The organism is Rhizobacter sp. P5_C2, assembly GCF_054049715.1.
Map to the genome: position 1 here is coordinate 1 of NZ_JBFULV010000029.1, position 56,412 is coordinate 56,412.

At 69.8% G+C, this 56,412-nt stretch carries 48 protein-coding genes (1 of these 48 only partly in view); 20 read left to right on the top strand and 28 right to left on the bottom strand.

Annotation, left to right across the window (positions count from 1 at the left end; translation table 11 throughout):
• On the top strand, window positions 1-2,008 hold a 2,008-nt coding region (gene mdoH, locus ACXJLU_RS12920; RefSeq protein WP_457331448.1), incomplete at its 5' end, for a glucans biosynthesis glucosyltransferase MdoH.
• Between the two features lies 1 nt (window position 2,009).
• Here mdoH and ACXJLU_RS12925 read toward each other — a convergent pair.
• The 7 genes from ACXJLU_RS12925 to ACXJLU_RS12955 all read right to left on the bottom strand — a co-directional run bounded on the left by ACXJLU_RS12925 (window position 2,010) and on the right by ACXJLU_RS12955 (window position 9,400).
• On the bottom strand, window positions 2,010-2,990 hold the full coding sequence (locus ACXJLU_RS12925; protein WP_457331450.1) for a GlxA family transcriptional regulator: 981 nt from the start codon (window positions 2,988-2,990) through the stop codon (window positions 2,010-2,012).
• Window positions 2,987-3,295, bottom strand: a complete 309-nt coding sequence (locus ACXJLU_RS12930; RefSeq protein ID WP_457331453.1) for a DUF1272 domain-containing protein — start codon at window positions 3,293-3,295, stop codon at window positions 2,987-2,989. Before ACXJLU_RS12930 ends, ACXJLU_RS12925 begins: the two co-directional genes overlap by 4 nt.
• Window positions 3,296-3,373: 78 nt before the next feature.
• On the bottom strand, window positions 3,374-4,717 hold the full coding sequence (locus ACXJLU_RS12935; RefSeq protein WP_457331455.1) for a chloride channel protein: 1,344 nt from the start codon (window positions 4,715-4,717) through the stop codon (window positions 3,374-3,376).
• Between the two features lie 17 nt (window positions 4,718-4,734).
• Window positions 4,735-5,817 carry a M14 family metallopeptidase gene (locus ACXJLU_RS12940; protein WP_457331457.1) on the bottom strand — a complete coding sequence of 361 codons (1,083 nt, stop codon included), beginning with the start codon at window positions 5,815-5,817 and terminating at the stop codon, window positions 4,735-4,737.
• 10 nt (window positions 5,818-5,827) lie between these two features.
• Window positions 5,828-7,030: a M20 aminoacylase family protein gene (locus ACXJLU_RS12945; protein ID WP_457331459.1), complete on the bottom strand. Its 1,203-nt coding sequence runs from the start codon at window positions 7,028-7,030 to the stop codon at window positions 5,828-5,830.
• 85 nt (window positions 7,031-7,115) lie between these two features.
• Window positions 7,116-8,213 (bottom strand): ABC transporter substrate-binding protein, encoded by a 1,098-nt coding sequence (locus tag ACXJLU_RS12950; RefSeq protein WP_457331545.1) that lies wholly within the window; start codon window positions 8,211-8,213, stop codon window positions 7,116-7,118.
• Between the two features lie 59 nt (window positions 8,214-8,272).
• Window positions 8,273-9,400, bottom strand: a complete 1,128-nt coding sequence (locus tag ACXJLU_RS12955; RefSeq protein ID WP_457331461.1) for an ABC transporter substrate-binding protein — start codon at window positions 9,398-9,400, stop codon at window positions 8,273-8,275.
• Between the two features lie 152 nt (window positions 9,401-9,552).
• Between ACXJLU_RS12955 and ACXJLU_RS12960 the strand changes: the two genes are divergently transcribed.
• The 5 genes from ACXJLU_RS12960 to ACXJLU_RS12980 all read left to right on the top strand — a co-directional run bounded on the left by ACXJLU_RS12960 (window position 9,553) and on the right by ACXJLU_RS12980 (window position 15,292).
• A complete protein-coding gene (locus ACXJLU_RS12960) occupies window positions 9,553-11,583 on the top strand; it encodes a molybdopterin-containing oxidoreductase family protein (RefSeq protein WP_457331463.1) in 2,031 nt (676 codons plus the stop codon).
• A gap of 129 nt (window positions 11,584-11,712) precedes the next feature.
• Window positions 11,713-12,870 carry an ABC transporter substrate-binding protein gene (locus tag ACXJLU_RS12965; RefSeq protein ID WP_457331465.1) on the top strand — a complete coding sequence of 386 codons (1,158 nt, stop codon included), beginning with the start codon at window positions 11,713-11,715 and terminating at the stop codon, window positions 12,868-12,870.
• A 28-nt stretch (window positions 12,871-12,898) separates the two neighbouring features.
• Entirely contained in the window at window positions 12,899-13,993 is a 1,095-nt protein-coding gene (locus tag ACXJLU_RS12970) for an aminopeptidase (RefSeq protein WP_457331467.1), read from the top strand.
• Between the two features lie 18 nt (window positions 13,994-14,011).
• On the top strand, window positions 14,012-14,350 hold the full coding sequence (locus tag ACXJLU_RS12975) for a polyhydroxyalkanoic acid system family protein (protein ID WP_073462281.1): 339 nt from the start codon (window positions 14,012-14,014) through the stop codon (window positions 14,348-14,350).
• Between the two features lie 186 nt (window positions 14,351-14,536).
• Window positions 14,537-15,292, top strand: coding sequence for an NYN domain-containing protein (locus ACXJLU_RS12980; protein ID WP_457331469.1), 756 nt, complete (start codon window positions 14,537-14,539; stop codon window positions 15,290-15,292).
• A gap of 3 nt (window positions 15,293-15,295) precedes the next feature.
• Here the strand turns inward: ACXJLU_RS12980 and ACXJLU_RS12985 are convergent, their stop codons facing one another.
• Together ACXJLU_RS12985 and ACXJLU_RS12990 are read right to left on the bottom strand one after the other, a co-directional pair.
• The gene (locus tag ACXJLU_RS12985) at window positions 15,296-16,453 is read right to left on the bottom strand and encodes an acyltransferase family protein (protein ID WP_457331471.1); all 1,158 of its coding nucleotides are present in this window, start codon (window positions 16,451-16,453) and stop codon (window positions 15,296-15,298) included.
• On the bottom strand, window positions 16,450-16,707 hold the full coding sequence (locus tag ACXJLU_RS12990; protein ID WP_457331473.1) for an acyl-CoA-binding protein: 258 nt from the start codon (window positions 16,705-16,707) through the stop codon (window positions 16,450-16,452). Before ACXJLU_RS12990 ends, ACXJLU_RS12985 begins: the two co-directional genes overlap by 4 nt.
• A 103-nt stretch (window positions 16,708-16,810) precedes the next feature.
• On the opposite strand from ACXJLU_RS12990, the gene ACXJLU_RS12995 reads away from it, so the two are divergent.
• The 3 genes from ACXJLU_RS12995 (at window position 16,811) to ACXJLU_RS13005 (ending at window position 20,179) form a co-directional block, all read left to right on the top strand.
• Window positions 16,811-18,250, top strand: a complete 1,440-nt coding sequence (locus tag ACXJLU_RS12995; protein WP_457331475.1) for a wax ester/triacylglycerol synthase family O-acyltransferase — start codon at window positions 16,811-16,813, stop codon at window positions 18,248-18,250.
• 79 nt (window positions 18,251-18,329) lie between these two features.
• A complete protein-coding gene (locus ACXJLU_RS13000; protein ID WP_457331477.1) occupies window positions 18,330-19,406 on the top strand; it encodes an SAM-dependent methyltransferase in 1,077 nt (358 codons plus the stop codon).
• Window positions 19,403-20,179, top strand: coding sequence for a DUF1295 domain-containing protein (locus tag ACXJLU_RS13005; protein WP_457331479.1), 777 nt, complete (start codon window positions 19,403-19,405; stop codon window positions 20,177-20,179). Before ACXJLU_RS13000 ends, ACXJLU_RS13005 begins: the two co-directional genes overlap by 4 nt.
• Here the strand turns inward: ACXJLU_RS13005 and ACXJLU_RS13010 are convergent, their stop codons facing one another.
• The 3 genes from ACXJLU_RS13010 to ACXJLU_RS13020 all read right to left on the bottom strand — a co-directional run bounded on the left by ACXJLU_RS13010 (window position 20,180) and on the right by ACXJLU_RS13020 (window position 24,594).
• Window positions 20,180-21,295, bottom strand: coding sequence for an ABC transporter substrate-binding protein (locus ACXJLU_RS13010; protein ID WP_457331481.1), 1,116 nt, complete (start codon window positions 21,293-21,295; stop codon window positions 20,180-20,182).
• Between the two features lie 129 nt (window positions 21,296-21,424).
• Window positions 21,425-22,528 (bottom strand): ABC transporter substrate-binding protein, encoded by a 1,104-nt coding sequence (locus tag ACXJLU_RS13015; protein ID WP_457331483.1) that lies wholly within the window; start codon window positions 22,526-22,528, stop codon window positions 21,425-21,427.
• 152 nt (window positions 22,529-22,680) lie between these two features.
• A complete protein-coding gene (locus ACXJLU_RS13020; protein WP_457331485.1) occupies window positions 22,681-24,594 on the bottom strand; it encodes a PAS domain-containing hybrid sensor histidine kinase/response regulator in 1,914 nt (637 codons plus the stop codon).
• A 264-nt stretch (window positions 24,595-24,858) separates the two neighbouring features.
• On the opposite strand from ACXJLU_RS13020, the gene uvrA reads away from it, so the two are divergent.
• The gene (gene uvrA / locus ACXJLU_RS13025; protein ID WP_457331487.1) at window positions 24,859-30,597 is read left to right on the top strand and encodes an excinuclease ABC subunit UvrA; all 5,739 of its coding nucleotides are present in this window, start codon (window positions 24,859-24,861) and stop codon (window positions 30,595-30,597) included.
• Window positions 30,598-31,367: 770 nt separating this feature from the next.
• Here uvrA and ACXJLU_RS13030 read toward each other — a convergent pair.
• The 5 genes from ACXJLU_RS13030 to ACXJLU_RS13050 form a co-directional block, all read right to left on the bottom strand.
• Entirely contained in the window at window positions 31,368-33,074 is a 1,707-nt protein-coding gene (locus tag ACXJLU_RS13030) for a GGDEF domain-containing protein (protein ID WP_457331489.1), read from the bottom strand.
• A 68-nt stretch (window positions 33,075-33,142) separates the two neighbouring features.
• The gene (gene msrQ / locus ACXJLU_RS13035) at window positions 33,143-33,796 is read right to left on the bottom strand and encodes a protein-methionine-sulfoxide reductase heme-binding subunit MsrQ (RefSeq protein ID WP_457331491.1); all 654 of its coding nucleotides are present in this window, start codon (window positions 33,794-33,796) and stop codon (window positions 33,143-33,145) included.
• 13 nt (window positions 33,797-33,809) lie between these two features.
• A complete protein-coding gene (msrP, locus tag ACXJLU_RS13040) occupies window positions 33,810-34,802 on the bottom strand; it encodes a protein-methionine-sulfoxide reductase catalytic subunit MsrP (RefSeq protein ID WP_457331493.1) in 993 nt (330 codons plus the stop codon).
• 87 nt (window positions 34,803-34,889) lie between these two features.
• Window positions 34,890-35,249, bottom strand: coding sequence for a hypothetical protein (locus tag ACXJLU_RS13045; protein WP_073462294.1), 360 nt, complete (start codon window positions 35,247-35,249; stop codon window positions 34,890-34,892).
• 113 nt (window positions 35,250-35,362) lie between these two features.
• Window positions 35,363-35,989, bottom strand: a complete 627-nt coding sequence (locus ACXJLU_RS13050; RefSeq protein ID WP_457331495.1) for a c-type cytochrome — start codon at window positions 35,987-35,989, stop codon at window positions 35,363-35,365.
• Between the two features lie 83 nt (window positions 35,990-36,072).
• On the opposite strand from ACXJLU_RS13050, the gene yihA reads away from it, so the two are divergent.
• On the top strand, window positions 36,073-36,780 hold the full coding sequence (gene yihA, locus ACXJLU_RS13055) for a ribosome biogenesis GTP-binding protein YihA/YsxC (protein WP_457331497.1): 708 nt from the start codon (window positions 36,073-36,075) through the stop codon (window positions 36,778-36,780).
• Entirely contained in the window at window positions 36,777-37,688 is a 912-nt protein-coding gene (locus ACXJLU_RS13060; protein ID WP_457331499.1) for an alpha/beta fold hydrolase, read from the top strand. Before yihA ends, ACXJLU_RS13060 begins: the two co-directional genes overlap by 4 nt.
• On the opposite strand, the gene ACXJLU_RS13065 is transcribed toward ACXJLU_RS13060, so the two are convergent.
• From ACXJLU_RS13065 to ACXJLU_RS13085, 5 genes are all read right to left on the bottom strand, one after another.
• The gene (locus ACXJLU_RS13065; RefSeq protein ID WP_073462297.1) at window positions 37,673-37,930 is read right to left on the bottom strand and encodes a hypothetical protein; all 258 of its coding nucleotides are present in this window, start codon (window positions 37,928-37,930) and stop codon (window positions 37,673-37,675) included. The two genes, ACXJLU_RS13060 and ACXJLU_RS13065, sit on opposite strands and share 16 nt — an antisense overlap.
• Window positions 37,931-38,050: 120 nt before the next feature.
• A complete protein-coding gene (locus ACXJLU_RS13070; protein WP_457331501.1) occupies window positions 38,051-40,306 on the bottom strand; it encodes a patatin-like phospholipase family protein in 2,256 nt (751 codons plus the stop codon).
• A gap of 31 nt (window positions 40,307-40,337) precedes the next feature.
• Complete coding sequence (locus tag ACXJLU_RS13075) at window positions 40,338-42,524, bottom strand: DUF1631 family protein (protein WP_457331503.1); 2,187 nt, start codon at window positions 42,522-42,524, stop codon at window positions 40,338-40,340.
• Window positions 42,525-42,614: 90 nt separating this feature from the next.
• A complete protein-coding gene (gene groL / locus ACXJLU_RS13080; protein WP_073462299.1) occupies window positions 42,615-44,267 on the bottom strand; it encodes a chaperonin GroEL in 1,653 nt (550 codons plus the stop codon).
• Between the two features lie 51 nt (window positions 44,268-44,318).
• Window positions 44,319-44,609, bottom strand: a complete 291-nt coding sequence (locus ACXJLU_RS13085) for a co-chaperone GroES (protein ID WP_047500101.1) — start codon at window positions 44,607-44,609, stop codon at window positions 44,319-44,321.
• A 306-nt stretch (window positions 44,610-44,915) separates the two neighbouring features.
• Here ACXJLU_RS13085 and ACXJLU_RS13090 point away from each other — a divergent pair, with 306 nt between their 5' ends.
• Window positions 44,916-45,293 carry a hypothetical protein gene (locus ACXJLU_RS13090; protein WP_457331506.1) on the top strand — a complete coding sequence of 126 codons (378 nt, stop codon included), beginning with the start codon at window positions 44,916-44,918 and terminating at the stop codon, window positions 45,291-45,293.
• Here the strand turns inward: ACXJLU_RS13090 and ACXJLU_RS13095 are convergent.
• From ACXJLU_RS13095 to ACXJLU_RS13110, 4 genes are read right to left on the bottom strand one after another with little or no spacing between them, the layout of a single operon-like run.
• Window positions 45,290-47,293, bottom strand: a complete 2,004-nt coding sequence (locus ACXJLU_RS13095; protein WP_457331508.1) for a TFIIB-type zinc ribbon-containing protein — start codon at window positions 47,291-47,293, stop codon at window positions 45,290-45,292. The genes ACXJLU_RS13090 and ACXJLU_RS13095 overlap by 4 nt on opposite strands.
• A gap of 42 nt (window positions 47,294-47,335) precedes the next feature.
• The gene (locus ACXJLU_RS13100; RefSeq protein WP_457331510.1) at window positions 47,336-47,986 is read right to left on the bottom strand and encodes a hypothetical protein; all 651 of its coding nucleotides are present in this window, start codon (window positions 47,984-47,986) and stop codon (window positions 47,336-47,338) included.
• Window positions 47,983-49,260 (bottom strand): NAD(P)/FAD-dependent oxidoreductase, encoded by a 1,278-nt coding sequence (locus tag ACXJLU_RS13105; RefSeq protein ID WP_457331511.1) that lies wholly within the window; start codon window positions 49,258-49,260, stop codon window positions 47,983-47,985. Before ACXJLU_RS13105 ends, ACXJLU_RS13100 begins: the two co-directional genes overlap by 4 nt.
• On the bottom strand, window positions 49,257-49,574 hold the full coding sequence (locus ACXJLU_RS13110; protein WP_457331513.1) for a c-type cytochrome: 318 nt from the start codon (window positions 49,572-49,574) through the stop codon (window positions 49,257-49,259). Before ACXJLU_RS13110 ends, ACXJLU_RS13105 begins: the two co-directional genes overlap by 4 nt.
• A 136-nt stretch (window positions 49,575-49,710) precedes the next feature.
• On the opposite strand from ACXJLU_RS13110, the gene ACXJLU_RS13115 reads away from it, so the two are divergent.
• From ACXJLU_RS13115 to soxA, 6 genes are read left to right on the top strand one after another with little or no spacing between them, the layout of a single operon-like run.
• Window positions 49,711-50,214, top strand: coding sequence for a (2Fe-2S)-binding protein (locus ACXJLU_RS13115; protein WP_457331515.1), 504 nt, complete (start codon window positions 49,711-49,713; stop codon window positions 50,212-50,214).
• A complete protein-coding gene (locus ACXJLU_RS13120; RefSeq protein WP_457331517.1) occupies window positions 50,211-52,412 on the top strand; it encodes a xanthine dehydrogenase family protein molybdopterin-binding subunit in 2,202 nt (733 codons plus the stop codon). The genes ACXJLU_RS13115 and ACXJLU_RS13120 overlap by 4 nt, the downstream gene beginning before the upstream one ends.
• Window positions 52,412-52,828: a sulfur oxidation c-type cytochrome SoxX gene (soxX, locus tag ACXJLU_RS13125; RefSeq protein WP_457331519.1), complete on the top strand. Its 417-nt coding sequence runs from the start codon at window positions 52,412-52,414 to the stop codon at window positions 52,826-52,828. Before ACXJLU_RS13120 ends, soxX begins: the two co-directional genes overlap by 1 nt.
• Window positions 52,825-53,274 carry a SoxY-related AACIE arm protein gene (locus ACXJLU_RS13130; RefSeq protein ID WP_457331521.1) on the top strand — a complete coding sequence of 150 codons (450 nt, stop codon included), beginning with the start codon at window positions 52,825-52,827 and terminating at the stop codon, window positions 53,272-53,274. The genes soxX and ACXJLU_RS13130 overlap by 4 nt, the downstream gene beginning before the upstream one ends.
• A gap of 7 nt (window positions 53,275-53,281) precedes the next feature.
• The gene (soxZ, locus tag ACXJLU_RS13135) at window positions 53,282-53,602 is read left to right on the top strand and encodes a thiosulfate oxidation carrier complex protein SoxZ (protein ID WP_073462307.1); all 321 of its coding nucleotides are present in this window, start codon (window positions 53,282-53,284) and stop codon (window positions 53,600-53,602) included.
• A 3-nt stretch (window positions 53,603-53,605) separates the two neighbouring features.
• Entirely contained in the window at window positions 53,606-54,361 is a 756-nt protein-coding gene (gene soxA / locus ACXJLU_RS13140) for a sulfur oxidation c-type cytochrome SoxA (protein WP_457331523.1), read from the top strand.
• A gap of 4 nt (window positions 54,362-54,365) precedes the next feature.
• Here soxA and ACXJLU_RS13145 read toward each other — a convergent pair whose 3' ends face one another.
• On the bottom strand, window positions 54,366-55,577 hold the full coding sequence (locus ACXJLU_RS13145; RefSeq protein ID WP_457331525.1) for an MFS transporter: 1,212 nt from the start codon (window positions 55,575-55,577) through the stop codon (window positions 54,366-54,368).
• 92 nt (window positions 55,578-55,669) lie between these two features.
• Between ACXJLU_RS13145 and ACXJLU_RS13150 the strand changes: the two genes are divergently transcribed.
• Window positions 55,670-56,245, top strand: coding sequence for a TetR/AcrR family transcriptional regulator (locus ACXJLU_RS13150; protein ID WP_457331527.1), 576 nt, complete (start codon window positions 55,670-55,672; stop codon window positions 56,243-56,245).
• A gap of 16 nt (window positions 56,246-56,261) precedes the next feature.
• On the opposite strand, the gene ACXJLU_RS13155 is transcribed toward ACXJLU_RS13150, so the two are convergent.
• Window positions 56,262-56,412, bottom strand: the end of a protein-coding gene (locus tag ACXJLU_RS13155) for a hypothetical protein (RefSeq protein ID WP_457331529.1). Its footprint extends 494 nt past the window's final position; 151 of the gene's 645 nt are visible here — the last part of the coding sequence; the start codon falls outside the window, past its right edge; it ends in the stop codon at window positions 56,262-56,264.

Consider the following 56,412-nt stretch of genomic DNA (forward strand, 5'->3'; position numbering starts at 1 on the left):
GGCCCCCGAGGCCTGGGAGAGTGCCGCGAAGGCGCGCCGCCGCGTGCTGCTGGGCCTGGTCGCGTTGTCGGCTGCCGGTGCCACCGCGCTGCTGGCCACCGTGCTGCCGCAGCACGAGAGCGCCTGGTTGCGCAACCTGCAGATCGGCCTGTACGCGCTGTTGTTCGCGTGGGTGTCGGCCGGTTTCTTCACCGCGATGATGGGCTTCTGGGTGCTGTGGCGTGGCGACCGGCATGCGATGTCGGCATCGTCGGTCGGCAACGAGCCGATCCACAAGGCCGCGCGCACCGCGATCATCATGCCGATCTGCAACGAGCAGGTCTCCACCGTGTTCGCCGGCTTGCGCGCGACGGTCGAGTCGCTGGCCGCCACCGGCGCGTCCAGCCTGTTCGACGTCTACGTGCTGTCGGACACCAACGACCCCGAGATCCGCGCCGCCGAGCTGGCCGCCTGGGCCGAGCTGCGCGCCGAGAGCGGGCTGGCCGATCGCATCTACTACCGCTGGCGCACCATCCGCACCAAGCGCAAGGCCGGCAACGTGGCCGATTTCTGCCGCCGCTTCGGCAAGGACTACCGCTACATGGTGGTGCTCGATGCCGACAGCGTGATGAGCGGCGACTGCCTGGTGAAGCTGGTGCGGCTGATGGAAGCCAACCCCAGCGCCGGCATCCTGCAGACCGCGCCGCAGGCCTGTGGCCTCGACACCGTGCATGCGCGTTCGCAGCAGTTCGCGGGCCGCGTGGCGGGCCGGCTGTTCACCGCCGGCATGCAGTACTGGCAGCTGGGCGAATCGCACTACTGGGGCCACAACGCGATCATCCGCGTCGAGCCCTTCATGAAGCATTGCGGGCTGGCACCGCTGAAGGGCCGTGGCGGCCTGAGCGGCGAGATCCTGTCGCACGACTTCGTCGAAGCGGCGCTGATGCGCCGTGCCGGCTACCACGTGTGGCTGGTGCACGACCTGCATGGCAGCTACGAACAGCAGCCGCCCAACCTGCTCGAGGAGCTGCAGCGCGACCGCCGCTGGTGCCAGGGCAACCTGCAGAACGCCCGCCTGATCGCCGAGCCCGGCCTGCACGGCGTGCACCGCGCGATGCTGCTGACCGGCGCGCTGGCCTACCTGTCGGCCCCGCTGTGGCTGGCCTTCGTGCTGCTCGGCGCGGGGCTGTGGATGTTCGGCGGCCACCCGGTGTTCGGGGCGACGCGCGAGCTGCCGGTCGAGATGGCGCTGCTGTGGCTTGCCACCGCGGTGATGCTGGCGATGCCGCGCGTGATGGGCGTCGCTGCGATCGTGATGACGAAGCAGCAGCACCGCTATGGCGGCACCGTCGCGCTGATCAAGGGCGCCGTGCTCGAAGGCGGGCTCTCGGTGCTGCAGGCGCCGGTGCGGATGATGGCGCACACGCTGTTCGTCGTCGTCGCGCTGACCGGGCTGAAGCTGGACTGGAAGTCGCCCCCGCGGGAGGCGAGCGACATCGGCTGGGCGGATGCAACGCGCCGCTTCATGTTCATCAGCGGTGGCGTGGCGCTGCTGTCGGCGCTGGTGCTGTGGGTGCAACCGCAGGCCACGCTGTGGCTGGCGCCGATGGGCCTGCCGCTGCTGCTGGCGGTGCCGCTGGTGGTGCTGACGAGCCGCTCGGGCCTCGGCCAGCGCCTGCTGGCCAACAAGCTGCTGCTGACGCCGGAAGAGCATTCGGCGCCGACGGTGCTGCGCCGTGCGTGGGCGCATGCGCGCCGCGCGGCGCCGGTGCGCCAGTTCCGCGATGCGCTGAACGACCCGTGGCTGTTCGACGTGGTGCGCGGCGCGATGGGCCCGCGCAACACCAGCTGGGGCAGCCGCGGCAAGGCACGCCGCCTGCTGGTGAAGGGCCTGCTGGCCCAGCACGACACCGAGCGGCTGAGCAAGGCCGACCGGATGCGCTTGCTGAGCGAGCCGCAGACGATCGTGCGGCTGCGCGATCAGCTGGCGGCCAATGCGAGCCTGGTGCGCAACGAACGTCGCGCGTGATTCACGGCCTGGCGGCACGGGGCGTGCCGTCCAGGTGCCGCCCCCAGGCCCGGCGCAGCTGCAGGTCTGACGCGAACCCCGCGTGCTCCGCGGCCCGCGTGACGCTCGCGCCGCCCGACAAGGCCTGGCGCGCCCGCTCCAGGCGGATCTTCTCCACATAGGTCATCGGCGACACCGCCGCGTGCTCGGCGAACAGTCGCAGCAGGTGGCGCGTCGTCACGTGCGCGGCATCGGCGAGCGACGCCAGCGTCCAGTCGTCGCCGGGCCGCTCGCACACCGCGTCCTGCGCGCGGTGCAGCGCGGGGTGGATGTGGTGCCGGTGCGCCAGCAGCGGTGACAGCTCGGGGTCGTTCGGCGTGCGGCGCAGGTAGACGACCAGGTCCTTCGCGACCCGCGCCGCCAGCGCATCGCCGCAGGCCAGCGCGATCAGGTGCAGCGCGAGGTCGATGCCGGCCGTCACGCCTGCACTGGTGGCGAGCGCGCCGTCGAGCACGAACACGCGGTTGTCGACCACCTGCGCCGCCGGCGCGAGGCGGCGCAGCATCTCGATGAAGGCGTGGTGCGTCGTGCAACGCCGCCCACCGAGCAGCCCGGCGCGCGCGAGCAGCAGCGTGCCGGTGCAGACGCCGATGAGGCGGTGGTCCTCGCCAGACTCCAGAAGCGGGCCGATGTCGCGGCGCAGCCAGTCGATGGTGTCCAGCGTCGCCGCATCGGGCCGGCCGAGCGCGGCAGAAGGCTGGCCGACCACCATCAGCCAGGTCGGCGCTGAGAAGCGCGTCGGCAGCGCCTCGAGCCCCGCCACCTGCAGCCCCACCGAACTCGCGGCCTGCGCCTGCGGCCCGACGAAGCGCAGCCGAAAGCGTTCTGGCCGGCCCTGGTCCGCGAGGTGCGTGTCGGCCAGTCGGAACGCCTCGGCCGGCCCGGCGACATCGAGCAGCAGCGTGCGCGGCGGCACGACGATCGCGACATCGACGCGGTTCATCGCTGCTCGGGTGGCACGCCGCGCAGGCGTTCGCGCAACGCGGCCTGCGTGGCGGGGTCGACCGGGCGGTGCTTCACCGCCGTCTCGGCGGGGTAGCGGGCCAGGTGGTTGCCGCCTTTCCAGTCGGTCACCGGCCGCACCGGGCGCGGCACGAAGCCGCCGCCGCAGTTCGGGCAGACATTGCCGAGCACGCCGCCGACGCAGTTCGCGCAGAAAGTGCATTCGAAGCTGCAGATGCGCGCATCGATCGATTCCGGCGGCAGCGCGGTGTTGCAGTGTTCGCAGGTGGGGCGGAGTTGGAGCATGGCGGGCCTTCAAGGAAGCAGATCAGCACGATAGCCGGCGATGCACCGGCTGTCGCCGCGGCTGTCGACCGGAATCGATCAATTCCGGACAGGCGGGTCCGTGACCGGAAGCCGCTGCAGCTGCATCGCCGCCAAGGTCGCATACAGCGGTGCGCTGATCCAGCGCGACACCAGGCTCGCCACCAGCGCCGCCGCCATCAGGCTCAACACCATCGCATGCCCGTCGACCATCTCCATCACGATGATGAAGGCCGTGATGGGCGCCTGCGTCACCGCTGCCAGGAACGCCGCCATGCCCATCGCGATCAGTGCTGCCGAGGCAGCGTGATCGCCGGTGAGCATCGCCACGTCGCTGCCGATGCCCGCGCCGATCGTCAGCGATGGCGCGAAGATGCCGCCCGGCACACCGCAGGCGGCCGAGATCCAGGTGCTGATGAAGCGCAGCACCACCACGAGGCCCGGCGCGTGCGCCTCGCCGGCCAGCAAGCCCTGTGTGAAACCGTAGCCGCTGCCGAAGGTCGCACCGGTGGTCACCCAGCCGATCAGCGCCAGCACCAGTCCGCAGGCCGCCGCGAAGCGCACCGGGTGGACACGCTGCCAGCGTCCGATGCGGTCTTCACGCGGCGACAGCGAGGTGATCAGCAGGCGCGAGAACAGCCCGCCGGCCAGTCCGCACAGCAGCACCACCAGCAGCCCGGGCCACAGCAGGCCTAGCCCCATGGCCGGCACGTGGATCACGCCGAAGTAGGTCGAGTTGCCGAACACCGACACCGCCATCAGGCCGGCCAGCACGATGGCGACGATGATCAGCCCGCTGCTGCGTTGTTCGATGCGGCGCGAGAGTTCCTCGATCGCGAACACGATGCCGGCCAGTGGCGTGTTGAATGCCGCCGCGATGCCGGCGGCGCCCCCCGCCACCAGCAGCGCGTGCGAGGTGATGCCCGAGCCTTCGGGCAGCCAGCGCTTCGCGCTCTGCATGATGCCGGCGGCCACCTGCACCGAGGGTCCCTCGCGGCCGATCGACAGGCCGCCCAGCAACCCGGCCGCGGTCAGCAGGACCTTGGCAAGGCTCAGCTTCAGCGAGACGAACAGGCCGAGCTGCTGCGGCGGCGTCTGCGTGGCCAGCCCAGCCATCACTTGCGGGATCCCCGAGCCCGCGGCGCCCGGTACGTGGCGCCGCGTCACCCACACGATGGCCGCTGCACAGGCCGGCATCCAGACGAAGGGCAGCCAGGGCTGCCAGGCCGTGATCGCCGTGAAGCCGCGCAATGCCAGGTCCGACAAGGCCGTGAAGCCCACCACCGCCAGCCCGGCCGCCGCTGCGTACGCCAGCACGACGGCACGCGCCAGCCAACTGCGCCAATCCGACAGCTCCTGGCGGACCGCGTCGACGAAATCCGGATGCGGCTGCAGTGGCTCCATCAGTGGGCGTCGGCCGCTCAGCCTGCCAGCCCGCGCACCGCCGCTCCCGCCGCGTCGCGTGCCTGCTCCCACACCTGCTGCTTCCACTGCGGCGTGTCGATGTAGAACGCATCGCGGGTCTGGCGCTTGATCTGCGCCTGCTGCTCGGCCGGCGCCTCCGGGTGGTTCTCGACCCACTGGTCGGCGCGCAGCGCCTCGATCATCTGCATGATCGGCAGCGTGCCGTACTCGAGCGCGATGCCGGTGTACTCGGCCTGCGGGCATTCTTCGTAGGCCGCGCTCCACATCAGCCCGGTCAGCAGCGCCGAGCTGGAGCTGCCGTCGTAGATGGAGGTCACGCCATCGCCCCACCAGGCGCGGGCGCGGGCCAGCGCGGCCGCATCGTCGCGGCACGCGAAGATGCGCTCGCCGACGCCCATCGGCCCGAGCCCCGTGTGCAGGTCGATCCAGCCAAGCTTGGCCGCCCGCTGCCCGTGCTGCTGCAGCACGTGGCGCAACGTCACCTGGCTCCAGGTGGGATTACGCCCGCCGTAGAACAGGCCCTCGGGGTGGTCGTACTGCCCGCCGGACACGGCGGCCTGCAGCGCTTCCATGCCGCGCTGCTGCACGAACTGGCCGATGCGCATCATCACCTCGGGCGACGGCGGCCAGGTCGGCGGCACCAGCAGCCCGGCCAGTTCGTCGTAGCCGGGGTTGGCCGGCAGCGGACGGCTGAAGTCGTGGAAATTGCGGTTCAGGTCGACGTTCTCGTGCGTGGTGCGGCGCCACCACGAGAAGCCATAGGGGTTCAGCGCGTGGATGTAGAGCACCGCCACGCCGGCCGCATGAGCGGACGCACGCCACGCGGCATCGCCCAGCAGCCCGACCTGGATGCCCGAGCCGCAGAAGCCCTCGACACCATGGCAGGCGCTGCTGATGATCAGCAGCTTCGCCGCATCGGCCGGGCCGTCGCGCACGATGTCCATCGCGAGCGTCTCGCCGTCGCGGCCGAGCAGCGGGTGCACATGGGTCTCGACATCGAGCTCGGCCGCCTCGGCCGCGGCCAGGAACTTGCCGCGCGCTTCGGCGTAGGTCTGCGCAAAAAATGCTTCGGTGCTCATCGTGCCGGCCTCAGCGCCGCGGCTGCGAGAGCCACTGCTCGGCGAGGCGCACCCACAAGGTGGCGCCGAGCGGGATCAGGTCGTCGTTGAAGTCGTAGCTCGGGTTGTGCAGCATGCACGGGCCCATGCCGTGGCCGCCGATGCGGTGGCTGCCGTCGCCGTTGCCGATCAGGAAGTAGCAGCCCGGCTTCTCGAGCAGGAAGTAGCTGAAGTCTTCGGCGCCCATCGTCGGCTCGAACTCCTGCACGTTCTCGGGCCCGACCACGTCGGCCATCACGCCGCGCACGAACTCGGTCTCCACCGGGTGGTTGATGGTCGGCGGGTAGTTGCGGGTGAATTCGAACTCGCAGCCGGCATCGAAGGCGGCGCACAGGTTCTCGGTCACCTCCTTCATGCGCTTCTCGATCAGGTCGAGCACCTCGAGCGTGAAGGTGCGCACCGTGCCCTGGATCTCGACGCTGTCCGGCACCACGTTGGTGGCCTCGCCGGCATGGATCATCGTCACCGAGATCACGCCGGCGTCGATCGGCCGCTTGTTGCGCGTGATGATGGTCTGGAAGCCCTGCACCAGCTGGCAGGCGATCGGCACCGGGTCGATGCCGTTGTGCGGCATCGCGGCATGCGAGCCCTTGCCGCGGATCACGATGCGGAACTCGTTGCTCGACGCGAAGCACGGGCCGTTCTTCAGCGCGAACTGGCCGACCTTCATGCCGGGCCAGTTGTGGGCGCCGAACACCGCCTCCATCGGGAACTTGTCGAAGATGCCGTCCTTGATCATCTCGCGCGCGCCGCCGCCGCCTTCTTCAGCCGGCTGGAAGATCAGGTAGACGGTGCCGTCGAAGTTCCGGTTCTTCGACAGGTGCTTCGCGGCCGCCAGCAGCATCGCGGTGTGGCCGTCGTGGCCGCAGGCGTGCATCTTGCCGGCGTGGGTGCTGGCATGCGCGAAGCTGTTCTTCTCGGTCATCGGCAGCGCGTCGATGTCGGCGCGCAGGCCGACGGCGCGGTCGCTCGTGCCGCCGGTGCCCTTGACGATGCCGACGACGCCGGTGGTGCCCAGGCCGCGGTGGATCGGGATGCCCCAGTCGGTGAGCGCCTTCGCGATGACGTCCGCGGTGCGCTTCTCCTCGAAGCACAGTTCGGGGTGGGCATGGATGTCACGTCGGATCGCCGTGACGGCCGCGGCATCGGCCAGGATGGATTCGATCAACTGCATGGAAACGCTCCAGCTCGTGCGAAGCGATCCAGTTTACTCGTGGCCCTTGTCCGACGGGGCCACCCCGAAACTCAATGCCGGACCTTCAATGCCGGACCTTGCCTTCAGCCGTCAGGATCGTCATGTCGACGTACTTCGAGCCGGCGTGCGAGCGGTCGGTGAAATCGATGAAGAAGCCGCCGAGGTTCAGCTCCGGCATGTTCTCCAGTGCCGTCACCAGCGTCTCCGGCGTCACGTTGTTGCCGGCCTGGCGCAGCCCCTCGATGATGGTGCGCGCCGCGACGAAGCCTTCGATGCCGCCGTAGTTGGGCTCGAACTTCGCGCCCAGCGCCTTGCCGGCCGACAGGTAGTCGGCCGAGATCGGCACCGTCGCGCTGAACGGCAGCGGCATCACCTGGCTGATCGCGACGCCGCGGGCGTCCTGGCCCAGTTCGGCGGCCAGCGCCTGCGTGCCGACGAACGACACGTTGTAGAAGCTGCCGCTGAAGCCCTGCTTGCGGGCCGCGCGGATGAACGCGGCGCACGACTTGTAGGCGCTGATCAGCACGATCGCGTCGGGCTTGTCGGCCAGGATCGTGCCGACGGCGGCGTCCACGTTCACCGTGTTGCGCTCGACCGTGCCGAGGCCCACCGCGGCGAGGTTGTGCGCCTTCAGCGCCGCGGTCATGCCGTCGAGGCCGGCCTTGCCGTAGCTGTCGTTCTGGTAGAAGACGCCGATGCGCTTCATGCCGATCGAGGTGATCTGCTTGACGATCTCGGCGGTCTCGTCGTTGTACGACGCGCGCACATGGAAGGCCATGCGGTTGAACGGCGAGCGCAGCGCCTCGGCGCCGCTGTACGGAGCGAAGAACGGCGTGCGCGCCGCGGTCGCGAGCGGCAGCGCGGCCACCGAGGTCGGCGTGCCGATGTAGCCGAACAGCGCGAACACGTCGTCCTTCAGCAGCTTCTGGGTGTTCTCGGCGCAGCGGTCGGGCTCGTAGCCGTCATCGACGCTGCGCAGCTCGATCGTGCGGCCGTTGATGCCGCCGCGCGCATTGACGCGTTCGAAGGCGAGCAGCGCGCCTTCCTTGTAGCGCTCGCCCAGCGCACTGGCCGGACCGGAGAACGCGGCCGACTGGCCGAGCACGATCTTGGACGAGGCGGCGGTCGCCAGCTTCGGAAAGGCCAGGGCCACCGGGGCCATCGCGCCCAGGCGCAGCAATTGACGACGTTTCACAGAAACTCCAAACGATTGAACAGGGATCAGCGGCGGACTTTGCCGTCTTCGGTGAGCATGGACACGTCGACAAAACTGGACGCAACGTGGTCCTTCGGTCCGAAGTGCACGTTGAAGCCGCCGAAGTTCGCGTTCTGGATCGACTCCAGTCCGGCGATCAGCGCGTCACGCGATGGCGCGCGGCCGGCGCGCTTCAGGCCCTCGGCGAACACCTTCGCCGCCAGGTAGCCTTCCATGCTCGAGTAGTTCGGCGTCGCGTCCCCGCCGGCCTTGGCCACCGCTTCGAGGTACTCGCGCGAGATCGGCGTGGTCGTCGAGAACGGGAACGGCATCACCTGGCTGATCATGATGCCGCGGCCTTCCTTGCCGAGCTCGTCGGCCAGGGCCTGCGTGCCGACGAACGACACGTTGTAGAAGGTGCCGCCGTAGCCGGCCTTGCGGGCTTCACGGATGAACGCCGCGCACGACTTGTACGCGCTGATCAGCACCACCGCATCGGGCAGCTTCGCGACGATGTCCTTCACCGCCTGGCTTACCGCGACGGTGTTGCGCTCGACGGTGCCCAGCGCCACCGGCGCGAGGTTCAGCGGCTTCAGCGCGCGTGTCACGCCTTCCAGGCCTGCCTTGCCGTACGCGTCGTTCTGGTAGAACACCGCGATCTTGTTCAGGCTCAGCTGGGTCAGGTTCTTCACGATCAGCGCGGTCTCGTCGTAGTACGACGCCCGCACGTGGAAGATCGACTTGCTGAACGGCTCGCGCAGCGCCTCGGCACCGGTGAACGGCCCGAAGAACGGCATCTTGCTCTCGTTGACCAGCGGCAGCGCGGCCAGCGAGGTCGGCGTGCCGACATAGCCGAACAGCGCGAACACGTCTTCCTTGATGAAGCGGTCGGTGTTGGCCTTGCAACGGTCCGGCTCGTAGCCGTCGTCCAGCGTCTTCAATTCGACGGTGTGGCCGTTGGCGCCACCGGCGGCATTGAAGGCATCGAAGAACACGCGCGCGCCGCGGTTCATCTGGATGCCCAACTGGGCGGCCGGGCCGGTGAAGGCGGCGGACTGGCCCAACACGAGCCGACGGTCACTTTGTGCCAGCGCAGGCAACGCCAACATGGCGCTGCCGGCGGCAACACCTTTGAGAAGTACACGACGTTTCATGGGGCAAGTTCCGTTGACAAATTTGTTGCAGCTTGTTACGACTCGGCGGGCCGTTTGCTGGGGCGTAAGGATATCCGTCCATATCGGTACAAAGGGCGCGGTTCCTTACCAAGCAGGTACATACATCCGGAAGCTTGTGCAATAGTGCCGCGATGAGTTCACGAACTGTTGCGGCTGCGTGCCCGCATGACTGTCCAGACACCTGCGCCATTCGCGTGACCGTTGAGAACGGTCGCGCAATTCGCATACAAGGCGACCCCGATCACCCGACCACGCACGGTGCGCTGTGCACCAAGGTGTCGCGCTACACCGAACGAACCTACAGCCCGGACCGTGTGCTGCATCCGCTGAAGCGGGTCGGACCGAAGGGCAGCGGGCAGTTCGAGCGCGTCAGCTGGGATGAAGCGCTGTCCGACATCGCCGCGCGCCTGGGCGAAATCGCGTCGCGCGCGCCGCAGGCCATCCTGCCGTACAGCTACGCCGGCACGATGGGCCTGCTGCAGGGCGAGAGCATGGCCGGGCGCTTCTTCCACCAGCTCGGCGCCTCGCTGCTCGATCGCACGATCTGCGCGTCGGCCGGCGCTGAAGCGCTGATGGCGACCTACGGCGGCAAGGTCGGCATGCACGTCGAGCACTTCGCCGAGAGCAAGCTGATCGTGATCTGGGGCAGCAACTCGATCGCATCGAACCTGCATTTCTGGACCTTCGCGAACGCGGCCAAGCGCAACGGCGCGAAGCTCGTCTGCATCGACCCGCGCAAGACCGAGACGGCCGACAAGTGCCACCAGCACATCGCGCTGCTGCCCGGTACCGACGGTGCGCTCGCGCTCGGGCTGATGCGCGAACTGGTCGTCAACGACTGGCTGGACCATGACTACATCGAACGCCACACCGAAGGCTGGCCGGCCCTGCGCGAGCGAGCGATGGCCTGGACGCCCGAGCGCACCGCCGAGACCTGCGGCATCAGTGCCGACGAGGTGCGCGGCCTGGCCCGCGACTACGGCACGACCCAGCCGGCCGCGATCCGCCTGAACTACGGCATGCAGCGGGTGCGCGGCGGCGGCAATGCGGTGCGGCTGGTGGCGATCCTGCCGTGCCTGACCGGCGCGTGGCGGCACCGCGCGGGCGGCATGCTGCTGTCGGCATCGGGCTGGTTCCATCCCGACAAGGCGGCGCTGCAGCGCCCCGAGCTGCTGGCCGGCCGGCGCCCGCGCACCATCAACATGAGCACCATCGGCGACGACCTGCTGCGCGACAGCTCGGCGGCGTTCGGCCCGAAGATCGAGGCGCTCATCGTCTACAACAGCAACCCGGTCGCGGTGGCGCCCGAGTCGCCGAAGGTCGTGAAGGGCTTCCGGCGTGACGACTTGTTCACCGTCGTGCTCGAGCACTTCATGACCGACACCGCCGACCATGCCGACTACGTGCTGCCGGCCACGACGCAGCTGGAGCACCTCGACGTGCACACCAGCTACGGCCACACCTACGTGCTGATCAACGAGGCGGCGATCGCGCCGGTCGGCGAGGCAAAGCCGAACACGCAGATCTTCCGCGAGCTGGCCGCGCGCATGGGTTTCGATGCGCCGTGCTTCAGCGACAGTGACGAGGCGCTCGCGCGCCAGGCCTTCCGCCACGATGTCGTCGACTTCGACGAGCTGCGCGAGAAGCACTGGGTGAAGCTGGCGATCGCGGACGCGCCGTTCGCCGACGGCGGCTTTCCGAGCGCGAGCGGCCGTTGCACGATCGACGCGCCGGGCTGGGGCGTGCCCGACCATGTGCCGAACTACGAATCGGCCAGCTCGACGCCCGAACTCGCGCAGCGCTACCCGCTGGCGATGATCTCGCCGCCGGCGCGCAACTTCCTGAACTCCAGCTTCGTCAACGTGCAGAGCCTGCGCGACATCGAGGGCGAGCCGGTGCTGGAGATCCACGTCGACGATGCGCAGCGGCGCGGCATCGTCGGCGGCGAGCTGGTGCGGGTCTTCAACGACCGTGGCGAGTACTGGTGCAAGGCGGTGGTCAGCCAGCGCGCGCGGCCCGGCGTCGTCAACGGCCTGGGCATCTGGTGGCGCAAGCTGGGCGTGCGCGGCAGCAATGTGAATGAGCTGACGCACCAGCGGCTGACCGACCTCGGCCGTGCGCCCAGCTTCTACGACTGCCTGGTCGAAGTGTCGCGCGGATGATGCAGGCCGGCCGCGAGGCCGGTGATGGGCTTCACGTTTTCCCGCGATGTATTTGGCGGTGTCGCGGCCGGGACAGGTGTACTGCCGTGCTGCCCCGAGAGTGACTGCTTTTCGCCTGGAGTCGTTGCGATGAAGCGTCGGTTGTTCTTGCGTTCGTGTGTTCAGGGTGTGGCGGCGGCGGGCGGGGTCGGCTGGGTGCAGGTCGCGCGTGCGGCCGACGAAGGGCTGGGTGCGGGCCAGGTCACGCTCGGCAGTTCGGCCGCGCTGAGCGGCATCCTGGCCGGCTCGGGTCGTGACCAGAATGCCGGCATCTCGGCCGCCTTCGGGGCGATCAACAAGGCCGGCGGCATCCACGGCCGCGAACTGCGCTTGCTGATGAAGGACGACGGCTACGTGCCGGCGCGCACCGTCGAGAACGTCAAGCAGATGATCGAGGGCAACACCGCGTTCGCGCTGATCTCGTGCATCGGCACCGCGAACAACGCCGCCATCATCCCGGCGATCGAGCAGGCCGGCGTCCCGTATGTCGGGCCGATCACCGGTGCATCGTCGCTGCGCCAGCCGGGCCAGCGCAACGTCTTCCACGTGCGGGCGAGCTACACCGACGAGGTGACGCGCGTGACCCAGCAGCTGGTGGCGATGGGCCTGAAGGACATCGCGCTGGTCTACCTCGACAACCCGTTCGGCAAGGAGGTCGCGAAGGACGCGACCGCCGCGCTGCAGGCGGCCGGGCTGCAGGCCGTGACGACGCTGCCGGCGGCGGTGGACGGCTCCAACGTGGCACAGGTCGTCGAGCAGCTGCTCGCGGCCAAGCCCAACGTGGTGTTCTTCGGCACGACGGGCACGACCAGCACGGCGCTGATGCTGCAACTGCGCGCGCGCATGGCCGGGCTGCCGATGGTCGGGCTGTCGGTGTCGGTGATTTCGTCGGAGCTGTCCAAGCTGGGCGCCGCGTCGCAGGGCATCGCGCTGTCGCAGGTGTTTCCGGATGCGGTGTCGCCGAAGCTCGAATCGGTGCGCGGCTACCAGGCGGCGATGCGCGCGATCGGCCGCGAGGAGTTCGGCGCCAGCAGCTTCGAAGGCTATGTCAACGCGATGGTGGTGGCCGAGGGGTTGCGCCGCGCCGGCCGCGAGGTGACGCGCGACAAGCTGCGCCTGGCGCTGACCGGGCTCAAGCAGCTGAACCTGGGCGAGCTGTCGCTCGGCTTCGGCGGTGCGGCGCCGTTCGTGGCCTCGCGCTACGTCGGCCTCGCGGTGCTCGGGGCCAACGGGCGGCGGCTGAGCTGAGCCTAGCCAGCTCGCCTAGACTCGCGCGATGCGAGTTTCGGTGAAGAAGAAGTGGGCCTTTGTCGTGGGTGTGGTCGTGCTGCTGGGTTCGCTCAGCGGCTGCGGCTCGGTGCGCTACCTGGCGCAATCGGTCGGCGGCCACCTGAGCCTGCTGAACCAGGCGAAGCCGGTCAGCGACTGGATCGCCGACCCGGCCACCGCCGAGCCGCTGCGCGAGCGCCTGCAGTTGACGCAGCGCATGCGCGACTACGCGGTCAGCGAACTGAAGCTGCCCGACAACGCGAGCTACCGGCGCTATGCCGACCTGCACCGCAACGCCGCGGTGTGGAACGTGGTGGCCGCGCCCGAACTGAGCCTGCAACTGAAGACCTGGTGCTACCCGGTGACCGGCTGCGTCGGCTACCGCGGCTACTTCGACCAGCCGGCCGCCAACGCGCAGGGCGACGAGCTGCGCGCCGAGGGGCTGGAGGTCAGCGTGTACGCGGTGCCGGCCTATTCGACGCTCGGCAAGCTGCCGGGCGGCTTCTTCAGCGACCCGCTGCTGAACACCTTCATCCGCTGGCCCGAAGGCGAACTGGCGCGGCTGATCTTCCATGAGCTGGCGCACCAGGTGGCCTTCGCGAAGGACGACACGATGTTCAATGAATCGTTCGCGACCGCGGTCGAGCGCATTGGCGGCACGCGCTGGCTGGTCGAGAAGTCGACGGCCGCGGCGCGCGACGAGTACGAGCGCTACGACCAGCGGCGCCAGGAGTTCCGCGCGCTGACGATGCAGGCGCGCAGCGACCTCGACGCGATCTACCGCAGCGGCCGCAGCGATGCCGACAAGCGCGCCGCGAAGGCCGAGCGCATGGCGACGCTGCGCGCCGACTACGCCGCGCTGAAGGCCGGCGCGTGGGGCGGCTATGCCGGCTATGACGGCTGGTTCGAGCGCGCGAACAATGCGTCATTGGGCGTGCTGGCCGCCTACAACGAGCTGGTGCCGCAGTTCGAGCGCCTGTTCGAGCGCGAGGGCCGCGACTTCGATCGCTTCTACGCCGAGGTGCGGCGCATCGCCGCGTTGCCGCGCGACGAGCGGCGCGCGACACTCCAGTCCGCCGGCGCCGCGACGGCAACCCCATAAAGACCCGAGGAGACCGACATGCCCGACATCCACATCCACCGCGACCACGACCTGGGCCTGGCCCGCGCGCGCGAGATCGCGTGGAAATGGGCCGAGGAGGCCGAGAAGAAGTTCGAGATGGAATGCACCGTGATCGAAGGCGAGGACACCGACACGGTGGAGTTCAAGCGATCCGGCGTCAGCGGCGAGCTGGTCGTCGCGGCCGATCACTTCGACCTGCAGGCGAAGCTGGGTTTCCTGATGGGCGCCTTCGCCGGCACGATCCAGGGCGAGATCGAGAAGAACCTGGATGCGCTGCTGGCGGGCGGCAAGGCGCCGGCGAAGAAGGCTGCTGCGAAGAAGACCAAGGGCCGTTGATAGGTAACGCCGATGTGCTGATCGTTTTCCGATAGATATTGGATCTGACGCCCACGGCGCTTTGCTGACAGAATTTTGACCTCGTCGGACAGAGCAGCACCGACACCGAGCATCCGGCCCCTGGAAGTAAGCCCGCCACCATCCGGCGGTGTCCGAACCCAGGGGCCTTTCATTTGGGTCGAGACGATGAGAGTCGCCGTGCTGGTGGATGCTGCGTTCTTTCTCCGACGCTATTGGAAGCTCGTTCCCGGCGGCAAGGATCACGATGGTCAGCAAGTGGCGGCGGCGCTGCATTGCTGGGCATGCGATCACACCGAGTTCAGCGCGATGGGATCGAAGATGCGCGAGTCGAACGAGTTGTATCGGCTGTTCGTCTATGACTGCCCACCCTTCGCGGGCAAGCTTCAGAATCCGGTGAGCAAGCAGGTTGTCGATTTCTCCAAGTCCACCGTTGCCATCTTTCGTACCTCGTTCCACGATCACCTGAAGCGGCTGCGCAAAGTCGCGCTGCGCCTGGGGCAGATCAGCGATGTGCGTCACTGGACGATCAAGGCCGAGGCGATGCAAGACATCGTGAAGGGGAAACGGATGCACGGCACGCTCGGTCCCGATGACGTGCAACTTGACGTGAAGCAGAAGGGTGTCGACATGCGCATCGGTGTCGATGTGGCATCCCTGGCCTACAAGAAACTCGTCGATCGGATCGTGCTGGTGGCTGGCGATGCCGACTTCGTTCCGGCTGCGAAGCTGGCGCGGCGTGAAGGCATCGACTTCGTGCTTGACTCGATGCATGCCCACATCAGTGACTCGCTGTACGAACACATCGACGGGCTCGTCAGCATGGCACCGGCGCCGACGGCAGCCGCGGGCCATGAGCAGGCTGCCAAGCCTTACCCGGTGAACTACTCCTCTGGTATCACGGCCGGAACGCCAGATGGGTGAGGATCAGCCGGCCCCGGCTGGCACGGCACGCGACGCCACCTTGTCCGCATCGAACTGCCGCGGCACCCACCGATCCCGCCACCGCATGAACGGTGTCTCGACCAGCCTGAACAGCAGCCACCCACCCAGCAGGCACGCCGCCGAGATCACGGCGACGACCAGCGGCGCCGGCAGCACCCACGGCTTGAGCTGGCGGTTCACGATGAACGCGATCGGCTTGTGCGTCAGGTACAGCGCGTACGACCACAGCGCGAGCGACGCCGCGCCGGGCACCCGCCAGCGCTGCAGCGGCGAGCCGCGGCTCAGCGCGCTCAGCAGCAGCAGCGCCCAGGCCATCGCCATCAGCGAGTAGCCGAAGCCGCTCATCAGGTAGCCATACCCGTAGCCGTCGATCTCGTAGAAATTCATCAGGCCCCACAGCATCGCGAGCGTCGCGGCCAGCCCGGCCGCGAACAGCGCGTTGCCGTGCTGCGTGATGCGCGCCCAGGCCTGCGGGTGGCCGTTCTTCAGCAGCGCGAGCGCGACGCCGGGCAGGAACTCGTCGAGCCGGGACAGCGAGCCGTAGTAGACCGTCGGGTAGTAGCGCGCGATCGCGCCGCCGGCCTCGCGGCCGTACTGCAGCCACAGCGCGGTACGCCAGGCGATCGCGGCGAGCACCAGGGCGCCGATCAGCGCCCATGCCAGTGCCCGCTGGTGCCGCAGCCGCGTCACGGCCCACAGCGCCAGCGGCAACCCGAGGTAGAACTGCTCCTCGATGCACAGCGACCAGGCGTGCGAGAACGCGGTGCCCGGCTGCAGCTCGATGTTCTGCGTGAAGCTCAGGAAGCGCCACAACGGCGGCGGCTCGCGCCCGCCCATCACCGCCGGGAAGGCGAAGTACAGCGCCAGCACGACCCAGAAGTTCGGCAGCGTGCGCAGCGCGCGCCGCGCATAGAACGCGCCGAACGACAGCCGCCGACCCGAGAGCAGCGCGCCCAGCAGCTGGTTGGCGATCAGGTAGCCGCTCAGCACGAAGAACAGGTCGACGCCGGTCCAGCCGACCGCGCTGGCCCAGCCGAAGGTGTTCTCGCCGCTGACGAACACCCGGTAGTGGTAGGCGAAGACCCCGAGGATCGCCAGCGCCCGCAGCGTGTCCAGCCCGGGCTGGCGCTCCCGCGTCACTCTTTCAGCGATTCGATCAGGTCGACGTACTCCTGCATCGCCTCGTCGCCCGACTTGCCCTTCACCGCATCCCAGGCGTCCCACTTGGCGCGGCCGACCATGTCGGTGAAGCCGGGGCGCTTGCCGTCCACGTCGCCGCTGCTTGCCTGCTTGTACAGCGCGTAGATCTTCAGCAGCGTCATGTTGTCGGGCTTCTCGGGCAGGTTCTTCGAGTCGGCCACGGCGGCTTCGAACTGGGTCTTGAGGTCGGCCATGAAGGTCTCCGGTGATGCGTGGGTGAAAGTCGGCATTGACGCGGCGAATGTTACCCATCATCGTGCCCCGCAGAACAAGACACGCCCCCAGGAGACCCCGACGATGCCCACCTCCCCCCACGCCGCAACCCAGCGCATGTCGCGCGTCGACACCGCCTGGCTGCGCATGGACAACGACGTGAACCTGATGATGATCGTCGGCGTCTGGCTGCTGCAGCCGGCCATCACGCACGCCGCGCTGTGCGAGCGCGTCGAGGACAAGCTGCTGAAGTACGGGCGCTTCCGCCAGAAGGTGGTGGAAGACGCGATGGGCGCGAGCTGGGTCGACGACCCGGCCTTCGACCTGCAGCACCACGTGCTGCACGAGCCCTTGCAGCGTGCCCGCGGCCAATCCGCGCGTCGGGCGCTGCAGGAGCGTGTCGCCGAGTTGAGCAGCACGCCGCTGGACCGTGCGCACCCGCTGTGGCAGTTCCACCTGATCGACGACTACGAAGGCGGCAGCGCGCTGATCGCCCGCGTGCACCACTGCATCGCCGACGGTATCGCGCTGATCTCGGTGATGCTGTCGATCACCGACGGCGGCCAGGATCCGCCGCCGCGCCGCACGCGCGGCAAGGCCCTCGACGACGACAGCGATGCTGACTGGCTGTCCGATGCGGTCGTCAAGCCGCTGACCGACCTGACCGTCAAGGCGATCGGCATGTACGGCGGCGGCATCGCGAAGTCGATGGAGATGCTGGCGAATCCGCAGCAGCCGCTGCTGGGTTCGCTCGACATGGCGCGCACCGGCTACCAGGTGCTCAGCGACGTGGCGGCGCTCGCGCTGATGCCCGACGATTCGCCGACCTCGCTGAAGGGCACGCCGGTCGGCCGCAAGCACGTGGCCTGGGGCGAGCCGATCCCGCTCGACCAGGTGAAGGCGATCGGTCGCGCGCTGAATTGCTCGGTCAACGACGTGCTGCTGGCCTGCGTGGCCGGCGCGATCGGCGGCTACCTGCGCGCACGCGGCGAGAACCCCGACGGGCAGGAGATCCGCGCGATGGTGCCGGTGAACCTGCGCCCGCTCGAGAAGGCGCACCAGCTCGGCAACCGCTTCGGGCTGGTGCCGCTGGTGCTGCCGATCGGCATCGCGAACCCGGTCGAGCGCGTCTACGCGGTGCGCGCGCGCATGACCGACCTGAAGGGCAGCTACCAGCCGCTGCTGGCGTTCGCGGTGCTGTCGGTGGCCGGGCTGCTGATCAAGCCGGCCCAGGATGCGCTGCTGAACCTGTTCGCGAAGAAGGCGACTGCGGTGATGACCAACGTGCCGGGGCCGGCCGCGCCGCTGAAGTTCTGCGGCTCGACGCTGCGCCAGACGATGTTCTGGGTGCCGCAGTCGGGGCACATCGGCGTGGGCGTCAGCATCCTGAGCTACGGCGGCGGCGTGCAGTTCGGGCTGGTGACGGACGATGCGCTGTGCAAGGACCCGCAGGCCATCGTCGAGCGCTTCGAGCCCGAGTTCGAGAAGCTGTTGATGGTCACGCTGATGCTGCCCTGGGAGTGAGGCATCCGGGCTCCGTGCATCCGGGCAGGCGGTCGCCGCGTATGGAATGGCTTCACCGGTGCTTTCCAGGAGATTCCGCATGTCCGCTTCGTCCACGGCCCGTGTCGTCAACTGGGTCGAGCAGGGGCTCGTGCCCGACCGCGTTGTCCGGCTCGGCATTCGCCGCCTGCTGAAGGAGCGCCTGCACGAGATCCGGGCCGATGACGTCGCCGCGTCGGCCGAACTCACGGCCGAGTTCATCGCCGGAATGCGGCGCGCGCCGCTGGCCCTGCTGCCCGAAAAGGCCAACGAACAACACTACGAACTGCCGGCCGCGTTCTTCGGCAGCGTGCTGGGCAGCCACCGCAAGTACAGCAGCTGCTGGTGGGGCGAGCCCGCCGACGCCGCCATCGCCACGCTGGACGCCGCCGAGGCCGCCGCGCTGACCCTCACCTGCGAGCGCGCCGGCCTGTTCGACGGGCAGGACGTGCTCGAACTCGGCTGCGGCTGGGGCTCGCTGTCGCTGTGGATGGCCGAGCGCTTCCCGGGCAGCCGCATCACCGCGGTCTCCAACTCGCACTCGCAGCGCGCCCACATCGTGGTCCAGGCGGCGCAGCGCGGGTTGTCGAACCTGCGCGTCGTCACGCAGGACATGAACGAGTTCGACCCGATGGACTTCGGCATCGTCGACCGCTTCGATCGCGTGGTGTCGGTCGAGATGTTCGAGCACCTGCGCAACTGGCCCGAGGCGTTCCGCCGCGTCGCCGGCTGGCTGCGGCCCGGCGGGCGCTTCTTCATGCACGTGTTCGCGCACCGCAGCACGCCGTATGCGTTCGTCGCGCGCGATGCGAGCGACTGGATGAGCGAGCACTTCTTCGCCGGCGGCATGATGCCGAGCGACGACCTGGCGCTGAACTTCCAGGACGACCTGCGGCTGCTGCAGCGCTGGCGCTGGGACGGCAGCCACTACCAGCGCACCGCCGAGGCCTGGCTGCAGAACATGGACGCCCGCCGCGCCACGCTGCAGCCGGTGTTCGACGCCTGCTACGGCGCGCAGCAATCGGCGCTGTGGTGGGTGCGCTGGCGGCTGTTCTTCATGTCCTGCGCCGAGCTGTTCGGCCACGATGGCGGGCAGCAGTGGTTCGTCAGCCATGCGCTGTTCGAGCGCCGCGCATGACCGACCTGCTGCCGATGGCGCCATGGGGCCTGGCGGCGAGTGCCACGCTCGCAGGGGTCGCGTGGGCGGGCAGCGTCGTGCGCCACGATGCGAGCCTGGTCGACCGCTGGTGGTCGGCATTGATCGCAGCCTCGGCGCTGGCGTATGCCGTCGTGCTGCCGGCTTCGGGCTCGCGCGCCCTCGCGATGGGTGCGCTGCTGCTGGTGTGGGCGCTGCGGCTGGCGATCTACATCAGCTGGCGCAACTGGGGCCATGGCGAAGACCGCCGCTACCAGGCGATCCGTGCGCGCAACCAGCCGAACTTCGCGTTCAAGAGCCTCTATCTGGTGTTCGGGCTGCAGGCGGTGATCGCGTGGATCGTCGCGATGCCGTTCGTCGTCGGCCTGGCGGCAGCGGTGCCGCTGGGCCTGCTGGATTTCACCGGCATCGCCGTCGCCGGGTTCGGCATCGTCTTCGAGGCGGTCGCCGATGCGCAGATGGCGCGCTTCCAGGCAGACCCGGCGAACCGGGGCCAGGTGATGGACCGCGGCCTGTGGCGCCTGAGCCGCCACCCGAACTACTTCGGCGAGGCCTGCACCTGGTGGGGTCTGTGGCTGATGGCGGTGCCGGCCGGCGGCGCCTGGAGCATCGTCTCGCCGCTCGTGATGACGACGCTGCTGCTGAAGGTGTCCGGCGTCACGCTGCTCGAGCAGGACATCGGCGAGCGCCGCCCCGCCTACCGCGACTACATCCTGCGCACCAGCGCGTTCGTGCCGTGGTGGCCGAAGCGCTAGTCAGCGCCGGAACTTGCCGTCCGGGCCGATGATCGACAGGTCGGCGAAATCGAGCCCGGTGTGGTCGGTGGTGCTGTAGCTGATGTCCATGCCGCCCACGTCGTAGTGGTTGATGCCGTTCAGCGCGGCCACCAGCCGTTCGCGCGTCGGGTTCGGGCCGGCGCGGCGCAGGCCTTCGACCAGCACCTTCGCGGCGGCAAAGCCTTCCATCATCGCGGGCGAGACGCCGTCGAGCTTGCGTGCCCGCGCGAGTTCCAGCGCTTCCTTGACGAGCGGCGACGCGATCGAGCGCTCGTACGGGAACACCTGCGAGACGATGGTGCCGCGGCCGTAATCGCCCATCAGCTTGATGAAGCCGCTGGACGCGTTGTTCGACAGCGTCACCACCTGCGCCATCGAGCCGGCCTTGCGCAGCGCCATCGTGCCCTCGGCCACCGCGCCGGCCGAGCCGATGAACAGCACCGCCTGGGCGCCGGACTTCGCCACCTGCGGCGCCAGCTGGCTGAAATCGGGTTGGCTGCGATCGAACTTGGCGAGCATCGCCGGGTTCTTGCCGATGGCCTCGAAGCCGGCCACCGCGCCCTGCACCGCATCGGCGCCGAAGCTGTCGTCGACCTGCAGCACCGCGATGCGGTCGACGCTGACCAGGCTCAGGTGGCGGATCATGCGCTCGGCCTCGCGCTGGTAGGTGGCGCGTACGTTGAAGACGTAGGGGTGCACCGGCTTGTGCAGCACCATCGCGCCGGTCGACGGCGCGATCATCGGCACCCGGTGCTCGGTCAGCAGCGGCAGGAGGGCCTGCGCATGCGGCGTGCCGCGGCCGAGGAACATCGCCAGCACGTGCTTCTCGACGATCAGCGTCTTCGCGTTCTCGGCGCTGAGCGCCGGGTCGAACTGGTCATCGGCGGAGACCAGCTGGATCGGCTGGCCGTGCACGCCGCCCTGGGCATTGATCGAGTCGATGTAGAGCTTCGCGCCGTCGGTGTTCTCCTTCACGCCGGCCGCCACCGGCCCGGTGAAGCCGGCGGTCTGTCCGATCAGGAGCTGGGCTGCGGCGGGGGTGCCGATCGACATCATCGTGGCCGCGAGGGCCAACGCACCGAGGTACTGCTTCATCAGGTGTCTCCGCTCTGTTCGTGAAACTCAAGGAAATCCATGGTTTCACGGGCAGGGCGGGCGTGCCTGCGTGCAGTACGCCTGTCTGCGCGTCACGCCGGGGCTGGCGTGACGTGCTGCGCGGAGCGCTCAGCGGCGGAACTTGCCGTCGGCTCCAATGATGGAGAGATCTGCAAAATCGAGACCGCTGTGGTCGGTCGTGCTGTAGCTGACCTCCATGCCGCCGATGTCGTACTTGTGCAGGTTGTTCAGCGCCGCGAGCAGCCGGTCGCGCGTCGGGTTGCCGCCGGCGCGGCGCAGCGCCTCGACCAGCACCTTCGCGCCGGCAAAGCCTTCCATCATCGCGGGCGACACCGCATCGAAGCCCTTGGCCTTCGCGAGCTCCGTCGCTTCCTTGACGATGGGCGACGCGATCGAGCGCTCGTACGGGAACACCTGCGTGACGATCACGCCGCGCGCGTTGTCACCCATCAAGGTGATGAAGCCGCCGGCCGAGTTGTTCGACAGCGTGACGATCTGCGCCGGGCTGCCGGCATCGCGCAGCGCCTTCGTGCCTTCGGCGACGACGGCGCCCGAGGCGATGAACAGCACGGCCTGCACGTTCATCTTGACCATCTTCGGCACGATCGCGCTGAAGTCGGGTTTCGCGCGGTCGAACTTCTCGACCGCCGCCGGCTGCTTGCCGACCGCGGTGAAGCCGGCCGTGGCGCCGACGACCGCATCGGTGCCGAAGCTGTCGTCGACGTGCAGCACCGCGATGCGCTCCATGCCGATCAGGCTCAGGTGGCGGATCGCGCGCTCGGCCTCGCGCTGGTAGGTGGCGCGCACGTTGAAGATGTACGGGTTGACCGGCTTGTGCAGCACCATCGCGCCGGTCGACGGCGCGACCAGCGGCACCCGGTACTCGGCCAGCAGCGGCGCGATCGCCTGCGTGTGCGGCGTGCCGCGCACCAGGAACAGCGCGACCACGTTCTTCTCGGTGATCAGCTTCTTCGCGTTCTCGGCCGCCAGCTTCGGATCGAACTTGTCGTCCAGCGAGACCAGCTCGATGGGCTGGCCGTTGATGCCGCCGCGCGCGTTCACCGCGTCGAAGACCAGCTTCGCGCCGTCGGTGGTTTCCTTGACGCCGGCGGCGACCGCGCCGGTGAAGCCTGCCGTCTGGCCGATCATGATCTGGGCGGCCGCACTGGCCGCGAGGCTGGACAAGGCCAGCGCGCAAAGAAGCTTCTTCATGGAGTCTCCGGTTTTATCCCTGGGGCATGGGCCGCGGGCCGTGTCGACTCACTGTCCCGACGGCGCACGGCAGGGCGGGATGTTTTCACATGTAACGACTGCGCGAGCACGTCAAGTGGACGAAATGTCCACCCAGTCGCGTTCGGCGCGACTTAGTTCGCGGTCGGCCCGTTTTCGTCGTCGCCCGTCAGCTCCGGGTCATCAGGGCGCCACTGATCCAGCACCGTGCGCAGGCTCTCGAACTGCATCGGCTTGGTCAGGTGCTCGTCCATGCCGGCCTCGAGGCTGGACTGCCGGTCGGCGGCCAGCGCATGCGCGGTCAGCGCGACGATCGGGAACGGCCGCAGCGTGCCGTCGGCCTGCAGCGCGCGCAGCCGGCGGGTCGCCTCGACGCCGTCCATGCCCGGCATCTGGATGTCCATCAGCACCAGGTCGGGCGCCTTCTCGAGGCAGTGCGCGAGCGCTTCTTCGCCGCTGGCGGCGACGCTGACCTTCATGCCCAGCACCATCAGCATCTCGCGCGCGACCAGCTGGTTCAGCGGGTTGTCCTCGACCACCAGCACGTGCATGCCGGGGCGCATCGGCGTCGACGGCTCGGGCCGTGCCGGGGCCGGGCGCGCCTCGGCGCTGGCGACGGTGCGCAGCTCGGCTGGCGTCAGCGGCTTCAGCAGCACCGCCATGCCGCTGCGCGCGGCCCGCTCGAGCAGCACCGGTTGGTGGAAATCGGGGCGCAGCAGCAGCGTGACGCGCGTGCCCTCGGGCAGCGCGCGGCGCAGCGCTTCCAGGTCGCTGGCGTCGTCGAGGCCGTCCTCGGCCAGCACGATGCAATCGGGCGCGCGGCCGCCGAGCAGCGCGCGCCGCGTGGCCTGCGCCAGGTCGGGGATCAGCTCGGTGGTCCAGCCCAGGCGCTCGATGCGGCGCGGCAGCCACGGCGAGGTCGTCGCGTTGCGCACCACCAGCCAGGCGTGGCCGGGTGCGTGCGGCGCGGGCGCCGGCTGGGCCACCGCCGCGAGCCGCAGCTCGACGGTGAACACCGAGCCGCGGCCGGGCATGCTGCTGGCCGTCACGCGGCCGCCCATCAGCGCGGCCAGCTTGCGCGCGAGCGACAGCCCGAGCCCGGTGCCGCCGTGCTGGCGGCGCGCGCTGTTGTCGCCCTGCTCGAAGGGCCGGAACACGCGCTCGAGGGTGGCGGCGTCCATGCCGGAGCCGGTGTCGTGCACCTGGATGCGCAGCAGCCACGGGCCGTCGGGCTGGGCGCGCAGCTCGGTGACCAGCGCGACATGGCCGTGCGCGGTGAACTTCACCGCATTGGCCAGCAGGTTCGAGACGATCTGGCGCACGCGCGCCGGGTCGCCCTGGAACTGCGTCTGCTCGCCGAGGTAGTCGTACAGCATCGTCAGGCCGCGGCCGTGCACCTGCGGCATGAAGCCGCGGAAGGTCTCGGCCAGCAGCTGCGAGAGGTCGAAGGTTTCGAGCCGCAGCGCGAGTTCGCCGGCCTCGGCGCGGGCGTAGTCGATCACGTCGCCGATCAGGCGCAGCAGCGACTGGCCGGATTGCTGCGCCAGTTCGAGGTAGCCACGCTGCTCGTTGTGCGTGGCCAGGCGCTGCGCCAGTTCGGTCATGCCGAGCACCGCGTTCAGCGGCGTGCGCAGCTCGTGGCTCATGTGGGCCAGGAAGGCGGCCTTGGCCTGGGTGGGCGCGGCGTCGGTGTCGAGTTCGCGCAGGCTGCCGGTGAGCCGGGTGGCCGCGGCGCCGCTGTCGACCGTGGCGCGCATGCGCACCTGGAACCAGCGCAGGCTGCCGTCGGCCGTGCGCAGGCGCAGGCGCCCGTCGACGGTGTGGCCCGGTGCGCGCGTCGCGGCGCCGCACAGCGCATCCCAGCGCGGCAGGTCGGGGGGGTCGATGCGTGTGCGAATGGCGGACGGGTCGTCGGCCAGGTCGGCGCCGAGCAGCTCGCGGCAGCGCGGCGAATGCCAGGCGCGCTGCGGTGTCGGGTGCAGCGTGCGCTCCTGGGAGATTCCTGGCGTGAGTTCGTGCTCCCACACGCCCTCGCCGACGACATCCATCAGCCGCGCTGCGCGGCCGCTGTCGGGGGGGAGGGGTGGAATCGGAGGTACTGCTGATGCTTTCATGGCGCCACACGCACACGGCACGCGTGAAGCGTCGCGCATGGTAGCCAATGGACTCCGTCTGGGCAATGCGCTTCGCGTGTTCGATGTGTTGCACCACGTCAGCGGGGTTGCTGACGGCTACTGACCAATGGCCCGCCGGCGTGCTCACCCGGCCTGGCTCCCTAGAATCTTCGGCTCCGCATTCCGAAAGCCCTCCCCATGTCCGATGTCGTCCCCGATGACACGACCGGCGTCATCCGCATCCGCGGCGCGCGCCAGCACAACCTGAAGAACCTGGACCTCGACATCCGCACCGGCGAGATGACGGTGGTGACCGGGCCCTCGGGCTCGGGCAAGTCGAGCCTGGTGTTCGACACCTTGTACGCCGAGGGGCAGCGGCGCTACGTCGAGACTTTCAGCGCCTACGCGCGGCAGTTCCTCGACCGGATGGACCGGCCGGCGGTGGATCGGGTCGACGGCGTGCCGCCGGCGATCGCGATCGACCAGACCAACCCGGTGCGCACCTCGCGCTCGACGGTCGGCACGATGACGGAGCTGAACGACCACCTGAAGCTGCTGTACGCCCGGGCGGCCGCGCTGTTCGACAAGCAGACCGCGCAGCCGGTGCGGCACGACACGCCGGAGACGATCTATGCGGAGCTGATGAGTCGCACGGCGGCGAGCGACCCGCGGCTGGTGGTGACCTTCCCGGTGGAACTGCCGGCGGTGACGACGCCCGAGGAGATCGAGCAATGGCTCGCTGCCAGCGGCTTCACCCGCGTGCAGGCCGAGCGCGAGGTCGCGACGCCGACCGGGCCGCGCAAGGTGCTGGACGTCGTGGCGGACCGCTTCCGGCTGCAGAACACCGAGAAGGTGCGCGCGGTCGAGGCGATCGAGACGGCGCTGAAGCGGGGCAGCGGGCGGGTGAATGTCTATGTGGTGGCCGAGGAAGGCGAACCGACACTCTGGCGTTTCTCCACTGGTTTGCACTGCCCCGACAGCGACCTGCGCTACAGCGAGCCGCAGCCCGCGCTGTTCTCGTTCAACTCCGCGATGGGCGCCTGCGAGACCTGCCGCGGCTTCGGGCGCGTGATCGGTGTCGACTGGGGCCTGGTGATCCCGGACCACCGCAAGACGCTGCGCTCCGGCGCGATCAAGACCATCCAGACGCCGGCCTGGAAAGACTCGCAGGACGACCTGCTGAAGTACGCCGCCGAGGCCGGCATCCCGCGCGACGCCGCGTGGTCGCAGCTCAGCGAGGCGCAGCGCGACTGGGTCATCAGCGGCTCGCCGCACTGGAAGGGCAACTGGAACAAGCAGTGGTACGGCATCAAGCGCTTCTTCGAGTACCTCGAATCGAAGTCCTACAAGATGCACATCCGCGTGCTGCTGTCGAAGTACCGCAGCTACACGCCCTGCACCACCTGCGGCGGCGCGCGCCTGAAGACCGAGGCGCTGCTGTGGCGCCTGGGCAGCAAGCCCGACGCCGACGGCGTGCTGCCGCCCGGGAAGCGCTTCCTGCCGCAAGGCACCACCTGGTCGCGCGACCAGCTCGAAGCGCTGCCGGGCCTGACGGTGCACGACCTGATGCTGATGCCGATCGAGCGCATCCGCCGCTTCTTCGACGGCATCAGCTTGCCCAGCACGATGCTCGACGACGCGCTGAAGCTGCTGCTCGACGAGATCCGCACGCGCCTGAAATACCTGTGCGATGTCGGCCTCGGCTACCTGACGCTCGACCGCCAGAGCCGCACGCTGAGCGGCGGCGAGGTGCAGCGCATCAACCTCACCACCGCGCTCGGCACCTCGCTGGTCAACACGATGTTCGTGCTCGACGAGCCGAGCATCGGGCTGCACCCGCGCGACATGAACCGCATCGTCGAGGCGATGCACCGGCTGCGCGATGCCGGCAACACGCTGGTGGTGGTCGAGCATGACCCGGCGGTGATGCTGGCCGCCGACCGGCTGATCGACATGGGCCCCGGCCCCGGCGAGCGCGGCGGCAACATCGTGTTCGACGGTACGCCGGAAGAGATCCGCCATGCCGACACGCTGACCGGCGCCTACCTCGGCGCGCGCAAGCAGGTCGGCCTGGGCGGGCTGAAGCGGCTGGTGACCGACGCCACGCCTAAGCTGATCCTCGAAGGCGCGCGCGACCACAACCTGAAGAACGTGACGGTCGAGTTCCCGCTGCAGCACCTGGTCTGCGTGACCGGCGTCTCCGGCTCCGGCAAGAGCACGCTGATGCAGGACGTGCTGTTCCCGGCGCTCGCGCGGCATTTCGGCAAGGCCACCGAGACGCCCGGCGAGCACGACCGACTGCTCGGCGCCGACTGGCTGACCGACGCGGTGTTCGTCGACCAGTCGCCGATCGGCAAGACCGCGCGCTCGAACCCGGCCAGCTACGTCGGCGCGTTCGACGAGATCCGCAAGCTGTTCGCGCAGACGCCGCTGGCCGGCCAGCGCGGCTACGGCGCCGGCATGTTCAGCTTCAACGCCGGCGACGGCCGCTGCCCGACCTGCGGCGGCTCGGGCTTCGAGCACGTCGAGATGCAGTTCCTGTCCGACGTGTACCTGCGCTGCCCCGATTGCGACGGCCGCCGCTACCGTGGCGAGATCCTCGACGTGAAGATCGAGCGCCGCCTGCCGGGCGAGGTCGCGCGCGAACTGAGCGTGGCCGACGTGCTGGAGCTGACCGTCAGCGAGGCGGTGCAGATGTTCGCGCAGGACCGCGAGGTGCTGCGCGTGCTGCAGCCGATCGTCGACGTCGGCCTCGAGTACGTGAAGCTGGGCCAGCCGGTGCCGACGCTGTCGGGCGGCGAGGCGCAGCGGCTGAAGCTGGCCGGCTTCCTCGCCGAGGCGGCGCAGACGACGACCGCGAGCCGCCAGCCGGTCGCGAAGAAGGGCACGCTCTTCATGTTCGACGAGCCGACCACCGGCCTGCACTTCGACGACATCGCGAAGCTGATGCGTGCGTTCCGCAAGCTGCTGGACGCCGGGCATTCGCTGGTCGTGATCGAGCACAACCTCGACGTGGTCCGCGCGGCCGACTGGCTGATCGACCTCGGGCCGGAAGGCGGCGAGGGCGGCGGCCTGGTGGTGTGCACCGGCACGCCGGAGGACGTGAAGCTGCACCCGACGTCGCACACCGGCCGTGCGCTGGCGGAGTACGACGTGTCGATGCGCCTGGGCGAGCACAAGGTCGAGGAGGGCGTGCCGCTGCAGTACCTCGTCAAGAAAGCCCGCGACGTGAAGCGCGATGAATCGATCCGCATCGTCAACGCGCGCGAGCACAACCTGAAGTCGCTGGACGTCAGCATCCCGCGCGGCAAGTTCAGCGTGGTGACCGGCGTCTCGGGCTCGGGCAAGAGCACGCTGGCCTTCGACATCCTGTTCAACGAGGGCCAGCGCCGCTACCTAGAATCGCTGAACGCCTATGCGCGCAGCATCGTGCAGCCCGCGGGGCGGCCGGAAGTGGACGCGGTGTACGGCATTCCGCCGACGGTCGCGATCGAGCAGCGGCTGAGCCGCGGCGGGCGCAAGAGCACGGTCGCGACGACCACCGAGGTGTGGCACTTCCTGCGGCTGCTGTACGTGAAGCTGGGCATCCAGCACTGCGTGAACGACGGTGCGCCGGTGCGGCCGCAGAGCGTCGAGAGCATCGCCGCGCAGCTGCTGCGCGACCACCAGGGCGTGCACGTGGGGTTGCTGGCGCCGCTGGTCGTCAACCGCAAGGGCGTCTACACCGACCTCGCGAAGTGGGCCAAGGCGCGCGGCCACACGCACCTGCGGGTGGATGGCGATTTCCTGCCGGTCGATCCATGGCCGCGGCTCGACCGCTTCAAGGAGCACACCGTCGAGCTGCCGGTCGGCGACCTGGTGGTCGGCAAGGACAACGAGGCCGAGTTGCGCACGCTGCTGGCGCAGGCACTCGATGTCGGCAAGGGCGTGATGCACCTGCTGAGCCCGCTGAAGGGCCTGCGCGGCGCGATGCTGGCCGGCACGCCGACGCGCAAGCTCGGCGAGGTGAAGGTGTTCTCGACCAAGCGCGCCTGCCCGGTGTGCGCCACCAGCTACCCCGAGCTGGACCCGCGCATGTTCAGCTACAACAGCAAGCACGGCTGGTGCACCACCTGCGTCGGCACCGGCCTGGCGCTGACGCGCGAGCAGCGCAAGGCGTACGACGATTCGGTGCAGGACGACGACAACAAGGGCCGCGAGCAGAGCTTCCCGTCGGAGGAGGCGGAAGTCGAGGGCGTGATCGACGAGCCGTGTCCCGATTGCGGCGGCACGCGGCTGAACCCGGTGTCGCGCGGCGTCACCTTCGACACGCATTCGATCGCCTGGATCGCGCAGTGGTCGGTGACCGATGCGCGCAAGTGGGTGCAGGCCTTGAAGCTGCAGGGCCGCGATGCCGAGATCGCACGCGACGTGGTCAGCGAGATCGCGAGCCGGCTCGAGTTCCTCGAGGAGGTGGGCCTCGGCTACCTGACGCTGGACCGCGCGGCGCCGACGCTGTCGGGCGGCGAGGCGCAGCGCATCCGGCTGGCGGCGCAGCTGGGCAGCAACCTGCAGGGTGTGTGCTACGTGCTCGACGAGCCGACCATCGGCCTGCATCCGCGCGACAACCAGATCCTGCTCGATGCGCTGCACAAGCTGGGCGACAAGGGCAACACGCTGGTGGTGGTGGAGCATGACGAAGACACCATCCGCCGGGCCGACCACATCATCGACATCGGCCCGGGGGCCGGCAAGCGCGGCGGCCGGCTGGTGGCCGAGGGCACGGTGGCCGATCTGGCGAAGCACCCCGATTCGGTGACTGGCCGCTTCCTCGCGAACCCGCTGGTGCACCCGCTGAAGGCGCGGCGCGAGGTCGAGGCCTTCCTGGCGTCGGTGGCGAGCAAGGTCGCGAAGGAAGGCGAGGCGAACCGGCTGCTGACGATCCATGGTGCGTCGCTGCACAACCTGCAGCAGGTGACGGTCGACGTGCCGCTGAAGCGGCTGGTGGCGGTGACCGGCGTCAGCGGTTCGGGCAAGTCGACGTTGGCGCGCGACGTGCTGCTGGCCAACCTGCAGTTCATCAACGTGCGCGGCGGCAAGCCGAACTGGCAGGGCTGCGAGAAGATCGACGGCTGGGGGTACATCGACCGCGTGCTCGAGGTCGACCAGACGCCGATCGGCAAGACGCCGCGTTCGTGCCCGGCGACCTACATCGGCTTCTGGGACACCATCCGCAAGCTGTTCGCCGACACGCTGGAGTCGAGGGCGCGCGGCTACCTGCCGGCGCGCTTCAGCTTCAACACCGGCGACGGCCGCTGCCCGGCCTGCGAAGGGCAGGGCATGCGCACGATCGAGATGAGCTTCCTGCCCGACGTGAAGGTGCCGTGCGACGTGTGCCACGGCCAGCGCTTCAACGCCGAGACGCTGGCGGTCAGCTGGCGCGGCAAGAGCATCGGCGACGTGCTGCAGATGGAGATCGACGAGGCGGTGGAGTTCTTCGCGTCGATGCCGAACATCGCGCACCCGCTGCAGCTGATGAAGGACGTGGGCCTGGGCTACCTGACGCTGGGCCAGCCGTCACCGACGCTGAGCGGCGGCGAGGCGCAGCGCATCAAGCTGGTGACCGAGCTGACCAAGGTGCGCGACGACGTGGGCCGGCGCGGCAACAAGGCGCCGCACACGCTGTACGTGCTCGACGAACCGACGGTCGGGCTGCACATGGCCGACGTGGAGCGGCTCATTCGGGTGCTGCACCGGCTGGTCGATGGTGGGCACAGCGTGGTCGTCATCGAACACGACCTGGACGTGATCGCCGAGGCCGACTGGGTCATCGATTTGGGGCCTGAGGGTGGTGTGCGCGGCGGCACGGTGGTGGTGAACGGGGTGCCGGAGCTGCTGGTCAGGACGAAGGCGAGCCACACGGGGGCGGCGTTGAAGCCGGTGTTGGCTCGGACGTAGGCGCGGAAGGCGCGGGTGGGGAGTCTGTGGCTCGCCGGTCGGGTCGGTCATCGCCCCTGGCGGGGCGATGACTTCCCTCCGCTGACTGATTTCGCGGCCCGTCGCCCAAACTCCCGCCACTCACTTCGTTCGTTGTGGTCAAACAGTGGGCGACAGTCAGTTCACGAAGCGTGCTGGCGCACGCGGGCCACGAAATCAGCCAGCTCCGGCGACCCGCCCTGATTGGCGCTCCACAGACTCCCCACCCGCGCCTCTGGCCACCGCTCTGGTCTCTTGTGAGATGACAAGCGAACAAGTGGGGATTGGGCCCGGATTCCGCTTCGCTGCATCCGGGCGTGACTGCTGTAGTCGGGTTCTCGTGTGCCACCACCCGATCGGACTGAGATATCGATGCCTCGACTGGCTCACGCAGGATGTGCGCAGAGAGGGACAGTGCTTCCATCAAGCGAAGATGACATCAACCCTCATTTGTTCGCTTGTCATGGCTGAAGAGCCAGGGTGGTGCACAAGGCGCGGGTGGGGAGTCTGTGGAGCGCCAATAGGGACGGGGCGCCGGAGCTGGCTGGTTTCATGGCCCCGCGCGAAGCGCGATCGTGAACTGACTGTCGCCCACTGTTTGACCACAACGAACGAAGTGAGTGGCGGGAGTTTGGGCGACGGGCCATGAAACCAGTCAGCGGAGGGGAGTTGACGCGCCTCCAGGCGCGGCGACCGCACCGGCCGGCGAGCCACAGACTCCCCACCCGCGCCGTCCGCACCAATGCGCGCGTTCAACCCTCGACCAGCCGATTGCGCCCCAGCCGCTTCGCCTCGTACAAAGCCGCATCGGCCCGCTCGACCAGCTCGATCGCGTTGTCGCCCGATTGCGCGACGGCGAGCCCGAGGCTCAACGTGACCTGCAGCCCCGCCGCGATCGCGCTCCACGGATAAGCCTGCACCGCGCTGCGCAGCCGCTCGCAGATCTCGTGCGCCGTCTCGCGCGGCGTGTCGACGAACACCAGCACGAACTCCTCGCCGCCCCAGCGGCCGAGCAGGTCGCGCGCCCGCGTCTTGTCGCCGAACAGCCTCGCCACCGTGCGCAACACCTCGTCGCCGACCGCATGGCCGTGGCGGTCGTTGACCTGCTTGAAGTGATCCAGGTCGGCCATCGCCAGCGCCATCGGCTGGCCCTGGCCGCGCGAGCGTTCGATCAGCAGCGGCAAGGTCGCGTCGACATGGCGCCGGTTCGCGAGGCCCGTCAGCGGGTCCTCGAGCGTCTCGCGGTGCAGCTCGGCGGTGCGCTGCTCGAGCAGCTCTTTCTCGGCCTCCAGCTGCTGCGTGCGCAGCCGCTGCAACTCGGCCTCCAAGCGCGAACGCTCGCCGTCCATCAGCGCGCGCTCGACATCGATGCGGTTCACCATCAGCCGCGCCTGCGCCTTGCTCTGCAGCGCGACGCGCTGCATCTCGATCTGGTGGTGCGCCTCGCAGTGCAGCAGCGCCGGCTCGAACTGGCGCGTCGCCTTGTAGGCGCGGTGCAAGGCCGAGTGCACGCGCATGCGGGTGGTCTCGTGGTCCATCTCGGTCAGCGACTGCAGCGTCGCGGTGAGCTCGGTGATGGCTTCTTCATTCCGGCCCTCGCGCAGCAGCACCTCGGCGATGTTGTGCCGCATGCGCAGCACGACCGCGCGGAAGCCGTTCTGCACCGCGCTCGCCAACGCCTCCTGCAGCAGCGCTCGCGCCTCGGCGAACTCGCCGGCCAGCCCGAGCGCCTCGCCCAGGTTGCCCTGCGTGACGCTGACGCGGTAGATGTCGCCATGCCGGCGCGCCAGCGACAGCGCCCGGCTGCCGTACTGGCGAGCCCGCTGGATCGCCTGCTGGCTGGCATCGTCGTCGGCGCGCAGCTGCGCCTGGTAGTAGGCGCTGATCGCGGTTGCGGTGAGGTTGTTCAGCGCCAGCATGCGGTCGCCGTGGCCCCCGTGCTCGCGCGCCATGCCCAGCGATTGCAGCAGGAAGCTCTCGGCCTGGATCGAATCGCCGAGCCGGTCGTAGCAGATGCCGATGCGGTTCAGCGCAACGCCCATCGCCAAGCCGCGATCGTGCTGGCGGGCCAGCTCGAACGACGCGGTGGCGTGCTTCAGCGCTTCTTCCTGCAGGCCGATCTCGCTGAACGAGATCGCCAGCAGGCACAGCGTGTCGCATTGCTCGTCGATGCGCTCGGCGGCCTTCCAGAGCGCCAGCGCCGCGCGCGCCGACTGCACCGAGGGCTCGAACTGCCCGAGCCGCCAGCGGTGGTTGGCCATCAGCGTGTGGATGCGCGCCAGCATCAACGGCTCGCCGACCGCGCTGGCGCCGTTCAGGGCCTGCTCGGCCAGCGCGAGGCCCTGCTGGTGATGGCCGGCGTCGTGGGCGGCCTGCGATTCGGCGATCAGCCTGACGAGGCGGCGGGCGACCGTCTCGGGGCCGGTGGACGTGGAGTGGGGCAAGGCGTGGGCGACCATGGAGGGCCCGATTGTGCGTGGCCCGGCGCGAGCGCGCCAGACACGCAGGCGTCACCTTCGCGACGCCGTCAACTCTTGCGCAACGCGTGCCAGATGCGCCAGCCGAGCAGCACGCCGATGATGGCGGCGTACACCGCGACCTCGGCGAAATTGTTCTTCGCCGCCTTCATCCAGAAGAAGTGCAGCAAACCCAGCAGCACGATCGCGTAGACGCTCTTGTGCAGCGCCTGCCAGCGTTTCGCGCCCAGCGCCTTGATGGCCCGGTTGAACGAGGTGGCGGCCAGCGGGATCATCAGCACGAAGGCCAGGAAGCCGACCAGCGCGAACGGGCGCTTCGGGATGTCGCGCACGATGGCGTCGAGGTCGAGCCCCATGTCGAGCCACGCATAGGCCAGAAAGTGCAGCACCACGTAGAAGAACGCGAACAGCCCCAGCATGCGCCGGAAGCGCGCCAGCGCCGGCTGGTGCGCGATCACCCGCAGCGGCGTCACCGCCAGCGTGATGCACAGCAGGCGCAGCGTCCAGTCGCCGGTCGAGCGGATCAGCGCCTCGGCCGGGTTCGCCCCCAGCGTGTTCATCAGCGCACCGTAGAACAGCCAGGCGAACGGCAGCAGGCCGGCGACGAACAGCAGCGGCTTGGCGGCCGGGTGCAGCAGCGGCGAACGCCGGCGCGGCACGGCGGGGCGGGGGGCGGTGTCGGATGACAGCACGGCGGTCTTCATGGTCGGATCGCGCTCAGAACAGCTTCTTCAGATCCATGCCGGCATAGAGCTGGCCGACCTGGGCTTCGTAACCGTTGAACATCAGCGTGGCGCGCTTCTTCGCGAACAGGCCGTCTTCGCCGATGCGGCGCTCGGTGGCCTGGCTCCAGCGCGGGTGGTCGACCGTCGGGTTGACGTTCGAGAAGAAGCCGTACTCCTGGGCGGCCGCATGGTTCCACGAGGTCAGCGGCTGCTTGTCGGTGAAGCGGATCTTGACGATCGACTTGCCGCTCTTGAAACCGTATTTCCAGGGCACCGCCAGCCGCACCGGCGCGCCGTTCTGGTTCGGCAACACCTCGCCGTACAGGCCGAAGGCCAGCAGCGCGAGCGGGTTCATCGCCTCGTCGAGGCGCAGGCCCTCGACGTAGGGCCACGACAGCACGCGCGAGCCGAGGAAGGGCATCTGCTTCGCATCGCCCAGCGTGACGAACTCGACGTACTTCGCGTTGCCGGTGGGCTCGACGCGCTTGATCAGCTCGGACAGCGAGTAGCCGACCCACGGGATCACCATCGACCAGCCCTCGACGCAGCGCAGCCGGTAGGTGCGCTCCTCCATCGGGGCGAGCTTCAGCAGCTCGTCGAGGTCATAGACCTTGGGCTTCCTGACCTCGCCTTCGATCGCCACCGTCCAGGGCCGGGTCTTCAGCGAGCCGGCGTTGCGCGCCGGGTCGGCCTTGTCGGTGCCGAACTCGTAGTAGTTGTTGTAGCTGGTCACGTCGTTGTAGGACGTGAGCTTTTCCATCGTGATCGCCCCAGGGACGGCGCTGCGCGTGCCCGGCAGCGGCGCCAGCTTGTTCGGGCGGGCGGCCTGCGCCATCGCGTCGCGCGCGGCCCAGCCGGACAGCGCGGCCCCGCCGGCGCCGAGCGCCATCAGCTTCAGCAGCTCGCGGCGGCGCTCGTAGACGGCGCGCGGCGTGATCTCGGACGGCACGGCATGGTCGAAGCCGCGGTTCGGGCGGTGGTGCATGGAAACTCCTGGGGGCGCCGAAGCGCGTTGCCGGTCAGTCGGGCTTGGAGCGGCAGACCTTACAGCCGGTTCCACCGGCCGGCCAAGTCAGGGCAGCTCGCCGAAATTGGTGTCGTCGATCACCGTGCCGAATTGCGTGTCGGAAAACAGCCGCAGCGAATTGCGCGCGGTGCGTTCCCGGAAGCTCTTGCGGGCGAACAGCTTGGCCTGCGCCTCGCCTGGCAAATCGGTGATGTTGATGATGTTGCGCACGATCAGCGTGTCGATCACGTCCTCGATCACGCGGACGAAATCGGCGTCGAGCTTGCCGAAATCGCTGCTGGCCGGCGTGTGGCCGATGAAGGCCAGCAGCTCCGGATGCCCGTCCGCCATGAACTCGGTGCCGGCGCCCGGTTGACGGTGCAGGCTGTCGATCTGTCCGTCGGGTCCGCGTCGGATGTGGGGCATGGGGGCGTTCGCAGTGGCGAGTCGAATGACTATAGTCGCGCCCGCGCCGACCGGGCATGAAAAAGGCCGGTCAGTGACCGGCCCCTGCAGATGAAGCGTGAGATTCGCCGCGTTCAGCGCAGCCCGGCGATGTAGTCGGCCACCGCCTTGATTTCCTTGTCGTTCATCTTCGCGGTGACGCCGGTCATCTGCGCACTGTTCTTGCGCAGCCCGCCGCGGAAGGCCACCAGCTGCGCCTCGGTGTAGTCGGAGTGCTGGCCACGCAGGCGCGGGTACTGGGCCGGGAGGCCGGCGCCGGTCGGGCTGTGGCAGCCGGCGCAGGCCGGAACGGCCCGGTCGGCGATGCCGCCGCGGTAGATCTTCTCGCCGAGGGCGACCGATTCCTTGTTCTTCGCGAAGCCGGGCTTCGCATCCTTCGAGGCGTAGAACGCGGCGACGTTGCGCATGTCGTCTTCGCTCAGCGTCGAGGCCATGCCCTTCATGATCGGGTTGTCGCGCTTGCCTTCCTTGAACTCGGCCAGCTGCTTGACGAGGTATTCAGGGTGCTGGCCCTGCAGGATCGGGTTGGCCGGGCTGCCGCGCGAGCCGTCGGCCGAGTGGCAGGCAGCGCAGACGTTGGTCGAGATGGCCTGGCCTTTCGCGGCATCGGGCTTGGCCTTCGCCGCCTCGTTTGCGGAGGCTGGCACCACCAACGCGGCGGCCAACAACAGACTCGACAGCAAGCTAGCAACAGGCATCATGGCGTGTGGTGTGTGAGGTGGCTGGATGCGTTTTGTGGGTGCAAAACCCGGCGATTTTACAATGCAAGTTTTTGGTGCCTTCCATGACCGACGAAAACAATTCCGGTGCGCCGGCCGCTGACGCGAGCAGCGATGCGGCCGCAGCCGAGAAACTGGCGCTGGCCTGGACGCACACGGCCCGCTTCCTGACGACCGCCAGCCAGCTGAACCAGCTGCCCCAGACCGAGCTGCCCGAGATCGCCTTCGTCGGGCGCTCGAACGCCGGCAAATCGACCGCGATCAACACGCTGACGCAGCAGAAGCGCCTGGCCTTCGCGTCGAAGACGCCCGGCCGCACGCAGCACATCAACCTGTTCGAGCTGGGCCCGAAAGACGCGCCGAATGCGCTGTTCGCCGACCTGCCGGGCTATGGCTACGCTGCGGTGGCGCGCTCGGCCAAGCAGCGCTGGCAGGAGGTGATGGCCAACTACCTGCAGGTGCGCCGCAGCCTGTCGGGCGTGGTGCTGATGGTCGATTCGCGGCTCGGGCTGACCGAACTCGACCGCAACCTGCTCGAGTTCGTGGCACCCCGCGTGGGCTCCGGCGAGGTGCGCCTGCTGGTGCTGCTGACCAAATCCGACAAGCTGAACCGCAGCGAGGCCGCCACCGCGCTGGCGTCCACGCAGGCGGCGCTGGGCGAGCTGACGAGCGAGGACGCCGACATCGGCATCACGCTGTTCTCGGCGCTGAAGAAGCAGGGCGTCGGCGACGCGGCCTGCGTGCTGCGCGACTGGATCGTCCCGTCGCCATGATCGAGACCTTCGACGCGGTGCTGCCGCACGGCATCACGCTGAGCTGCCGGGCCAGCGGGCCGCGCGGCGCGCCGGCGATCGTGTTCCTGCATGGTTTTCCCGAAGGCGCCTTCGTCTGGGACGCGATGCTGCGCCATTTCGGCGACCGCTACCGCTGCATCGCGCCGAACCTGCGCGGCTACGAGCGCTCGTCGGCGCCGGCCGAGGTCGAGGCCTACCGCGCGAAACACCTGGTGGCGGACCTGCTGGCGCTGATCGCGCAGCAGGGCAGCGGCCCGCTGGCGGCGTTGGTCGCGCACGACTGGGGCGGCGCGGTGGCCTGGAATTTCGCGGTGCAGCACCCGCAGGCGCTGCAGCGGCTGGTGATCGTCAATTCGCCGCACCCGGGTGTGTTCCTGAAGGCGCTGCAGACCGATCCGCAGCAGCAGGCGGCCAGTGCCTACATGAATGCCTGGAGCCGCCCCGGGGCCGAGGTGGAGCTCGAGGCCGGCGATTTCGCGCGGCTGTGGGCGGTGTTTGCCCACATGGGCGCCGAAGACCCGTCGCGCCCGGGCGGCGGCTGGCTGACGCCGGCGCTGAAGGAGCAGTACCGCGCGGTGTGGCGGCACGGGCTGACCGGCGCGCTGAACTACTACCGCGCGTCGCCGCTGCGCCCGCCGGCCGGGGCCGATTCACCGGTGCTGGCGCTGAAGTTTCCGCCGGAGTTCGTCACCGTGCAGGTGCCGACGCATGTGGTGTGGGGCGAGGCCGACGTGGCCTTGCCGGCGTCATTGCTGGACGGGCTGGAGGCCTTCGTGCCGAAGCTGACGCTGACCCGCGTGCCCGGCGCCACGCACTGGATCGTGCATGAGCTGCCGGCGCTGGTGGCGGCCGAGATCGAACAGGCGCTTGCTCAGACCACCACGTAGCGGCCTTCGAGCAGCTGCGAAGCCGACTGCAGGTGCTCGCGCAGCATCGGGAACAGGTCCGACGACGACTCGGTCGCGTAGATCTGCCGAGCCCGGTGTGCCGGCGAATACGCGACGTTGACGAGGCAGGCGGCCGGCCCGCTGCAGTACTCCAGCAGCTCCGGCCCGAGGAAGTGAACCGCCCAGCCTTCGGACGATTCGACACCGCCATCGCTGATCCGCATCAATTCGCTGTCCGTCATGTCGCGCCTCGCCGAACTTCACTGACTCTGTTGCCTGACCCTTGCAGCCAGTTTAGGAAGCGCGTCCTCGCTTGACACCCCCCCGAACGCGGCAGGACCGGCGCTGCCGCGTCGGATCCGTCACGGTCGGCCGATGAACAGGTAGAGGCCGGCGGCACCGCGCGGCGCGTAGGTCACGCCGAGGTAGAGCGGACCGATGCCGGTGTCCGCGCCGACGAACAGGCTCATGCCGCTGCGCAGGTCGTTCAGCTTCATCTGGCTGCTGTAGTCCCAGGCGTTGCCGGCCTCCAGCGAGCCGCCGGCGAAGAGCCCACGGGTGAACACCGGCGCGTAGCTCAGGCGCTGGTAGTACGCGAGCCGCCCGAACAGCAGGTAGTTGCCCTCGATCTGACCCGGCAGGTAGCCCGACATCTGCTGGAAGCCGCCGAGCGTGTAGCGGCCGAGCCCGGCGATCGAGCGCTGGTCGGCATGCTGCACCCGCCCGAGCGCGTTCAGCGTGTGCCGCCCCCAGGTGCCGACCGCCGAGCCCTCGCCCTCGATCCGCGTGAAGCGGTCGGAATCGCTGCCGGTGACGCTGTCGCTGCGGCGCCCGCTGACCACCTCGCCCTGCACGCGGTAGCCGCGCAGCGGGAAGTTCGCGAAGTCGAGCTGGTCGATCACCACGCCGACGCGCAGGCCGGATTCGTCGATCGTCACCGTGTCGCGCGGCCCGACGTAGTCGGCCGACAGGATCTCCGGCTCGTTGCGCAGCGTCAGGTGCGTCAGGCCGATGCGGATCTCGCCGAACTGGCCCCAGGGCTGGCCCAGGTCGACGCCGAAGCGGCCGGCCGAGCGGTTGAAGTGCCCGCGCTCGTCGCCGGTGACGCCGTTGTAGACGGCCACCTTGCGGCGCTCGATCTCGCCGTAGCCGGCGACGAACCAGTCGTTCGAGATCCCCAGCGTCCAGTTCAGCGGGTGGTAGATCTCGGAGAACAGTTTCGGCACCTCGCCGATCTGCACGCGGTTGCGCCATTCGGTGCCGTTGGCATCCAGCCAGTGTCGGTTGTGGCTGATCTTCAGGTTGAAGGCGCTGCGCCCGCTGAAGTCGGTGGTCAGGTCCAGCCCGACGCGGAAGTAGTGCGGTCCCCAGGGCTTGTCCTCCAGGTCGAAGACCAGCCCGTCGCCCTGGCCGGTCGTCACCAGCTCGTAGTCGGCGCGCACGTAGTCGCCGCTGGCGGCCAGGCGCCGCGCATCGCGCTCGGCCTTGGCCGCGTCGAAGGGCTGGCCGGCGGCCGATTCCATCTGCGCCGCGAAGCGCTTCGGGTTGGTCAGGCTGCTGCCTTCGAACTCGACGAACGCGAGCGTCGCCTGCGGTGCGGGTTCGCGCGGGTGGCCGGCCTTCCATTGCGCATAGGCCGTCTCGTCGAGCGACAGCGCGGCCAGCCGCGGCGCGAGCTGCACGGCGCCTTGCTCGCCGAGCGCGATCAGCTCGCGCGTCCTGTTGAAATCGCCTGACGTGATGTCGCCCAGCTGCGGCGAGATCAGCAGGTCGCGCCCGCCGAGCGACGCCAGGCTGCGCTGCACGTTCTGCTCGGTCAGGATGTTGATCATCTGCCCGGTCAGGCCGCCGACCGAGCCGAGCGTCTTGCGCGGCGCCAGCGGCGTGCCGATGTTGACGACGATCACGATGTCGGCGCCCATCGCGCGCGCCACGCCGACCGGCACGTTGTCGACCAGGCCGCCGTCGCCGAGGATGCGGTCGTCGATCTCGGTCGGCGGGAACACGCCCGGCACGCTCATGCTGGAGCGCAGCGCGAGCGCCAGGTCGCCCTGGCTCAGGATCACCGCGCGGCCGTCTTCCATGTCGGTGGCGACGGCGCGGAACGGGATCGGCAGCCGGTCGAAATCGCGCACCGAGCGCACCGGCAGCGTGTAGCGCCGCAGCAGCGTCTCGAGGCCGCGGCCCGACAGCGCGCCGAGCGGCGCGCGCAGCTCGCCGTCGCGCATGCCGAACTCGATCAACGGCGAGATCTCGAAGTCTTCTTCCTTGCGCCGCTGCGACAGCAGCTGGCGGTCGACCCGGTTGGCGAACACCGCGTCCCAGTTGACCTTCAGCAGCTCGCGCTCCAGCGTCTCGGCGTCCATGCCGCTGGCGTACAGGCCGCCGATGATCGCGCCCATCGAGGTGCCGGCGATCACGTCGACCGGGATGCGCTCGCGCTCCAGCACCTTCAGCACGCCGACGTGCGACAGGCCGCGCGCGCCGCCGCCGGACAGCACCAGGCCGATGCGCGGGCGAGTGGGGGGCGGTGGCGCCTGCTGCGCCAGCGCCGTGGTGCCGATGAACGCGAGCAGGCACAGCCATGCCCGCCGATGGGTCCCGCCTCCGAATGTCATGGCCGGCATTCTGCCGGCTCGCGGCGGCCAGTCAGCGCAGCGTCGCCAGGCTGCGCAGCATGCCGTCGACCGCGCGCTGCACCAGCGAGTAGTCGGCCAGCGGGATCAGCAGGTCGGCGCTGCGCAGCCGCTCGAGCGCGCGCAGCGTCACCGAATGCGTGCTGTCCGGTTGCTCGCCGGCGAACAGCAGCAACTGCCCGCCGTCGCTGCGCCACAGCAGCTGCAGGTGGCTCCAGCGGCCGAGCAGGAACACCCGGTAGTGCCGGCCGATCGCCATCGCGTTGACCCAGGCGGCCGCATCGTCGCCGCCCGCGGCCGGGCCGCTCGGCAGCCATTCGGCGGGCACGGTGTCCATCGAGCCGAGGTCGATCAGCGAATCGCTGAACGGCGTGCCGGTCTCGGGCACCGGCTCGACGGTTTCGTCGCGCATGCGGCGCACGAGCTCTTCCGGCGTCGGCTCGGGCTCCGCGGCGGCAACGGCCGGCCGGGCGCCCGGCTTCATTGCCTCGGTGTGGACCTCGACCAGCGCGTCGAGCGCGGCCTGCTGCTCGGCGGCCGGCAGCGCGATCAGCGCCATGCCGGCGCGCAGTTGCTGCAGCAGGCCGGGCAGCAGGCCCAGCAGGCGCAGGCGGCTTTGCGGGTGGTCGGGCAGGCGCAGGCTCCACAGCAGGTGGTCGGTGGCTTTCAGCGCGAGCCGGCTGGTCTCGGCCTCTTCGCCGTACAACGTGAACGATTCGGCCAGCACGCGGGCCCAGGTGCCGGTGACGAAGCGGCGGATCACCGGCGTGGTGCGGATCGGCGCCATCTGCTCCGTCAGCCGGTGCGCCAGCTCGCGCTGCAGCCGCTCGCGCTGCTCGGCCATCACCAGCGTCGCGATCGCACCGCGCGCGGCGACCTGCGCGTCGCGCAGCTGCTCGGCGGTGCAGGCATCGACGCGGGCGATGCTGCGGCGGTACAGCGCGGCGTCCTGCACCGGCTCGGCGAGCATCTCGTCGACCAGCCGGTCGCAGAACGCCAGGACCTGCGCCAGCCGCGGGTCGCCGGACTGCGGATAGCCGACGGCGGCGCCGGCGATGCGGTCCATCAGCTGCCACACCGGGTGGTCGTGGATCTCCATCATCTTCGGGTCGCGCAGCGCGACGCGCAGCGCCGACACCTGCAGCCGGCCCATCAGCGTGCGCAGCGCCTGCGGCAGCATCGGGTCGCCGAGGATGGTCTCGAACAGCCGCGACAGCAGCTCGATGATCTGGCGCTCGATCGTCTCGTCGGCGGCCGTGAGCAGCGAGCCGCGGAACTCGGCCAGCCGCGACGACGGCGTGCCGGCGCGATCGGCCGCGTCGGGGTCGTTGCCGGTGCCGGTGCCGGCCGGCAGGCGCGACAGCATCGCCTCGATGCGGGCGAGCGCCTGTTCGAGCGCCGGTCCGAGCGCGGCGCCGCGGCCGGTGGCGGCTGGCCGTTCGGACGGCGAAGACGGCGCGGTGGTGGGATCGCCGCCCGGCATGCTGCGCACCAGGCCTTCGAGCGCGCCGGGCATCGTCACGTCGACCTCCGGCTTGCGCGCGGCACCGGCGCCGGGCGCGAACACCACGGTGCGGTAGATGCTCGGCTCGATGCCCTGCGATTCGAGGCGCGAGCAGGCGGCGGCCCAGGCCATGCGCAGCAGCGGCGTCATCGCGGTCGAGGCCACGCGCAGCAGGATGGCCTGCTGCACCGGCTTGTCGGTCACGTCGCCAGCGGCGTCCCACAGCGCGTGCGCGTAGGCGAGCGGGCGCAGCGGGTTCGACTCGGCGGTGGTGTGGGCCTGGCCGCGCAGCGTCGAGGTGAAGGTCTGCAGTTCGCGCAGTTCCCATTCGGTGCCGGTGTCGATCTGCTGCACCGCGCGCGAGATCTCGATGTCGGATTCGACGCGGCCTTCGTCCATCAGCTGCAGGCCCGAGAGGCTGCTCGGCCCGGAGGGCGTGGGGGCAGTGGTGTCGGCGGGTTCGAGGTCGGCCAGCACGCGCTGGCGCAGCGCGTCGACGAAGGCGCGCTGGAAACGCCCGGCATGCTGCTGCAGCAGCTCGACGAGATCGAAATGGTGCTGGCGCTCGCTCGCGAGCAGTTGATCGCGCGGGCGGCGCAGCTGCTCGACCACCGCGGCCATCGTGCGGGCGATCAGGTCGGGCGCACGGCCCAGTTCATCGTCGATGAAGCGCTTCAGCAGGGGGGCGGTCGGCATTGCGATATTGTGCCGCCCGCGGCCAAGGGGAGGCGCCAATGAAAAAGGGCTGCCGAAGCAGCCCTTTCGAGTTGGCGAGGTGCCAGGACCTTACATGTCCATGCCCATGCCGCCCATGCCACCCATGCCGCCACCGGGCATGCCGCCACCGGCGCCGGCTTCGTCCTTCGGAGCCTCGGCGATCATCGCCTCGGTCGTCAGCATCAGCGAGGCCACCGACGCGGCGTTCTGCAGCGCGGTGCGGGTCACCTTGGTCGGATCCAGGATGCCCATCTCGATCATGTCGCCGTAGGTGTCGTTGGCTGCATTGAAGCCGTAGTTGCCCTTGCCGTTCAGCACGGCATTGACGACCACGCTGGCTTCGCCGCCGGCGTTGTAGACGATCTCGCGCAGCGGCGCTTCGATCGCGCGCAGCACCAGCTTGATGCCGGCTTCCTGGTCAGGGTTGTCACCCTTGATGGTGCCGGCCGCCTGCTTGGCACGCAGCAGGGCCACGCCGCCACCGGCCACGATGCCTTCTTCGACGGCGGCACGGGTCGCGTGCAGCGCATCTTCGACGCGGGCCTTCTTTTCCTTCATCTCGACTTCGGTCGCAGCGCCGACCTTGATCACCGCAACACCGCCGGCCAGCTTGGCCACGCGCTCTTGCAGCTTTTCACGGTCGTAGTCGCTGGTGGCTTCTTCGATCTGCACGCGCACTTGCTTGACGCGGGCTTCGATGTCGGCACCGGCACCGGCGCCGTCGATGATGGTGGTGTTTTCCTTGCCCACTTCGATGCGCTTGGCCTGGCCCAGGTCGGCCAGCGTGACCTTCTCGAGCGTCAGGCCGACTTCTTCGGCGATGACCTTGCCGCCGGTCAGGATGGCGATGTCTTCCAGCATGGCCTTGCGGCGGTCGCCGAAGCCCGGAGCCTTGACGGCGACGACCTTCAGGATGCCGCGGATCGTGTTGACCACCAGGGTCGCCAGCGCTTCGCCTTCGACTTCTTCAGCGATGATCAGCAGCGGACGGCCGGCCTTGGCGACTTGCTCCAGCACCGGCAGCAGGTCGCGGATGTTGCTGATCTTCTTGTCGAACAGCAGCACGAACGGGTTGTCCAGCAACGCCGATTGCTTCTCGGGGTTGTTGATGAAGTACGGCGACAGGTAGCCGCGGTCGAACTGCATGCCTTCGACGACTTCGAGTTCGCTCTCGAGCGACTTGCCGTCTTCGACGGTGATGACGCCTTCCTTGCCGACCTTGTCCATCGCGTCAGCGATGATCTTGCCGATGGTTTCGTCGCTGTTGGCCGAGATCGAGCCGACTTGCGCGATTTCCTTCGAGGTCGTGGTGGCCTTCGAGGCCTTCTTCAGCTGCTCGACCAGAGCCGTGACGGCCTTGTCGATGCCGCGCTTCAGGTCCATCGGGTTCATGCCGGCGGCCACGTACTTCATGCCTTCGCGGATGATGGCCTGGGCCAGCACGGTGGCGGTGGTGGTGCCGTCACCGGCGATGTCGCTGGTCTTGGAAGCGACTTCCTTGACCATCTGCGCGCCCATGTTCTGGAGCTTGTCCTTCAGCTCGATCTCCTTGGCGACCGAGACACCGTCCTTCGTGACGGTGGGGGCGCCGAACGAGCGCTCGAGGACCACGTTGCGGCCCTTCGGGCCCAGGGTCACCTTGACGGCGTTGGCGAGGATGTTGACACCCTCGACCATGCGTGCGCGGGCTTCGCCGCCGAAGACTACGTCTTTTGCTGCCATGTTCTTTTCTCCGAATTCAGTGTTGAGGTGGTGGAGCCGGTGCGGGGAGAATTACTTCTCGACCACGGCGAAGAGGTCTTCTTCGCGCATCACCAGCAGTTCCTTGCCGCCGTCCTTGACGACCTGGCCGCTGTACTTGCCGAACAGCACGCGGTCGCCGACCTTGACGTTCAGGGCCACGAAGTCGCCCTTCTCGTTGCGCTTGCCGGGGCCGATGGCCAGCACGATGCCTTGCTCGGGCTTCTCGGTGGCGGCGTCGGGGATGACGATGCCGGAAGCGGTCTTGGTTTCTGCTTCAACGCGCTCGACAATCACGCGATCGTGCAACGGGCGAAATTTCATGGCTTCTCCTTGATGTCTCAAATGGGACTTCTGGTGGGCAACGAGGCAAGTGGGCGCTCGTTGACTTGACAGAACATCGGCACCCGAAGGCACCTGGATGTCGTTAGCACTCAAGTTGGATGAGTGCTAGCAGACCAGAATTATAGGGGCAGAGCGTGACGGTTCAAGGGGCGGGGTCTTCATCAGCCAGCGCAGCTTGCGCAAGCCCGGCAGGACAGAAGCCTCGGTCTGCTACCAATACAAGCGGGCGAACCCGTACCGGAGCCGCGCTATCCTTGGCGCTTCCTTCACGACTCCCTTTCAACCATGCTGATCGCGATCGTCGGCGGCGTGCTGGCCGCCCTGGGTTTGCTGTCTGCCGTCGCGCTGGTGGCGGCCCCGCTGGGTTTGTCCGCCACGTCGCCCGGCTTGACGCTGTGGGTGCTGTTCCCGCTCTTCACGCTGGTCGGCTACGCGCTGCTGGTCGCAGGCAGCCGCGATCCGGCGGTGAAGCTGCCGACGCTCGTGCTGGCCGTGCCGCTGTTGCTGCTGGCGCTGGCCGCCGCGGTGGCGCTGGTGGCCGGCGCGGCCGGCTGGTGGGCCATCGGCGGCGAGGCCGGATCCGCCCCGCTGTGGTACGTGCTGGTGCTGGGCGGCGTGCTCGGCGCGATCGGCACCGCGGCCTTCGGCCGCCGCGCTGACTAACCGAAGCGCTTGAAGAACAAGCCCGTGTAGAGCCGGGCGCCGAATGCGAAGCCGAAGGTCAGCAGCACCGACAGCGCGAGGTACATGCCGACCAGCAGCACCGATGCCGCGCCTTCGCCGCGCCCGGCCACGAAGCTGCCGACGGCACCGACCGTCAGCGCGGCGATGACCGCCCGGCGCTCGCCCAGCCCTCGGGCCAGCGTGCAGAAGATCGCGAAGGCCGTGACCAGGCCGACGAGTTCGAGCGCATGCCGGCGCGGCGTCGTCAGCGACGACCACCGCTCGCCCCACGTGAGCCTGGGTGGCCTGGCTGAAGGGCCAGAAGGACCCTTCAGCGCATCGGCGACCAGGCGATCGGTGACGGCGTCGAAGCCACCCGGTGTCTGCAGGCCCTCGTCGGTCCACTGCAGATCCGTGGCTTCACCGCTGCGCAGCTTCTGCATCGCGGTGCGCCAGGTGTCATCCTGGTCCGATGGCGACACAGTCGTCCGGCAGAACAGGGTCACGCTGGCGCCGGGTGCCAGCACCGGATTCGCGCCGCGCGCCGGGTGGCAGCGCCAGTTCACGCCCGACCGGTGGTTGAGCGGAATACGCACCGCGAGCTTCTGGGCCAGGATCGTGAAGCTGCCGGTGTTCTGCACACTCAAGGCCCACAGCGCGGCGGTGCGCGACGGGGACTGGATCCACACGTTCGGCGCCGCCGGCGCGAGGCGGCCGCCGAACTCCGCGGCCTCGTCGCCGAGCTGCGGTTCGTTGGCCACCGGATCGGGCTTCAGGCTGCGCGACAGCTCGGCATGCCAGCGGCCGGCGATGTCGCGGTGGCGCGCCGCCTGCGGCAGCGTGTCGTCGATGACCTGCCCCAGCGTGGCGGTGGCCGGCAGGTGCTCGCCGCCGAGCTGCCGCAGGTGAACGGCGAACAGCCCGCGGCGCAGTGCCAGCAGGCCGTTGCGGTCGCCGGGCGCCAGGTCGCGCCACGCCGGCAGCAGGGCCCACGCCGATCCCGGACGGGCGCCCAGCCGCTGCGCGCGCAGGGCCTCCATCGGGTCGCGTCCCGGCCAGTGCAGGTCGGCGAGGATGAACACCGCGACGGCCCAGGCCGCGGCCTGGATCATCAGCAGCGGTGTCCATCCCGACAGCATCGATCGGCGTGCCCCACGTGCTGTGGCCTCGGTCGATGCGGGGGGCGACGAGCGCGGGCGGCGCGTGCTGGGGTAGCGCGCCAGCCGCTTCGCCTCGATGTCTGCCGCCGCCGCGAGGTCGGCCTCGGCCGCTTCGAGCAGCGGGTCGATGTCGGGCAGGTTGTGCGCGACGACGATGTGGCCGCAGTGTCCGCACTGCGTGTCGCGTGCCGGGTCGAGCGCGGACCCGCAGGCGCGGCACGGCCACGCGGTGGCATGGCCGATGGCCCGCGGCGAGGCCCCCATGCCGTCCAGCTGCAGGCGCAGCGAATGCGCCAGCCGCGGCATGTCGATCACCACCAGCGCGGTGCCGCACCAGCTGCAGTGGTCGTCGCCGGCCGAGGCCGCGCCGCCGCAGTTCAGGCAGTGCAGCGCGTGCTTCTCCTGCGCGAGCGCCTGCCGCTCGGCGACACCCAGCGGCCGCACCAGGCCGCGCTCGGCCAGCAGGCCGCTGTGGCTGTGCAGGTGGCCGTGGCGGCGCGGGCATTCGAGCGCGGCGAACAGGCCGAAGCGCGACCGGTTCTGCACCCGCTTCAGCGTCGCGGCGCAGCGCGGGCAGGCCGGGTGCGCCACCTGGGCCTCGGCCAGCGGACGGCCGGTGCCGGCTTCCATCTCGCGCAGCAGCCGCACCCAGCCGAAGCTGTCGAGCTGGACCGATTCGAACTCGTCGAACCACACCAGGCGGCAGTCCAGGCAGTGCTCCACCGTGACCGGCTGCCCCTTGTGCGAGGACAGCGACAGCACGCGCATCGGCGTGCTGCAGCGCGGGCAGGCGATGCGCCGGGCGGGTATCGGGGCGGTGGTCTCGGGCAGGGCGCTCACGGCTGCGATTCTCGACGACGGCCGCGGCCGCGTCAGTGCACTTCAGCGCAGTTTCGCGATCGCCCGTGCCGCCAGCCGGCCGGCGCTCACCACCTGCGGATGCGGGTGCAGCGTGCACAGCTCGGCGATGACCCCGAGCGCGCGCGAGGGCCGCTTCTCGATCTCGACCGCGACCGCCTCGCCGAGGAAGAAATCCGGATCGGTGACCAGCCGGCGCAGCAACGCCGTGTCGCTCAGGTCCAGCGACGGCACCAGCGCCATCGCGACCTCGTGGCCGGCGCCGCCACCGATCAGCTCGCCGATCCAGCGCGACAGGCCGGCCTGGTCGTTTGCGACCGGCGAGCACGCCGGGTGCAGTTCGCTGAGCCAGGTCTGCTGCCGCTTCGCGTCGTCGGCGGCCGCGAGGAAGTCATCGAGCGACGCGTAGACGATGCGCGAATCGTCGTCATGGGCCAGGTAGAACACGCTGCCCTTGAGCGGCGAGCGGCTGGCGTAGATGTGGTGATTGCTGGTCTCCGGGTCGTCGAGCACGATGCCGCCGAGCGCCGCGACGATCGGGTGGTACGTGAGCAGGCCGGTCCATTCGGTGGCCTGGGCGCGATCGAGCAGGTTCAGTTCGACGTCGAACCGGCCGGCGTAGTCGCCGACGGCGATGCGGGCGAACCAGGGGTCGAGTTCGGCAGGAAGGCTCATGTGCCCAAAGTATCGGCCCAGATGTTGCGCGCCCACGCGCCGGCATACGCGCCCTCGGCCTCGTTGCGCTGCGCCGAGACGCCGCCGGCGCCCGCCACCGGCTTGAAGGTCGACTCCGCCGCGACGTACTCGTGCACGCTCGCGACGTGGATCGCGTTGGTCTCGTCGACGAAGCTGTAGCAGGTGTTCGTCAGCATCGGGTGCGCGTCGACCGCGATGCCCGACAGCTGCGCGACGATCGCCGCGGCCGCCACCTTGGCGTGCGCGTTCGCCATGTGCGCGCTCTTCGGCATGCCGGGGGCGATCTGGATCGCGTCGCCGAGCACGTGCACGTCCTGCGCGACCGTCGAGCCGAAGTCGATGAAGTTCACGCGGCACCAGCGGTTGACCGCATTGGCCAGCCCGCTCTTCACCGCGAGTGAGCCGGCGCGCATCGGCGGCAGCACGTTCAGCACGTCGGCCCGCACCGCATCCTGCAGCTCGATGCGCAGCGTGCCGGCCGCCGCATCGACGCCGATCACCTTGTGCTGCGGCCGGTACTCGACGATGCCGGGGTACAGGTCGCGCCACGCGGCCTTGAAGAGCGCGGGCTTCGAGACGACGTCGGCATTGGCGTCGAGGATCAGCAGCTTCGAGCGCGGCTTCGCGCGCCGGAAGTACGCGGCCACCACGCAGGCCCGCTCGTACGGCCCGGGCGGGCAGCGGTAGGGCGACTCGGGGATCGTGATCGCGAACACGCCGCCGTCGGGCATCGCCTCGAGCTGGCGGCGCAGCGCCAGCGTCTCGGGCCCGGCCTTCCAGGCCTGCAGCACGCGGCCGTCGTCGTGCGCGCGGCGCAAGCCCTCGACCTCGTCGAACATCAGCTCGATGCCGGGCGACAGCACCAGCTTGTCGTAGCTGATGGTCGCGCCAGAGGCGAGCGTCACCTGCTTGCGTGCGGCGTCGATCGCGGCGGCCTCGTCGCGCACCCGGCGCACGCCGTGGCGCCCGGTGAGCGCGTCGTACGACAGCGTCAGCTCGGCCAGCGTGCGCGTGCCGCCCAGCACCAGGTTGGAGCCTGGGCAGGACACGAAGCGTGGCTGCGGCTCGATCATCACCACGTCGATGCGCTGCTGCGACAGCAGCCGCACATAGCGCGCCGCGGTGGCGCCGCCGAAGCCGCCGCCGATCACCACCACCTGCGCGCGCGCCGGCACGGCGGCCGGTGCCGCGCAGCCGACCATGCCGGTGGTCGCGAGCGCGCCGGCGGTCGCGAGCAGGTCGCGGCGCTTCATCGGGTTTGCGCGGCGAACCAGCCGGCCAGTTGCGAGAGTTGTGCCGGCGTGTAGCCCTTGGCGAGCTGCGGCATCACGGTGCCGGGGCGGCTTCCATCGCGAAACCCGATGAGTCGCGCGAGCAGGTCGTCGCGCTCGCGGCCACCCAGGCCGACGATCGCGCTGCCCGGTGCCGGGCGCCCCTCGGTGCCGTGGCAGGCGGCGCAGGTGGCGGCCAGCGAGCGCAGCGCGAGCTCGTCGGCCGAGGGTGCGGCCACGGCGCTGAACGCCGGAGCGAGCGCGAGCGCCAGCCAGGCGGATTGCTGCAAGGTCATGCGGGTGTCTCCTCCACGCGAAGCACGCATCTTCGATGCGGCAAAGAATCCTACGGTTTTCGTCCCCTATGGGCAGCAGGGGCTTCGGCCTGGGGCGCTCCTGAGAGATGCTCCGTCGCCACCTCAGGAGAGACCCATGCCCCGATTGAACGTCAACGGAAGCGTCCGCGAGTTCGATGCCGAGCCCGAGACACCGCTGCTGTGGGTGCTGCGCGAGCAGCTGGAGCTGACCGGCACCAAGTACGGCTGCGGCATCGCGCAGTGCGGCGCCTGCACCGTGCACCTCGACGGCGTGCCGACGCGCAGCTGCGTGCGGCCGGTCTCGACGGTGGGGCCCGACGAAAAGATCGTGACGATCGAGGGGCTGGCATCGAACGCCTCGCACCCGATCCAGAAGGCCTGGGCCGCGCTCGACGTGCCGCAGTGCGGCTACTGCCAGTCCGGGATGATCATGGCCGCCGCGGCCTTGCTGAAGGCCAAGCCGCGGCCGACCGATGCCGACATCGACGACGCGATGACCAACATCTGCCGCTGCGGCACCTACAACCGGGTGCGCGCGGCGATCAAGGCAGCAGCGCTGGGGGGCGACCCGAAGCAGGCGGGGCTGAACATCGTGCACATCGCCGGGAGCAAGGCATGAGCGCGCCCGTTCTGTCGCGGCGCGGCTTCCTCGCCGGGTCGGCGGCGACCGGGCTGGTCGTCGCGTTCCACATTCCGTTCGCCGACGAAGCCGCCGCGCAAGCCGCGACGCCGGCCGTCGCGACGCCGGAGATCAACGCCTGGGTCGTCGTGCAGCCGGACGAGACCATCGTGATCCGCATCGCCCGCTCGGAGATGGGCCAGGGCTCGCTGACCGGCCTCGCGCAGCTGGTGGCCGAGGAGCTCGACTGCGACTGGTCGCGCGTGAAGACCGAGTACCCGACGCCCGGCCAGAGCCTCGCGCGCAAGCGCGTCTGGGGCAACTTCTCGACCGGCGGCAGCCGCGGCATCCGCGAATCGCACGACTACGTGCGCAAGGGCGGCGCGATCGCCCGCACGATGCTCGTGCAGGCCGCGGCCGACGGTTGGCAGGTGCCGGCCGCGCAGTGCCAGGTCGACAAGGGCGTGATCACGCACGTGGCGAGCGGCCGCAAGACGACCTACGGCAAGGTCGCGCTGGCGGCGGCCCAGCTGACGCCGCCGGCCGACGTGGCGCTGAAGGACCCGAAGGACTGGAAGCTCGCCGGCAAGCGCCTGGCGCGGCTGGACACGCGCGGCAAGCTCGACGGCTCGCAGGTCTATGGTTCCGACCTGAGGATGCCCGGCATGCTGAACGCGGCGATCCGCGACTGCCCGGTGTTCGGCGGCAAGCTCGCGAGCTTCGACGCGGCGGCCATCGCCGGCAAACCCGGCGTGAAGAAGGTGCTGCGCGTCGGCGACAGCGCAGTCGCGGTCGTCGCCGACACCTGGTGGCGCGCGAAGTCGGCGCTCGATGCGCTGCCGGTGGTCTGGGACGAAGGCCCGAACGCGAAGATCGGCAGCGCCGAGATCGCCGCGACGCTGAAGGCCGGGCTCGATGCGCCGGAGGCGGCGGTGGGCAATTCGAACGGCGATGCGCGGGCGGCGCTGGCGTCGGCCGCGCGCGTCGTCGAGGCGGTCTACGCCTACCCGTTCCAGAACCACGCGACGATGGAGACGATGAACGCGACGGCGAAGTTCACGCCCGCGACCGATGGCGCTCCCGCACGCTGCGAGGTCTGGACGCCGACGCAGAACGGCGAGGCCGCGCACGCCGCCACGGTCGAGGCGTCGGGGTTGCCGGCCGGCCAGTGCGAGGTCTACAAGCTGCTGCTCGGCGGTGGCTTCGGCCGGCGTGGCGCGGTGCACGACTGGGTGCACCAGGTGGTCGCGATCGCGAAGGAGATGCCGGGCACGCCGGTCAAGCTGATCTGGTCGCGCGAAGAAGACATGACGCACGGCCGCTACCATCCGATCACGCAGTGCAAGCTGCGCGCCGGCTTCGATGCGGCCGGCAGCCTGACGGCGCTGCACATGCGGATCTCGGGCCAGTCGATCCTGGCCGGCGTGTTCCCGCAGAACATCCGCGACGGCAAGGACCCGGTGGTATTCCAGGGCCTGAACGCGCCCGGCCCCGAGGCGTCGATCGGCTACGGCGTGCCGAACCTGCTGATCGACCATGCGATGCGCAACCCGCATGTGCCGCCGGGCTTCTGGCGCGGCGTGAACCTGAACCAGAACACGATCTACCTCGAGTGCTTCATCGACGAGCTGGCGCATGCGACGAAGCAGGACCCGCTCTCGTTTCGCCGCAAGCTGATGACGCAGCACCCGAAGCACCTCGCAGTGCTGAACGCCGCGGCCGAGCGCGCCGGCTGGGGCAAGCCGGCCCCGAAGGGCGTGTACCGCGGGATCGCGCAGACGATGGGCTTCGGCAGCTATGTCGCCGCGGTGGCCGAGGTGTCGGTCGACAAGGAGGGCAAGCTGAAGGTGCATCGCATCGTCGCGGCCACCGACCCCGGGCACGCCGTCAACCCGCAGCAGATCGAGGCGCAGGTCGAGGGCTCGTTCGTCTACGGGCTGTCGGCTGCGCTGTACGGCGGCTGCACCGTGAAGGACGGGCGCATCGAGCAGACGAATTTCGACACCTACCCGGTGCTGCACCTCGACGAGATGCCGAAGGTCGAGACGGTGGTGATGCCGTCCGGCGGCTTCTGGGGCGGGGTCGGTGAACCGACCATCGCGGTCGCGGCGCCGGCGGTGCTGAACGCGATCTTCGCGGCCACCGGGCAGCGCATCCGCGAGCTGCCGCTGAAGAACCATTCGCTGAAGAAGGCCTGATGCGGGCGATGGCGATGGGCTCGGTGGCGGTGCTGATGGCGGCGTGTGCGGCCACCCCGCCGCGCGACGCGATGCCGCAGCCGCTCACCGCGGTGCCCGGCGATGCGGTGCGGGGGCGCGCGATCGTCGCGAGCCGGCAGGCCGGGTTGTGCCTGCTGTGTCACCCGGCGCCGATCGCGGAGGAACGCTTCCAGGGCAACCTCGCGCCTGACCTGGCCGGTGCGGGCGCACGTTGGTCGGCGGCGCAACTGCGGCTGCGCGTCGTCGATGCGCGTCAGCTGAACCCGCAGACGATCATGCCGCCATACCACGACACCGACGGCCTGCAGCGCGTCGGCGCGGCTTGGCAGGGTCGGGCGGTGCTCGACGCACAGCAGGTCGAGGATGTGGTGGCCTGGCTGGTGACGCTGCAGTGAACCCCGCACTGCATCGCCGCGAGCTGTTGCAGTTCGGCCTTGCCGCCGGCGGCCTGCTGCTGGTGCGGCCGGCACGCGCGACCAGCTTCGAGATGCAGTCGGTGATCGCCGACTACGCGTCCGGCGCGCCGGTGAAGAAGGGGCGCGTCACGTTCGACATCCCGCCGCTGGTCGAGAACGGCAACGGCGTGCCGATCACCGTCAGCGTCGACAGCCCGATGACCGCGGCCGAGCACGTGACCGGCATCGCGGTGTTCAACGAGCGCAATCCGCAGCGCGACGTGGTGCGCTTCACGCTCGGGCCGCGCGCCGGGCGCGCGGTGGTGTCGACGCGCATCCGGCTCGCGACCTCGCAGCAGCTGGTCGCGGTGGCGCGGCTGAGCGACGGCACGTTCTGGTCGCAGGGCGTCGACGTGCTGGTCACGCTGGCCGCCTGCCTGGAGTGATGGCGCGATGGCCCGCACGCTGATCACCGCCCCGAGCACCGCGAAGCGCGGCGAGGTGATCGAGTTGCGCACGCTGATCGCGCACCCGATGGAAACCGGCTTCCGGCCCGGCGCCGACGGCCTGCTGCTGCCGCGCAACCTGATCACGCGCTTCAGCTGCCGCTACAACGGCGAACTGGTGTTCAGCGCCGATCTGCATGCCGCGATGGCGGCCAATCCGTACATCGCGTTCTTCACCACCGCCACCGAGAGCGGCACGCTGAGCTTCAGCTGGGAAGGCGACCACGGTTTCGCGCAGACCGAGACCGTGTCGCTCAGCGTGACCTGAGCGATGCGGCGCGCGCTGTGGCTGATCCTGCTGGTCGCGACGGTGGCGTCCGCGCAGCAGGCGCGCCGCTCCGGCTTCGAGGACATGAGCCCGTCGACGCAGGCGATGCAGCGCGACGATGCGCAGAACCCGGCGATGCTGTGGGCCCAGGACGGCGCGGCGCTGTGGGCGCGCGCGCCGTCGCCTTCAGCACAGGCCTGTGCCGGCTGCCATGGCGATGCCCGCGAATCGATGCGCGGCGTGGCGGCGCGCTACCCGGCGTATGACGACGCGCTCGCGCGTCCGGTCGACCTCGCCGCGCGCATCAACCGGTGCCGCGCGACGCGCCAGGGTGCGACGCCGTTCGCGCCCGACAGCCAGGAGCTGCTGGCGCTCGAGAGTCACGTCGCGTTGCAATCGCGCGGGCTGCCGATCGAGCCACCCGCCGACGCGCGCCTGCTGCCGTGGCGCGAGCGCGGCGAGGGGCTGTACCGCGCGCGCATCGGCCAGCTGAACCTGTCGTGCGCGCAGTGCCACGACGAGCGCGCCGGGCTGCGGCTCGGCGGCGGCCTGATCCCGCAGGGCCACGCGAACGGCTACCCGCTGTACCGCCTGGAGTGGCAGGGCGTCGGCTCGCTGCTGCGGCGCATCCGCAATTGCATGACCGGCGTGCGTGCGCAGCCGCTGGCTTCCGAGTCGCCGGAGTTCGCGGCGCTCGCGGCCTACCTCGCGTGGCGCGACCGCGGCATGCCGATGGAATCGCCCGCGGTGCGCCCCTGAAGGCTCAGCGCGCGGCGCGCAGCGAGGCGACCAGCGCGGCCAGCGCCATCACGACCAGCAGGCCACCATACGCGAGCGTCGTCGTGTGCAGGCCGAACAGGCCGGTGCTCAGCCCGGCAATGATGGCCGGCACGCTGAACGCCAGGTAGCTCAACGCGAAGAAGCCGGCCATCAGCCCCGCGCGTTCGTGCGGCGCCGCCAGCGGCACCAGGCTGCGCACCGCGCCGTTGAAGCCGGCGCCGAAACCGAGTCCGGCCACCAGCGTGCCGCCGAAGAACGCGAGCCCCGAGCCGGCGTGCACGCCGACCAGCGTCAACGACAGGCCGAGCACCAGCGCCAGCGCGCTGCCGGTCAGCACCGCGGGCGCCGGGCGCAAGCGCACCCAGCCGATCGCCGCGGCGCCGGCCAGCACCAGCGTCGCGATCAGCGCGCCTCCGGTCAGCGGCGCGGGCGTGCCGGTCACCAGCTTCGCGAGCGTCGGCCCGAGCGACAGGTAGAAGCCACCGAGCGCCCAGCTCGCGGTGTTGAGCGGCAGGATCCTCCACAGCGTGGCGCGCGCCGCGGCCGGAATCGCGATGCGCGGACGCAGCGATTGCCAGACGCCCGGCCGGCGCGTCACCGTGTCGGGCAGGAACAGCGCGGCGAAGGTCTGCGCGGCGAGGATCGCCAGCAGCAGCTCGAACACCAGGTGCATCGGTGCCGGCGCGAACTGCACCAGCGCGCTCGCGCCGAGTGCGCCGGCGGCCATGCCGAACATCGGCGCGACGCTGTTGAACAGCGCGCCGCGGCTCGGGCTCAGGTCGAGCAGCGTCGCGCTCAGCGCGCTGGTCGCGATGCCGGTCGCGAAGCCCTGCACGATGCGCGCCGCGAGCAGCCAGCCGGCCGATTCGGCACGCCAGAACAGCACGATCGACAGCAGCTCGATGAACAGCGAGGCGAGGATCACGGCGCGCCGGCCGAGGTGGTCGGACAAGGGGCCGAACACCAGCAGCGCGGCGAGCAGCGCGAAGGCGTAGCTGGAGAAGATCACCGTCAGCGCGAGCGGGCTGAAACCCCAGGCCTCGCGGTACAGCGCGTACAGCGGCGAGGGCGCGCTGGAGGCGGCCAGGAAGCTGATGACCAGCGAGACCGTCAGCCACAGCGAGGCGGTGGCGCCGAGGCGCAGTCCGGGCGCGCGGAGGGCGGCGGGCGCAGGGGCGAGTGCGGGCGTGGTCATGTCGGCTCCTTCAGCTAACGCAAATAAATTGCGTTAGTGGATTCTGAACCCATTCTCAAGCTAAAGCAAATACTTTGCGTTAGCATGGTTTCATGACTGCAAGCACCACCCCGCGGCCGGGCGGCCGCAGCGCCCGCGTCCAGGCGGCCGTCCACCGCGCCACGCGTGAGCTGATCGAGCTGCATGGGCGCGCGGAACTGACCGTCCCGATGATCGCGGCGCGTGCCGAGGTCACCCCGTCGACGATCTACCGCCGCTGGGGCGATCTCGGCGAGCTGCTGGCCGATGTGTCGGTCGAGCGGATGAAGCCGGATGCGCAGCCGGCCGATACCGGCTCGGTCGCCGGCGACCTGGTCGCCTGGGCGCAGCAGTTCCATGAGGAGATGTCGTCGCCGATCGGGCTGGCGATGATGAAGGACGTGCTGTCGACCGAGGCCCACGGCGAAGGCACCGCGTCGTGCCAGTGCGCGCAGTTCACCGCGGCGCAGATCGCCCTCATCTTCGAGCGCGGCATGGCGCGTGGCGAACCGGTGCCCGAGGTGCAGCGGGCGATGGACGTGGTGGTCGCGCCGATCATCTACCGCGCGCTGTGGGGGCCGGTGCCGGCCACGTCGGCGCTGGTGGAGCGCTGGGTCGCGGAGTGCCTGGACGGGGCGAGCGCGCGCTGAGCCCTGCGCGGGCGACTCAGCGGCCTGCGTCGGGCTCGCTGCGCCAGACCGGCAAGGCCTGCTCGAACGGCGTGGCTGCCGCGCCGAACACCGCCGGGTCCTTCGCGCGTTTCAGCCAGGCCCGCGTGTCGTGGTGGGCGCCGGGCAGCGGCTGGTCGGCGCGGAAC

Bases quoted from the DNA above. Each gene is read 5' to 3' on its own strand.
- soxZ (WP_073462307.1), top strand. From the start codon at position 53,282: ATGGCCCGCACGCTGATCACCGCCCCGAGCACCGCGAAGCGCGGCGAG.
- ACXJLU_RS12965 (WP_457331465.1), top strand. From the start codon at position 11,713: ATGAAGCGTCGGTTGTTCTTGCGTTCGTGTGTTCAGGGTGTGGCGGCG.
- ACXJLU_RS13050 (WP_457331495.1), bottom strand. From the start codon at position 35,989: ATGATGCCTGTTGCTAGCTTGCTGTCGAGTCTGTTGTTGGCCGCCGCG.
- soxA (WP_457331523.1), top strand. From the start codon at position 53,606: ATGCGGCGCGCGCTGTGGCTGATCCTGCTGGTCGCGACGGTGGCGTCC.
- msrP (WP_457331493.1), bottom strand. From the start codon at position 34,802: ATGCACCACCGCCCGAACCGCGGCTTCGACCATGCCGTGCCGTCCGAG.
- ACXJLU_RS13020 (WP_457331485.1), bottom strand. From the start codon at position 24,594: ATGGATGTCGTCGGCGAGGGCGTGTGGGAGCACGAACTCACGCCAGGA.
- ACXJLU_RS13060 (WP_457331499.1), top strand. From the start codon at position 36,777: ATGATCGAGACCTTCGACGCGGTGCTGCCGCACGGCATCACGCTGAGC.
- ACXJLU_RS13115 (WP_457331515.1), top strand. From the start codon at position 49,711: ATGCCCCGATTGAACGTCAACGGAAGCGTCCGCGAGTTCGATGCCGAG.
- msrQ (WP_457331491.1), bottom strand. From the start codon at position 33,796: ATGAAGACCGCCGTGCTGTCATCCGACACCGCCCCCCGCCCCGCCGTG.
- ACXJLU_RS12975 (WP_073462281.1), top strand. From the start codon at position 14,012: ATGCCCGACATCCACATCCACCGCGACCACGACCTGGGCCTGGCCCGC.
- soxX (WP_457331519.1), top strand. From the start codon at position 52,412: ATGCGGGCGATGGCGATGGGCTCGGTGGCGGTGCTGATGGCGGCGTGT.
- yihA (WP_457331497.1), top strand. From the start codon at position 36,073: ATGACCGACGAAAACAATTCCGGTGCGCCGGCCGCTGACGCGAGCAGC.
- ACXJLU_RS13100 (WP_457331510.1), bottom strand. From the start codon at position 47,986: ATGAGCCTTCCTGCCGAACTCGACCCCTGGTTCGCCCGCATCGCCGTC.
- ACXJLU_RS13150 (WP_457331527.1), top strand. From the start codon at position 55,670: ATGACTGCAAGCACCACCCCGCGGCCGGGCGGCCGCAGCGCCCGCGTC.
- ACXJLU_RS13065 (WP_073462297.1), bottom strand. From the start codon at position 37,930: ATGACGGACAGCGAATTGATGCGGATCAGCGATGGCGGTGTCGAATCG.
- ACXJLU_RS12990 (WP_457331473.1), bottom strand. From the start codon at position 16,707: ATGGCCGACCTCAAGACCCAGTTCGAAGCCGCCGTGGCCGACTCGAAG.
- ACXJLU_RS12970 (WP_457331467.1), top strand. From the start codon at position 12,899: ATGCGAGTTTCGGTGAAGAAGAAGTGGGCCTTTGTCGTGGGTGTGGTC.
- ACXJLU_RS13120 (WP_457331517.1), top strand. From the start codon at position 50,211: ATGAGCGCGCCCGTTCTGTCGCGGCGCGGCTTCCTCGCCGGGTCGGCG.
- ACXJLU_RS12940 (WP_457331457.1), bottom strand. From the start codon at position 5,817: ATGAGCACCGAAGCATTTTTTGCGCAGACCTACGCCGAAGCGCGCGGC.
- ACXJLU_RS12950 (WP_457331545.1), bottom strand. From the start codon at position 8,213: ATGGCCCCGGTGGCCCTGGCCTTTCCGAAGCTGGCGACCGCCGCCTCG.
- ACXJLU_RS13045 (WP_073462294.1), bottom strand. From the start codon at position 35,249: ATGCCCCACATCCGACGCGGACCCGACGGACAGATCGACAGCCTGCAC.
- ACXJLU_RS13015 (WP_457331483.1), bottom strand. From the start codon at position 22,528: ATGAAGAAGCTTCTTTGCGCGCTGGCCTTGTCCAGCCTCGCGGCCAGT.
- ACXJLU_RS13110 (WP_457331513.1), bottom strand. From the start codon at position 49,574: ATGACCTTGCAGCAATCCGCCTGGCTGGCGCTCGCGCTCGCTCCGGCG.
- ACXJLU_RS12995 (WP_457331475.1), top strand. From the start codon at position 16,811: ATGCCCACCTCCCCCCACGCCGCAACCCAGCGCATGTCGCGCGTCGAC.
- ACXJLU_RS13070 (WP_457331501.1), bottom strand. From the start codon at position 40,306: ATGACATTCGGAGGCGGGACCCATCGGCGGGCATGGCTGTGCCTGCTC.
- uvrA (WP_457331487.1), top strand. From the start codon at position 24,859: ATGTCCGATGTCGTCCCCGATGACACGACCGGCGTCATCCGCATCCGC.
- ACXJLU_RS12960 (WP_457331463.1), top strand. From the start codon at position 9,553: ATGAGTTCACGAACTGTTGCGGCTGCGTGCCCGCATGACTGTCCAGAC.
- ACXJLU_RS13030 (WP_457331489.1), bottom strand. From the start codon at position 33,074: ATGGTCGCCCACGCCTTGCCCCACTCCACGTCCACCGGCCCCGAGACG.
- ACXJLU_RS13090 (WP_457331506.1), top strand. From the start codon at position 44,916: ATGCTGATCGCGATCGTCGGCGGCGTGCTGGCCGCCCTGGGTTTGCTG.
- ACXJLU_RS13105 (WP_457331511.1), bottom strand. From the start codon at position 49,260: ATGAAGCGCCGCGACCTGCTCGCGACCGCCGGCGCGCTCGCGACCACC.
- ACXJLU_RS12925 (WP_457331450.1), bottom strand. From the start codon at position 2,990: ATGAACCGCGTCGATGTCGCGATCGTCGTGCCGCCGCGCACGCTGCTG.
- ACXJLU_RS13010 (WP_457331481.1), bottom strand. From the start codon at position 21,295: ATGAAGCAGTACCTCGGTGCGTTGGCCCTCGCGGCCACGATGATGTCG.
- groL (WP_073462299.1), bottom strand. From the start codon at position 44,267: ATGGCAGCAAAAGACGTAGTCTTCGGCGGCGAAGCCCGCGCACGCATG.
- ACXJLU_RS12935 (WP_457331455.1), bottom strand. From the start codon at position 4,717: ATGGAGCCACTGCAGCCGCATCCGGATTTCGTCGACGCGGTCCGCCAG.
- ACXJLU_RS13075 (WP_457331503.1), bottom strand. From the start codon at position 42,524: ATGCCGACCGCCCCCCTGCTGAAGCGCTTCATCGACGATGAACTGGGC.
- ACXJLU_RS12980 (WP_457331469.1), top strand. From the start codon at position 14,537: ATGAGAGTCGCCGTGCTGGTGGATGCTGCGTTCTTTCTCCGACGCTAT.
- ACXJLU_RS13000 (WP_457331477.1), top strand. From the start codon at position 18,330: ATGTCCGCTTCGTCCACGGCCCGTGTCGTCAACTGGGTCGAGCAGGGG.
- ACXJLU_RS12945 (WP_457331459.1), bottom strand. From the start codon at position 7,030: ATGCAGTTGATCGAATCCATCCTGGCCGATGCCGCGGCCGTCACGGCG.
- ACXJLU_RS13145 (WP_457331525.1), bottom strand. From the start codon at position 55,577: ATGACCACGCCCGCACTCGCCCCTGCGCCCGCCGCCCTCCGCGCGCCC.
- ACXJLU_RS13005 (WP_457331479.1), top strand. From the start codon at position 19,403: ATGACCGACCTGCTGCCGATGGCGCCATGGGGCCTGGCGGCGAGTGCC.
- ACXJLU_RS13085 (WP_047500101.1), bottom strand. From the start codon at position 44,609: ATGAAATTTCGCCCGTTGCACGATCGCGTGATTGTCGAGCGCGTTGAA.
- ACXJLU_RS12955 (WP_457331461.1), bottom strand. From the start codon at position 9,400: ATGAAACGTCGTGTACTTCTCAAAGGTGTTGCCGCCGGCAGCGCCATG.
- ACXJLU_RS12930 (WP_457331453.1), bottom strand. From the start codon at position 3,295: ATGCTCCAACTCCGCCCCACCTGCGAACACTGCAACACCGCGCTGCCG.